This is a genomic window from Streptomyces sp. NPDC059906 (assembly GCF_042730645.1).
Classification (GTDB): domain Bacteria; phylum Actinomycetota; class Actinomycetes; order Streptomycetales; family Streptomycetaceae; genus Streptomyces; species Streptomyces rubrogriseus.
In genome coordinates this window covers 57,672-104,464 of record NZ_JBHWKU010000012.1, presented here as the reverse complement: position 1 = coordinate 104,464, position 46,793 = coordinate 57,672, and the positions used below count along the sequence as shown (strand labels likewise).

46 protein-coding genes and 1 pseudogene (1 of these 47 only partly in view) are annotated in these 46,793 nt (G+C 73.2%); 32 read left to right on the top strand and 15 right to left on the bottom strand.

All coding sequences use genetic code 11. The features are described from left to right. The 13 genes and pseudogenes from ACFV9J_RS19985 to ACFV9J_RS19925 all read left to right on the top strand — a co-directional run. Nucleotides 1-511 (top strand): annotated as a pseudogene (locus ACFV9J_RS19985) (dehydrogenase); the annotation flags it as partial. Beyond that, nucleotides 508-2,355 (top strand): transketolase, encoded by a 1,848-nt coding sequence (locus ACFV9J_RS19980; protein WP_385355987.1) that lies wholly within the window; start codon nucleotides 508-510, stop codon nucleotides 2,353-2,355. The pseudogene ACFV9J_RS19985 and the gene ACFV9J_RS19980, both read left to right, overlap by 4 nt. 44 nt (nucleotides 2,356-2,399) lie before the next feature. Next, nucleotides 2,400-3,305 (top strand): non-homologous end-joining DNA ligase, encoded by a 906-nt coding sequence (gene ligD / locus ACFV9J_RS19975; RefSeq protein WP_385356127.1) that lies wholly within the window; start codon nucleotides 2,400-2,402, stop codon nucleotides 3,303-3,305. 82 nt (nucleotides 3,306-3,387) lie between these two features. After that, the gene (locus ACFV9J_RS19970) at nucleotides 3,388-3,753 is read left to right on the top strand and encodes a gas vesicle protein (protein ID WP_385355986.1); all 366 of its coding nucleotides are present in this window, start codon (nucleotides 3,388-3,390) and stop codon (nucleotides 3,751-3,753) included. A gap of 38 nt (nucleotides 3,754-3,791) precedes the next feature. Further along, a complete protein-coding gene (locus ACFV9J_RS19965) occupies nucleotides 3,792-4,229 on the top strand; it encodes a gas vesicle structural protein GvpA (RefSeq protein ID WP_003972478.1) in 438 nt (145 codons plus the stop codon). Beyond that, nucleotides 4,226-4,999 carry a GvpL/GvpF family gas vesicle protein gene (locus tag ACFV9J_RS19960; RefSeq protein WP_385355984.1) on the top strand — a complete coding sequence of 258 codons (774 nt, stop codon included), beginning with the start codon at nucleotides 4,226-4,228 and terminating at the stop codon, nucleotides 4,997-4,999. The genes ACFV9J_RS19965 and ACFV9J_RS19960 overlap by 4 nt, the downstream gene beginning before the upstream one ends. A 4-nt stretch (nucleotides 5,000-5,003) precedes the next feature. Next, nucleotides 5,004-5,267: a gas vesicle protein GvpG gene (locus ACFV9J_RS19955; RefSeq protein WP_385355983.1), complete on the top strand. Its 264-nt coding sequence runs from the start codon at nucleotides 5,004-5,006 to the stop codon at nucleotides 5,265-5,267. Beyond that, the gene (locus ACFV9J_RS19950; protein WP_385355982.1) at nucleotides 5,264-5,956 is read left to right on the top strand and encodes a DNA primase; all 693 of its coding nucleotides are present in this window, start codon (nucleotides 5,264-5,266) and stop codon (nucleotides 5,954-5,956) included. Before ACFV9J_RS19955 ends, ACFV9J_RS19950 begins: the two co-directional genes overlap by 4 nt. Next, nucleotides 5,953-7,107 carry an SRPBCC family protein gene (locus tag ACFV9J_RS19945; RefSeq protein ID WP_385355981.1) on the top strand — a complete coding sequence of 385 codons (1,155 nt, stop codon included), beginning with the start codon at nucleotides 5,953-5,955 and terminating at the stop codon, nucleotides 7,105-7,107. Before ACFV9J_RS19950 ends, ACFV9J_RS19945 begins: the two co-directional genes overlap by 4 nt. Further along, the gene (locus tag ACFV9J_RS19940) at nucleotides 7,104-7,433 is read left to right on the top strand and encodes a gas vesicle protein (protein ID WP_003972473.1); all 330 of its coding nucleotides are present in this window, start codon (nucleotides 7,104-7,106) and stop codon (nucleotides 7,431-7,433) included. Before ACFV9J_RS19945 ends, ACFV9J_RS19940 begins: the two co-directional genes overlap by 4 nt. Next, on the top strand, nucleotides 7,430-8,224 hold the full coding sequence (locus ACFV9J_RS19935) for a GvpL/GvpF family gas vesicle protein (RefSeq protein WP_385355979.1): 795 nt from the start codon (nucleotides 7,430-7,432) through the stop codon (nucleotides 8,222-8,224). Before ACFV9J_RS19940 ends, ACFV9J_RS19935 begins: the two co-directional genes overlap by 4 nt. Next, entirely contained in the window at nucleotides 8,221-8,403 is a 183-nt protein-coding gene (locus ACFV9J_RS19930; RefSeq protein ID WP_003972471.1) for a gas vesicle protein, read from the top strand. Before ACFV9J_RS19935 ends, ACFV9J_RS19930 begins: the two co-directional genes overlap by 4 nt. Before the next feature lies 1 nt (nucleotide 8,404). Then, complete coding sequence (locus ACFV9J_RS19925; RefSeq protein WP_356865025.1) at nucleotides 8,405-8,701, top strand: gas vesicle protein K; 297 nt, start codon at nucleotides 8,405-8,407, stop codon at nucleotides 8,699-8,701. A 27-nt stretch (nucleotides 8,702-8,728) separates the two neighbouring features. On the opposite strand, the gene ACFV9J_RS19920 is transcribed toward ACFV9J_RS19925, so the two are convergent. After that, nucleotides 8,729-9,550: a methyltransferase domain-containing protein gene (locus ACFV9J_RS19920; protein ID WP_385355978.1), complete on the bottom strand. Its 822-nt coding sequence runs from the start codon at nucleotides 9,548-9,550 to the stop codon at nucleotides 8,729-8,731. Between the two features lie 124 nt (nucleotides 9,551-9,674). Beyond that, a complete protein-coding gene (locus ACFV9J_RS19915) occupies nucleotides 9,675-11,180 on the bottom strand; it encodes a bifunctional phosphatase PAP2/diacylglycerol kinase family protein (protein ID WP_385355977.1) in 1,506 nt (501 codons plus the stop codon). A 134-nt stretch (nucleotides 11,181-11,314) separates the two neighbouring features. Here ACFV9J_RS19915 and ACFV9J_RS19910 point away from each other — a divergent pair, with 134 nt between their 5' ends. Continuing rightward, nucleotides 11,315-12,934, top strand: a complete 1,620-nt coding sequence (locus tag ACFV9J_RS19910) for an ABC-F family ATP-binding cassette domain-containing protein (RefSeq protein ID WP_385355976.1) — start codon at nucleotides 11,315-11,317, stop codon at nucleotides 12,932-12,934. 66 nt (nucleotides 12,935-13,000) lie between these two features. Here the strand turns inward: ACFV9J_RS19910 and ACFV9J_RS19905 are convergent, their stop codons facing one another. After that, complete coding sequence (locus tag ACFV9J_RS19905; RefSeq protein ID WP_003972465.1) at nucleotides 13,001-14,122, bottom strand: Vms1/Ankzf1 family peptidyl-tRNA hydrolase; 1,122 nt, start codon at nucleotides 14,120-14,122, stop codon at nucleotides 13,001-13,003. Nucleotides 14,123-14,184: 62 nt separating this feature from the next. Between ACFV9J_RS19905 and ACFV9J_RS19900 the strand changes: the two genes are divergently transcribed. Next, nucleotides 14,185-14,463: a DUF6158 family protein gene (locus tag ACFV9J_RS19900; RefSeq protein ID WP_385355975.1), complete on the top strand. Its 279-nt coding sequence runs from the start codon at nucleotides 14,185-14,187 to the stop codon at nucleotides 14,461-14,463. 65 nt (nucleotides 14,464-14,528) lie between these two features. Here the strand turns inward: ACFV9J_RS19900 and ACFV9J_RS19895 are convergent, their stop codons facing one another. Both ACFV9J_RS19895 and ACFV9J_RS19890 read right to left on the bottom strand, forming a co-directional pair. After that, nucleotides 14,529-15,071, bottom strand: a complete 543-nt coding sequence (locus tag ACFV9J_RS19895) for a type 1 glutamine amidotransferase domain-containing protein (RefSeq protein ID WP_385355974.1) — start codon at nucleotides 15,069-15,071, stop codon at nucleotides 14,529-14,531. A 25-nt stretch (nucleotides 15,072-15,096) separates the two neighbouring features. Then, nucleotides 15,097-15,495 (bottom strand): DUF2795 domain-containing protein, encoded by a 399-nt coding sequence (locus tag ACFV9J_RS19890; protein WP_385355973.1) that lies wholly within the window; start codon nucleotides 15,493-15,495, stop codon nucleotides 15,097-15,099. Between the two features lie 220 nt (nucleotides 15,496-15,715). Between ACFV9J_RS19890 and ACFV9J_RS19885 the strand changes: the two genes are divergently transcribed. The 7 genes from ACFV9J_RS19885 to ACFV9J_RS19855 all read left to right on the top strand — a co-directional run bounded on the left by ACFV9J_RS19885 (nucleotide 15,716) and on the right by ACFV9J_RS19855 (nucleotide 23,875). Continuing rightward, nucleotides 15,716-18,106, top strand: a complete 2,391-nt coding sequence (locus ACFV9J_RS19885) for an ATP-binding cassette domain-containing protein (protein WP_385355972.1) — start codon at nucleotides 15,716-15,718, stop codon at nucleotides 18,104-18,106. 67 nt (nucleotides 18,107-18,173) lie between these two features. Then, nucleotides 18,174-18,656 carry a helix-turn-helix transcriptional regulator gene (locus ACFV9J_RS19880; protein WP_385355971.1) on the top strand — a complete coding sequence of 161 codons (483 nt, stop codon included), beginning with the start codon at nucleotides 18,174-18,176 and terminating at the stop codon, nucleotides 18,654-18,656. A 5-nt stretch (nucleotides 18,657-18,661) separates the two neighbouring features. Beyond that, the gene (locus ACFV9J_RS19875; RefSeq protein WP_385355970.1) at nucleotides 18,662-19,078 is read left to right on the top strand and encodes a VOC family protein; all 417 of its coding nucleotides are present in this window, start codon (nucleotides 18,662-18,664) and stop codon (nucleotides 19,076-19,078) included. A 290-nt stretch (nucleotides 19,079-19,368) separates the two neighbouring features. Next, on the top strand, nucleotides 19,369-20,169 hold the full coding sequence (locus tag ACFV9J_RS19870; protein ID WP_385355969.1) for an RNA polymerase sigma factor SigF: 801 nt from the start codon (nucleotides 19,369-19,371) through the stop codon (nucleotides 20,167-20,169). Between the two features lie 139 nt (nucleotides 20,170-20,308). After that, nucleotides 20,309-21,310, top strand: a complete 1,002-nt coding sequence (locus ACFV9J_RS19865) for a hypothetical protein (RefSeq protein WP_385355968.1) — start codon at nucleotides 20,309-20,311, stop codon at nucleotides 21,308-21,310. 199 nt (nucleotides 21,311-21,509) lie between these two features. After that, complete coding sequence (locus ACFV9J_RS19860) at nucleotides 21,510-22,838, top strand: aminotransferase class I/II-fold pyridoxal phosphate-dependent enzyme (protein ID WP_385355967.1); 1,329 nt, start codon at nucleotides 21,510-21,512, stop codon at nucleotides 22,836-22,838. Beyond that, nucleotides 22,835-23,875 carry an MBL fold metallo-hydrolase gene (locus ACFV9J_RS19855; protein WP_385355965.1) on the top strand — a complete coding sequence of 347 codons (1,041 nt, stop codon included), beginning with the start codon at nucleotides 22,835-22,837 and terminating at the stop codon, nucleotides 23,873-23,875. Before ACFV9J_RS19860 ends, ACFV9J_RS19855 begins: the two co-directional genes overlap by 4 nt. 220 nt (nucleotides 23,876-24,095) lie before the next feature. Here the strand turns inward: ACFV9J_RS19855 and ACFV9J_RS19850 are convergent, their stop codons facing one another. Both ACFV9J_RS19850 and ACFV9J_RS19845 read right to left on the bottom strand, forming a co-directional pair. Then, complete coding sequence (locus ACFV9J_RS19850) at nucleotides 24,096-24,722, bottom strand: DedA family protein (protein ID WP_385355964.1); 627 nt, start codon at nucleotides 24,720-24,722, stop codon at nucleotides 24,096-24,098. Then, nucleotides 24,719-25,492 carry an MBL fold metallo-hydrolase gene (locus tag ACFV9J_RS19845; RefSeq protein ID WP_385355962.1) on the bottom strand — a complete coding sequence of 258 codons (774 nt, stop codon included), beginning with the start codon at nucleotides 25,490-25,492 and terminating at the stop codon, nucleotides 24,719-24,721. The genes ACFV9J_RS19850 and ACFV9J_RS19845 overlap by 4 nt, the downstream gene beginning before the upstream one ends. Before the next feature lie 94 nt (nucleotides 25,493-25,586). On the opposite strand from ACFV9J_RS19845, the gene ACFV9J_RS19840 reads away from it, so the two are divergent. From ACFV9J_RS19840 to ACFV9J_RS19815, 6 genes are all read left to right on the top strand, one after another. Then, entirely contained in the window at nucleotides 25,587-25,988 is a 402-nt protein-coding gene (locus ACFV9J_RS19840) for a hypothetical protein (RefSeq protein ID WP_385356125.1), read from the top strand. A 116-nt stretch (nucleotides 25,989-26,104) separates the two neighbouring features. Next, complete coding sequence (locus tag ACFV9J_RS19835) at nucleotides 26,105-28,249, top strand: phage holin family protein (protein WP_385355961.1); 2,145 nt, start codon at nucleotides 26,105-26,107, stop codon at nucleotides 28,247-28,249. Between the two features lie 81 nt (nucleotides 28,250-28,330). After that, nucleotides 28,331-29,731, top strand: coding sequence for an amino acid permease (locus ACFV9J_RS19830; protein WP_385355959.1), 1,401 nt, complete (start codon nucleotides 28,331-28,333; stop codon nucleotides 29,729-29,731). Between the two features lie 78 nt (nucleotides 29,732-29,809). Continuing rightward, the gene (locus ACFV9J_RS19825; protein ID WP_385355957.1) at nucleotides 29,810-30,871 is read left to right on the top strand and encodes an ATP-binding protein; all 1,062 of its coding nucleotides are present in this window, start codon (nucleotides 29,810-29,812) and stop codon (nucleotides 30,869-30,871) included. After that, a complete protein-coding gene (locus ACFV9J_RS19820; protein WP_385355956.1) occupies nucleotides 30,868-32,676 on the top strand; it encodes a hypothetical protein in 1,809 nt (602 codons plus the stop codon). The genes ACFV9J_RS19825 and ACFV9J_RS19820 overlap by 4 nt, the downstream gene beginning before the upstream one ends. A gap of 87 nt (nucleotides 32,677-32,763) precedes the next feature. Continuing rightward, on the top strand, nucleotides 32,764-33,189 hold the full coding sequence (locus ACFV9J_RS19815) for an OsmC family protein (RefSeq protein ID WP_385355954.1): 426 nt from the start codon (nucleotides 32,764-32,766) through the stop codon (nucleotides 33,187-33,189). Nucleotides 33,190-33,209: 20 nt separating this feature from the next. Here the strand turns inward: ACFV9J_RS19815 and narI are convergent, their stop codons facing one another. The 6 genes from narI to ACFV9J_RS19785 all read right to left on the bottom strand — a co-directional run bounded on the left by narI (nucleotide 33,210) and on the right by ACFV9J_RS19785 (nucleotide 41,687). After that, nucleotides 33,210-33,932: a respiratory nitrate reductase subunit gamma gene (gene narI, locus ACFV9J_RS19810; RefSeq protein ID WP_385355953.1), complete on the bottom strand. Its 723-nt coding sequence runs from the start codon at nucleotides 33,930-33,932 to the stop codon at nucleotides 33,210-33,212. Next, nucleotides 33,929-34,423, bottom strand: a complete 495-nt coding sequence (gene narJ, locus ACFV9J_RS19805) for a nitrate reductase molybdenum cofactor assembly chaperone (protein ID WP_385355952.1) — start codon at nucleotides 34,421-34,423, stop codon at nucleotides 33,929-33,931. The genes narI and narJ overlap by 4 nt, the downstream gene beginning before the upstream one ends. 4 nt (nucleotides 34,424-34,427) lie before the next feature. Then, nucleotides 34,428-36,023, bottom strand: coding sequence for a nitrate reductase subunit beta (gene narH / locus ACFV9J_RS19800; RefSeq protein ID WP_385355951.1), 1,596 nt, complete (start codon nucleotides 36,021-36,023; stop codon nucleotides 34,428-34,430). Next, nucleotides 36,023-39,718, bottom strand: coding sequence for a nitrate reductase subunit alpha (locus ACFV9J_RS19795; RefSeq protein ID WP_385355950.1), 3,696 nt, complete (start codon nucleotides 39,716-39,718; stop codon nucleotides 36,023-36,025). Before ACFV9J_RS19795 ends, narH begins: the two co-directional genes overlap by 1 nt. Nucleotides 39,719-39,959: 241 nt before the next feature. Next, complete coding sequence (locus ACFV9J_RS19790) at nucleotides 39,960-40,769, bottom strand: SAM-dependent methyltransferase (protein WP_385355949.1); 810 nt, start codon at nucleotides 40,767-40,769, stop codon at nucleotides 39,960-39,962. Nucleotides 40,770-40,823: 54 nt separating this feature from the next. After that, the gene (locus ACFV9J_RS19785) at nucleotides 40,824-41,687 is read right to left on the bottom strand and encodes a helix-turn-helix domain-containing protein (RefSeq protein ID WP_385355948.1); all 864 of its coding nucleotides are present in this window, start codon (nucleotides 41,685-41,687) and stop codon (nucleotides 40,824-40,826) included. A 229-nt stretch (nucleotides 41,688-41,916) separates the two neighbouring features. On the opposite strand from ACFV9J_RS19785, the gene ACFV9J_RS19780 reads away from it, so the two are divergent. After that, complete coding sequence (locus ACFV9J_RS19780; RefSeq protein WP_385355947.1) at nucleotides 41,917-42,342, top strand: hypothetical protein; 426 nt, start codon at nucleotides 41,917-41,919, stop codon at nucleotides 42,340-42,342. Here ACFV9J_RS19780 and ACFV9J_RS19775 read toward each other — a convergent pair. After that, nucleotides 42,324-43,142 carry a helix-turn-helix domain-containing protein gene (locus tag ACFV9J_RS19775; RefSeq protein ID WP_385355946.1) on the bottom strand — a complete coding sequence of 273 codons (819 nt, stop codon included), beginning with the start codon at nucleotides 43,140-43,142 and terminating at the stop codon, nucleotides 42,324-42,326. The genes ACFV9J_RS19780 and ACFV9J_RS19775 overlap by 19 nt on opposite strands. Before the next feature lie 109 nt (nucleotides 43,143-43,251). Here ACFV9J_RS19775 and ACFV9J_RS19770 point away from each other — a divergent pair, with 109 nt between their 5' ends. The 3 genes from ACFV9J_RS19770 (at nucleotide 43,252) to ACFV9J_RS19760 (ending at nucleotide 46,334) form a co-directional block, all read left to right on the top strand. Further along, nucleotides 43,252-43,557 carry a 4a-hydroxytetrahydrobiopterin dehydratase gene (locus ACFV9J_RS19770; RefSeq protein ID WP_385355945.1) on the top strand — a complete coding sequence of 102 codons (306 nt, stop codon included), beginning with the start codon at nucleotides 43,252-43,254 and terminating at the stop codon, nucleotides 43,555-43,557. A 4-nt stretch (nucleotides 43,558-43,561) separates the two neighbouring features. Beyond that, nucleotides 43,562-44,341, top strand: a complete 780-nt coding sequence (locus ACFV9J_RS19765) for a class I SAM-dependent methyltransferase (RefSeq protein ID WP_385355944.1) — start codon at nucleotides 43,562-43,564, stop codon at nucleotides 44,339-44,341. A gap of 157 nt (nucleotides 44,342-44,498) precedes the next feature. Next, nucleotides 44,499-46,334: a rhamnogalacturonan lyase gene (locus tag ACFV9J_RS19760; RefSeq protein ID WP_385356123.1), complete on the top strand. Its 1,836-nt coding sequence runs from the start codon at nucleotides 44,499-44,501 to the stop codon at nucleotides 46,332-46,334. A gap of 54 nt (nucleotides 46,335-46,388) precedes the next feature. On the opposite strand, the gene ACFV9J_RS19755 is transcribed toward ACFV9J_RS19760, so the two are convergent. Then, nucleotides 46,389-46,793 carry the 3' end of a cellulose binding domain-containing protein gene (locus tag ACFV9J_RS19755; RefSeq protein WP_385355943.1) on the bottom strand. Its footprint extends 2,262 nt past the window's final position, so 405 of the gene's 2,667 nt are visible here — the last part of the coding sequence; its start codon lies beyond the right edge, outside the window — the gene reads right to left on this strand; the stop codon is at nucleotides 46,389-46,391.

Below are 46,793 nucleotides of genomic sequence, written 5' to 3'. Positions count from 1 at the left end.
GAAGGGGCAGCCTGGCGGCGAGCCCGCGAAGAAGCAGCACAGCAACGAGCCCGCGAAGGGGCAGCCCGGCGACGAGCCCGCGAAGGGGCAGCCGGGTGGTGAGCCCGGAAAGAAGCAGCCGGGTGGTGAGCCCGCGAAGAACCAGCCAGGCGGGGAACCGGCCGAGCGAGGGCCCGACGCCGCCTCCGCCGGAAGCCAGTCGCACGGTGAGCGGGCGAAGCGGAGCCAGTCCGGCTCGCCCCGTGCGTCCGGCAAGCCGCGCCGCGCCGTCGAGGCCGCCGGACCGCGGCCCGCCCGAGGAGGCTCGGCCAAGCCGGGCAAGTCCTCCCGCGCCTCCGGAGCGGGCTCCGCCGGGAAACGGCCCACCGCCCCGTCCGGACCGAGCCGGTCCGCGGGCCCGCCCACCGACCCCGGCCCCGAACCCCCGGCGAACCAGCCGCCCCCCGGACCCGACATCGCCCCCGGCCCCGTCAGGCGCACCGACCGCCGTGCCGCGGAAGGAGACTCATGAACACCGGTGAACTCGTCGACCTCGGACAGCAGTTGCGTGTCGACAGCGTACGGGCGGCCGCCGCCGCGGGCTCCGGGCACCCGACGTCGTCGATGTCCGCCGCGGACCTGATGGCCGTACTGCTGGCCAACCACCTCCGCTACGACTTCGAGCGCCCCGCCCACCCCGGCAACGACCGCTTCGTACTCTCCAAGGGACACGCCTCGCCCCTGCTCTACTCCGCCTTCAAGGCGGCCGGTGCCATCGACGACGAGGAACTGCTCACCTTCCGCAAGCAGGGCAGCCGCCTGGAGGGGCACCCCACGCCGCAGCGGCTGCCGTGGGTCGAGACGGCCACCGGGTCGCTCGGCCAGGGGCTGCCCGTGGGCGTCGGCATCGCGCTGTCCGGCAAGCGGCTCGACCACACCGACTACCGCGTGTGGGTGCTGTGCGGCGACAGCGAGCTGGCCGAGGGGTCGATCTGGGAGGCCGCCGAGCACGCCGGGCACGAGCACCTCGACAACCTCACCGTGATCGTCGACGTCAACCGGCTCGGCCAGCGCGGCCCCACCCGGCACGGCCACGACCTCGACGCCTACGCCCGCCGGTTCCGGGCCTTCGAGTGGCACACGATCGAAGTCGACGGCCACGACGTCGACGCCGTCGACCGCGCCTACGGCGAGGCCCTGTCCACCAAGGGCCAGCCCACCGCGATCATCGCCCGCACCCTCAAGGGCAAGGGCGTCGAGGCCGTGGAGGACCGCGAGGGCCAGCACGGCAAGCCGGTGCCCGATGCCGAGGAGGCCGTCGCCGAACTCGGCGGCCCCCGTGACATCACGGTGCGGGTGCACGCGCCCGAGGACGCCCGGTCACTGCGCTCGACGGGCACCGGGCAGACCGAGCTGCCCCGCTACGACCAGGGCGACGAGGTCGCCACCCGCAACGCCTTCGGCGAGGCGCTCGCCGCGGTCGGCACCGCGCGCGGCGACGTCGTCGCCCTCGACGGCGAGGTCGGCGACTCCACCCGGGCCGAGTTCTTCGCCAAGGAACACCCCGAGCGCTACTTCGAGTGCTACATCGCCGAGCAGCAGATGGTCGCCGCCGCGGTGGGGATGGCGGCCCGCGGCTGGGTGCCGTTCGCCACCACCTTCGCCGCCTTCCTGACCCGCGCGTACGATTTCGTGCGCATGGCCTCGATCAGCGGCGCCGGCATCAACCTCGTCGGCTCCCACGCGGGCGTCGCCATCGGCCAGGACGGGCCCAGCCAGATGGGCCTGGAGGACCTCGCCATGATGCGGGCCATCCACGGCTCGACCGTGCTCTACCCGTGCGACGCCAACCAGGCCGCGCGCCTCGTCGCCGAGATGGCCGGCCTGGAGGGCATCCGGTATCTGCGCACCTCGCGCGGCGAGAGCAAGGTGATCTACGGCCCCGACGAGGAGTTCCCCGTCGGCGGCAGCAAGGTGCTGCGTTCCTCCGACGCCGACCGGCTCACCGTGGTCGCGGCCGGCGTCACCCTGCACGAGGCGCTCGCCGCGGCCGACGCACTCGCAGCGGACGGCATCCCGGTCCGGGTGATCGACCTGTACTCGGTCAAGCCCGTCGACCGGGCCACCCTGCGCGCCGCCGCCGAGGAGACCGGCTGCCTGGTGACCGTGGAGGACCACCGGCGGGAGGGCGGCATCGGCGACGCCGTCCTGGACGCGTTCACGGACGGACGGCCCGTGCCCCGGCTGGTGCGGCTCGCCGTCACGACGATGCCGGGCTCCGCGACCCCGGCGGAGGAACTGCACGGCGCCGGGATCGACGCCGAGTCCATCGAGGCGGCCGCACGGATGCTCGTGGAGCAGGCGATCGTTCCGTGAGCGGGAGCGGGAGCGGGAGCGGCAGGGGTGGCGGCCCACGGACCGTGCGGGCCGGACGGCACACGGTGGAGGTCCACCGGCCGGACAAGGTGCTGTTCCCGGCCGGTGAGGGGGGTACGGAGGAGTACACCAAGGGCGATCTCGTCGACTACCACCGTGCCGCCGCCCCGTTCATGCTGCCGCATCTGCGGGGCCGCCCGCTGATGCTGGAACGGCATCCGGACGGCGTCGACGGTCCGCGGTTCATGCAGAAGAACACCCCGGAGCACTACCCGGAGTGGATCGACCGCGTCGAGGTCGGCAAGGAGGGCGGCACCGTCTGCCACACCGTGTGCGACGACTCCGCCACCCTCGTGTACCTCGCCGACCAGGCCGCGCTCACCCTGCACCGCTGGCTGTCCCGGACCGGGCGGCTCGACCGGCCCGACCGCATGGTCTTCGACCTCGACCCGGCCCAGGACGACTTCGAGGCGGTGCGCGCGGCGGCCCGGCTGCTGGCCGAACTGCTCGACGAGCTGAAGCTGCCCTCCGCGCCGATGACCACCGGGTCCCGGGGCCTGCACGTCGTCGTGCCGCTGGACGGCCGCCAAGACTTCGACGACGTACGGGAGTTCGCGCGGGCCGTCGCCGACGTCCTGGCCGCCGCCCGCCCCGACCGGCTCACCACCGCCGCCCGCAAGAAGGACCGCGGGGACCGGCTCTACCTCGACATCCAGCGCAACGCCTACGCGCAGACCGCCGTGGCCCCCCTCACCGTCCGCGCCCGCCCCGGCGCCCCCGTGGCCACGCCCATCTCCTGGGACCAGCTGGACGACCCGGCCCTGCACGCCCGCCGCTGGACCGTCGCCGACGCCGTGGACCAGGCCCGCACCCGGCCCTGGGCCGGGGTCATGAACCGCCCCCGTGCCCTGGGCCCCGCCCGGCGGCGCCTGACCGCCCTGCACGGCTGAACGCTCTGCACGGCTGAGCGGATTGTGCAACTCGGCGAGGTTTGGCGAACACACATACGGCCACCCGAGTGACGAGGTGGCCATGACCAACACCAAGAAGACGCCCGAATCCCACGATGCGCAACGAGATTCACGCGAGTCACAGGGCTCACACGAGTCACACACACCACACAAGTCGCAGCGTCCCAAGCCAACGGAGGTTCTGCGAGAGGCGCGAGCGCAGCTCGCGGAGCTCACCGGCATGACCGCCGAGTCCGTGTCGTCCTTCGAGCAGACGGGGGAGGGCTGGGCCCTTGAGGTCGAGGTCCTGGAACTGGAGCGGGTGCCCGACACCATGAGCCTGATGGCGAGCTACCAGGTGGAACTGGACGCCGAGGGACAGCTCACGGGCTACCGCCGCGTTCGGCGCTACGAGCGCGGGCGGGCCGACTCCCGCGGCGGCCGCTAGGCCCTGGACAAGACAGAGAAGACGGAGGAATAGCTGGCATGACTGTCGTACCGGCACAACAGACCGGCGGTGGAGGCGGCAGCAGCGGCCTTTACGACGTGCTTGAGCTTGTTCTGGACAGGGGGCTCGTCATCGACGCATTCGTGCGCGTCTCCCTGGTCGGCATCGAGATCCTGAAGATCGACGTCCGTGTCGTCGTCGCCAGCGTGGACACCTATCTGCGCTTCGCCGAGGCGTGCAACCGGCTCGACCTGGAGGCCGGGCCGCGCAAGGACCCGGGGCTGCCCGACCTGGTCGGCGAGATGACCGAGTCCGGCGCCCGGGGCAAGTCCAAGGGGGCGCTGTCCGGCGCCGCCGAGACCATCTCCGACGCGTTCAAGCAGGCCCGTGACGACGGCGGCTCCGAGCGTGAGACGTCGTCGCGTCCGCGGGCCCGCAAGGCCGCGCCCTCGCGCCGGAAGGAGGAGCAGGAGTGAGTACGTACGTCTACGGCATCACCGCCGCCACGCATCCCTCGCTCCCCGAGAGCACGAGCGGGGTCGGTGACCCACCGCGCCAGGTGCGGATCCTCGAGCAGGGCGAGCTGGCGGCCGTAGTCAGCGACGCCCCCGACGGGCTGCGCCCCAAGCGCAGGGAGCTGCTCGCCCACCAGAACGTGCTGAGCGAGATCGGCGCGGACGGCTGTGTGCTGCCCATGCGCTTCGGCAGCGTCGCCCCCGACGACAAGGCGGTCACCGGAGTCCTCGCCGAGCGCGCCGAGCACTACGCGGAACGCCTGGGGGCGCTGGACGGCCGCGTCGAGTACAACATCAAGGCCAACCACGTCGAAGAGGCCGTACTGCACCACGTGATGGCCGAGAACCCGGAGATCCGCGCCCTCGCCGAGTCCAACAGGCAGGCGGGTGGCGGGACGTACGAGACGAAGATCCAGCTCGGCGAGATGGTCGCGGCCGCGATCAAGGACAAGGAGGCCGGGGACGCCACGGCGCTGGAGCGCGCCCTGGAGGCCGCCGCCGACGCCGTGAGCGTGGGCCCCGAGTCCACCGGCTGGCTGGCCAACGTCTCGTTCCTGGTGAAGCGGGAGGCGGCCGACGAGTTCCTGGCCGCCGTCGAGCGGGCCCGCGGCGGGATGCCGCACCTGGAGGTCCGCGTGAACGGCCCGCTGCCGCCGTACAGCTTCGTCGAGCCGGGGCCGGCCGAGCCCGCGGGCACGGCGGCCGGCGGGGCGGACGCCGGAGCGGGGTGACGACATGGGACTGATCTCGGAGGTCCTGCTGCTGCCGTTCGCACCGGTGCGCGGCAGCGGGTGGGCCATCAGACAGGTGCTGGAGGAGGCCGAGCGGATCTACTACGACCCCGCCACGGTACGGGCCGAACTTGCCCGCCTGGAAGAGCAGTTGGAGGCCGGTGAGATCACGGAGGAGGAGTTCGACGGACAGGAGGACGAGCTTCTGGACCGGCTGGAGATCGCTACGCGCACGAGCGCGGGATTGGGCAACGGGACGGCACCATGAATCGAGTGGGACTGGGCCTCGCCATAGGGGCCGGATACCTGCTGGGACGCACGAAGAAGCTGAAAATGGCGGTCGCCGTGGGCACCATGGTGGCCGGCAAGAAGCTGAACCTGACCCCGAAGGGCATCGCCGAACTGGTCTCCGGCCAACTGCAGAACAACCCGCAGTTCAAGGAGATCGGGGACCAGTTGCGCACGGACCTGCGGGGCGTGGGCAAGGCGGCCTCGGGCGCCATGGTCGAGCGGCAGATCGACGCCCTCGCCGACCGGCTGCACGGGCGCACCGCCGAGGTGCGCGACCAGCTCTCCGGCGTGGCCTCCCGGGCACCCGGCACCGGATCCGACGACTCCCGTGACTCCCGCGACTCCGAGGCCTCGGAGGACTCGGAGTACGAGGAGGCCGGAGAGCGGGAGGAGCCCGAGGAGCACCAGGACGCCGGTGAGCCCGAGGAGTCCGAGGAGCGGCGGGCGCCGCGGCGCGCGCGGCCCGCGAAGAAGGTACCGCCCGAGGCGCGCGGCACGGCCCGGAAGGCGCCCGCGAAGAAGGCCGCCGCCAAGGCCCCCGCGAAGAAGGCGGCGGCCAAGCGTGCCCAGCCCGCCAAGAAGGCGGCCGGAAAGAAGCCGGCAGGGACCAGGAACGCCGCCCGCGGCGCCGGTGCCCGGCGGTCGAAGGACGGTGGTGAGCGATGAGCGACTCCCTGGGGTCCGCGGCCTCCACGGCGGGTAAGGCCGCGAAGAAGAACCCGCTGGCCGATGTGGCGCAGAGCGAGGCGGCCGACCGCCTCAAGGCCGAGGTGCAGGACTATCTCGCCGCACAGGCGACCCGGCTGCTGACCGGGGTCGGCACCAAGCTCGGCGAGACCACCGGCAAGCTCAACGACATCGCCGAGGGCAACAGCCCCGGATTCGCCAAGCTCGCCCTCGACGGCGGACGCAAGCTCGCCGAGGGCAAGAGCCCTATGCGGGCCGCCTTCGAGGTGGGCGCCGGCAAGGTCAAGGACAACGTGGTCGGCGCCTTCAAGAACCTCACCGGCGGCAAGGGCCGCAAGAAGGGCGGCGGCGGCCAGAAGCCGACGGTCATCATCGAGTACGTCGACGTGGGCGTGCCGCTGCGCACGGCCTACGACCAGTGGACCCAGTACCAGGACTTCAGCACCTTCGCCAAGGGCGTCAAGAGCGCGAACCGCGCCGACGACACGTCCTCCGACTGGCAGCTGAAGGTCTTCTGGTCCAACCGCAGCTGGAAGGCGACGACCACCGAGCAGGTGCCCGACGACCGGATCTCCTGGACGTCCGAGGGCGCCAAGGGCTCCACCAAGGGCGTCGTCAGCTTCCACCAGCTCGCGGACAACCTGACCCGCGTGGTCCTGGTCATCGAGTACTACCCGAAGGGCCTGTTCGAGAAGACCGGCAACATCTGGCGCGCCCAGGGCCGCCGGGCCCGGCTCGACCTCAAGAACTACGTCCGCCACATCACCTTCAAGGGCGAGGCCGACGACGGCTGGCGCGGCGAGATCCGCGACGGCGAGGTCGTCCGCAGCCACGAGGACGCGGTGGCGGAGGAGGAAGAGCAGCAGGACCAGGACCAGGACCAGGGCCAGGACCAGGAGCAGGAGTCCGAGGGCGGGGCGGAGGCCGAGTACGACGAGGAGCCCGAGGGCGAGTACGAGGAAGAGCCCGAGGGCGAGTACGAGGAGGAGCCGGAGGAAGAGGCCGACGCCGAGTACGAGGAGGAACCGGAGGCCGAGTACGAGGAGCCCGAGGACGAGAAGGAAGCCGGGGAGGACGAGTACGCGTCCCGTGAGGAGTACGAGGGCGCCGAGGGCGGGAGCCGTCGATGACCACCCCCAGCCGGCTGCCCGATCCCTACGGCCAGGGACAGAGCGCCAACCTCGCCGACATCCTGGAGCGGGTGCTCGACAAGGGGGTCGTGATCGCGGGCGACATCAAGATCAACCTGCTCGACATCGAGTTGCTGACCATCAAGCTGCGGCTCGTCGTCGCCTCCGTCGACAAGGCCAAGGAGATGGGCATCGACTGGTGGGAGAGTGACCCCGCACTGTCCTCGCGCGCCCGGCACGACGAACTCACCCGGGAGAACGCGGCGCTCCGCGAACGCCTGCGTGAGCTGGACCCGGGCCGGGTGCCGAGGGAGGAGGCGCCGTGACCGGGCTGCGCTACGTGTACGCCGTCTGCCGACCCTTCGACGCGGCCCTCCAGGCCCAGCTCACGGGGGTGGCGGGCGATCCGCCCCGGCTGCTGCCGCACGGCGGCCTGGTCGCCGTCGTCAGCCATGTTCCCGAGGCCGACTTCGGCGAGGAGGCCCTGCGCGACCGCCTGGAGGACCTGGACTGGCTGACCGCCACCGCCCGCGCCCACCAGCAGGTGGTCGACGCGCTCACCGCCGTCACCACCCCGCTGCCGCTCCGGCTGGCCACCGTCTTCAGGGACGACAGCGGCGTACGCGTGATGCTGCAGGAGCGCGAGGCGGCCTTCCGGCGCACACTCGACCGGCTGGACGGCCGGGTGGAGTGGGGCGTGAAGGTCTACGTGGAGGCGGATCCGGCGCAGCAGGCGCAGTCCGCGCGGCCGGCCGCGTCGGCACAGCCCGCGCCGAAGCCCGCCTCGGGCCGGGACTACCTTCGGCAGCGGCGCCGGCAGTCCCGGGCGAACGACGACCTGTGGAGCAGGGCCGAGGAGTTCGCCACCGGTCTGCACGCGAGGCTGTCCGACCGGGCCGACGGCGCCCGGCTGCACGCGCCGCAGAACCCCCGCCTTTCCGGTGCCGCCGGGCGGAACGTTCTCAACGCCGCCTATCTGGTGGCCCGCGACGCATCCGAGGAATTCGTCGAAATGGTGGACCGTACGAAGGACGACGCCCCCGGAATTCGCGTGGAACTCACCGGGCCGTGGGCGGCCTATTCCTTCGCCGGAGAGACAGAGGAGGAGGACTCGTGACCGTCGTGGAGCGCCGCGAGATCGCGTTGGTCGACCTGCTCGACCGGCTGCTGGCGGGCGGAGTCGTCATCACCGGTGACGTCACGCTGCGCATCGCGGACGTCGACCTGGTCCGCATCGACCTGAACGCGCTGATCAGCTCGGTCAACCGCAACGTCCCCTCACCGTTCGGGGACTGACGTGACCGAACCCGCCGAGCCCCGCAAGCGCCGCCTCGACCTCGATCCCGACACGGTCGAGCGCGACCTGATCAAGCTGGTCCTGACGGTCGTCGAACTGCTGCGCCAGCTCATGGAACGCCAGGCGCTGCGCCGTGTCGACGAGGGCGACCTGAGCGAGGACCAGGAAGAGCGGATCGGGCTCACCCTGATGCTCCTCGACGACCGCATGACCGAGCTGCGTGACCGCTACGGACTGCGGCCCGAGGACCTGAACCTGGACCTCGGGCCGCTGGGACCGCTGCTGCCCCGGGAGTGAGCGAATCCGACACCGAACAGGCGCCGGTCACGCTTCCTTTCTGCACAGAATTTCTCCGTGCAGAACGCTGAACCAGCCTTCCGGGTGCTTTCCCCAGTCCCGCCAGGCCGCCGAGACGGCGCGCAGGCGCTCCGGCGTCGCATGGCCGCCCCCGGTCGCGCGCTCCGCGTACGCGGATGCCAGGGTGCGGTCCGCCCACAGGCCGCTCCACCACTCCCGCTCCTCGGGTGTGGTGAAGGTCCAGGTGGCCGAGGTCGCCGTGATGTCGGTGAACCCCGCGTCGAGCGCCCAGGCCTTCAGACGGCGTCCGGCGTCCGGCTCGCCGCCGTTGGCGCGCGCCACCCGGTGGTACAGGTCCAGCCAGTCGTCCATGCCCGAAGACGCGGGGTACCAGGTCATGGCCCCGTAGTCGGAATCACGGACGGCGATGAACCCGCCCGGCCGCGCGACCCGCCTCATCTCGCGCAGCGCCCGCACCGGGTCACCCACGTGCTGGAGCACCTGGTGCGCGTGGACCACGCAGAAGGTGTCGTCCGGGTAGTCCAGCGCGTGCACGTCCGCGACCGCGAAGCCGGTGTTCCCCAGCCCCCGAGCGGCGGCCGTGGCCCTGGCCCGCTCCACGATCTCCGGCGACCGGTCCACGCCGGTGACGTGGCCGTCCGGAACCAGTTCCGCCAGGTCGGCGGTGATGGTGCCCGGCCCGCAGCCGATGTCCAGGATCCGCATGTGGGGCCGCAGGGACGAGAGCAGGTAGGCGGCGGAGTTCTCGGCGGTGCGCCAGGTGTGCGAGCGCAGCACGGACTCGTGGTGCCCGTGCGTGTAGACGGCGGTCTCATGCGGCTTCGGCATGGTCGATCCCCTCTCCCGACAGTGTGATCACGGTACGCCCGTCAGCCGCATGGTGAGATCGCCGTTTTGCCATGTGGACTGACGAGGCGTCAGAGGCGTCAGGAAGAGGGAAGGGGGTGTGGTGTCAGGAGAACAGGCCGCCACCGGGCAGCGGCCGGTACACCGTGAGCGCCTCGGGCAGCTTCTCCAGCGTCAGGTCGCCCTCGGTCTCGGTCAGCTCGCCGTCGTACGCCATCAGCGTGCCCGGCGCGACCCCCGACAGGCGCAGCCGGGGCACCTGCACCGCCGCGTGGGCGGGGGAGCGGGTCAGCGGTCCGGCGAGGGCCGCGGACAGCAGCCGCAGGGCCGGCCGGCGGCCCCCGTGCACCACCCGCACGTCCAACTGCCCGTCCGCCAGGTCGAGCCGGCGCCCCGAGGCGAGCCCGCGGCGGTGGTATGTGCCGTTGCCCGCGAACAGCATCCACAGCGGGCGCCGGCGGCCCCGCACCTCGGCCTCCAGCGGGTGCCGGTCGGCGCGCAGCACCCGCACGGCGGCGAGCACCCCGGCCGGCCAGCCGCCGATCCGGGGCGACCAGCGCTCCCGCTCGTTGACCAGCTCCGGGTACACGCCGAGGCTGAAGGTGTTCAGGAAGACACCGCGCCGCCCGCCGGAGGCGAACCGGCCCACGTCCACCCGCACCCCCTCGCCCCGCTCCAGCGCCCCGCACAGATCCCGTACGTCCTCCACGCCCAGGTCGTAGGCGAAGTGGTTGAGCGTGCCGCCGGGCAGGACCGCGAGCGGCAGGCCGTGGCGGAGCGCGATCTCGGCCGCCGCGTTCACGGTGCCGTCGCCGCCGCACACGCCGAGCGCCCGGGCGTGACCGGCCGCCTTCTCCAGTTCGGCCTGGACGTCCCCCGGCTCGCACTCCACCACCTCCGCGTCGGGCAGCGCGTCGCACAGGGCCCGGACCCGGTCCGAGGTGCCCGAGCCGACGTTGGCGACCATCACCAGCCCCTCGCCCCCCGGCAGCGCGGGCACCTCGGCACGCGGCCGGGCCGGCGGGGTGTGCTGGGCCCGGGTCGGCACCAGGCCCCGTACGGCGAACGCGGCCCCCGCCCCGAGGGCCGCACCGGCCAGGACGTCGCTCGGGAAGTGGACGCCGGTGTACACCCGGGACAGGGCCACCGCGGCGGCCACCGGGGCCACCGCCGCACCCCACGCCGGGGACTCCAGCGCGACACCGGTCGCGAACGCCGCGGCCGACGCGGCGTGCCCCGAGGGGAAGGACGTCGTGATCGGCTGCCGCTTCAGCTGCCGGACCAGCGGCACCGGGTCCAGTACCGGACGGGGGCGCCGCACCGAGCGCTTGCCCAGCGTGTTGATCGTCAGCGAGGCCAGGCCCAGCGAGGCGAGCCCCCGGGCGGCCGCGCGCCGGGCCCTCGGGGTGCGCGACGCGGCCAGGGCGGCGCCCACCGCGAACCACAGCACTCCGTGATTGGCGCCGCGGCTCAACCGGGGCAGCAGAGGGTCCGCGCCCGGCCAGGTGCGGGAGGCGACGGCCTCGAACGCCCGCTGGTCCAGCCGCAGGAAACCGTTGCGGAGGGGGTGCGGGCCGGGTGTGGCGGCGGTGAGGTCTACGTCGGGACTCATGGATCCCGACTACCCTGCGGACGGCGTTTCCTGCCGGTGGTCCGCGCGTGGTCCGCGCCACATGCCCGGGGCTCGGGCGCCGCGGCGGAAATGGGTTTGCCCGGGGAGCGGCCGGAGCCGCAGAATCCCGTTCCATGGGTCACCTCGAAGCCGCGCACCTGGAGTACTGCCTCCCCGACGGGAGGGCGCTCCTCGGCGACGTCTCCTTCCGGGTGGGGGAGGGGGCCGTCGTGGCCCTCGTCGGACCCAACGGCGCGGGCAAGACCACCCTGCTGCGCCTGCTGGCCGGTGAGCTGAAACCGCACGGCGGGACCGTTGCCGTCGGTGGCGGCCTCGGCGTGATGCGCCAGTTCGTGGGCTCCGTACGCGACGAGACCACCGTGCGCGACCTGCTGGTGTCCGTCGCGCCGCCCCGGATCCGCGAGGCCGCGCGCGCCGTCGACGCCGCCGAGCACGCGATCATGACGGTGGACGACGAGGCCGCCCAGCTGACCTACGCGCAGGCGCTCTCCGACTGGGCCGAGGCGCGGGGGTACGAGGCGGAGACCCTGTGGGACATGTGCACCACGGCCGCGCTGGGGATGCCGTACGACAAGGCTCAGTGGCGGCAGGTGCGCACCCTGTCCGGGGGTGAGCAGAAACGCCTCGTCCTGGAGGCGCTGCTGCGCGGCACCGACGAGGTGCTGCTGCTCGACGAGCCGGACAACTACCTCGACGTGCCCGGCAAGCGCTGGCTGGAGGAGCGGCTCGCCGAGACCCGCAAGACCGTCCTGTTCGTCTCCCACGACCGGGAGCTGCTGGCCCGCGCCGCCGAGAAGATCGTCTCGGTCGAGCCGGGGCCCGCGGGCGCCGACGCCTGGGTGCACGGCGGTGGCTTCACCACCTTCCACGAGGCCCGCCGCGAACGCTTCGCCCGCTTCGAGGAACTGCGCCGCCGCTGGGACGAGAAGCACGCGCAGCTGAAGAAACTGGTGCTGACACTGCGTCAGGCCGCCGCGGTCAGCCACGACATGGCCTCCCGCTATGCCGCCGCCCAGACCCGGCTGCGCAAGTTCGAGGAGGCCGGGCCGCCGCCCGAGCCGCCGCGCGAGCAGGACATCCGGATGCGCCTGAAGGGCGGCCGCACCGGCGTCCGCGCCGTCACCTGCGGGGCACTGGAACTCACCGGCCTGATGAAACCCTTCGACCTGGAGGTCTTCTACGGCGAACGGGTCGCCGTCCTCGGCTCCAACGGCTCCGGCAAGTCGCACTTCCTGCGGCTGCTGGCCGGCGACGACGTGGCCCACACCGGGAACTGGAAGCTGGGGGCGCGCGTGGTGCCCGGCCACTTCGCGCAGACCCACGCCCACCCCGAGCTGCTGGGCCGCACCCTCCTGGACATCCTGTGGACCGAACACGCCCAGGACCGGGGCGCCGCCATGTCCCGGCTGCGCCGCTACGAACTGACCCAGCAGGCCGAGCAGGCCTTCGACCGGCTCTCCGGCGGCCAGCAGGCCCGCTTCCAGATCCTGCTGCTGGAACTCCAGGGCGTCACCGCCCTGCTCCTCGACGAGCCCACCGACAACCTCGACCTGGAATCGGCCGAAGCCCTCCAGGAGGGCCTGGAGGGCTTCGAGGGCACGGTCCTCTCGGTCACCCACGACCGCTGGTTCGCCCGCTCCTTCGACCGGTACCTGGTCTTCGGCAGCGACGGCCGGGTGCGCGAGACGGCGGAGCCGGTCTGGGACGAACGGCGGGTGGAGCGGGCCCGCTGACGTCCGGACTCCGGACTCCGGACTCCGACTCCGGAGGAGCCCCGGGGCCCCGGGGGCCCGGGGAGATCACTTCCAGCGCAGCAGCGCCCCCAGGCCGCCCACCGGCGCCTTCTGGGACGTCTCCGGCGGCAGCACCGGCGTCACCGAGATCGCGGGCGCGCCGGTCATCACCGCCGACCGCAGCAGGGCGTCGTCCGCCCGCGCCGACCAGGAGTTCTGCTCGCCGAGCGTCTTCAGCTCCGTACGGCGCACCGCCACCTGGTCGGCGTCCTCGCCGATCCACACCTCGCGGTGCGTGTCGGGGGCGTCCGGGATGACCAGCAGTTCGTCGATGCGGTGCTCCCGGGCGGCCTCGACCAGCGCGGGCACGCCCTCCGCCGCGCCGGCCCGGCCCTCGTCGTCCGGCGACCGGGCGGCCAGGAACCGGTCCAGGTCCTCCCGGGCACGGGCCCGGACGTGGTCGTCGCGCAGCCCCTCCACCTCGTCGTCCAGCAGCCTGCTGCCGGCGCCGCGGGAGGCCTCGGCGACGCGCTCCTGCAGGCGCGAGGGCAGCCGCTCGTGCACCGAGCGCCGCTCCCGGTCGTCACCGACCAGGATCAGCAGGTCGGCGCCGGTCTCCTCCTGGCACACGGCGAGCGCGTCCGCGATCTCCGCCGCGTTGTGCTCCCAGGTGTTCTCCACCCGGAGCTGGAAGTGGCGCTCCGACCAGTCCGCGCTGCTCGTGCGGTGCACCGGCCACTGCCTGCCGGTCACGCCGCCCGCGTCGGAGCTGCCCAGCGCGCTGCGCAGCTCGAAGTCGGCACCCTTGCGGTCGATGTACGCCACCACGCACACCGGGTCCTCGCCGGCCAGGTCGAGCAGCGGCGTGACGTGCGGCAGCGGGGCCCAGTCGGCGGTGGTCCCGCCGTACGGGGGCCGGGCCAGCGCCGGATCGAGGACCACCTGTCCCGCACACGCGAACAGGGCCCGCCCGTGCGGATCGGTGGCGTGCCGCAGCTCGTCCACCGCCTCCCGCACCGCCCGGCAGGTGGCGTCGTCCGCGCCCTGCTCCGCCAGCTCCCGGGCCACCGCGGCGGCCGTCAGCTCACGCTCGTGGGGGGTGTCCTCCGTGTGCCGGGAGAGGTCGACGTAGACGGAGGCCCAGGGCCCCTGGTGTTCGTAGAGGGGGTGCAGAAACGCTAGATCCATGTGGCTGCCCTCCCGGGTGCCGCTCGGGGGTGGTAGTGCTGCGGGGCGGGTACCCGGCACGCATGAACGAACACGACACGCGGGACGGCACCACGACCGGAGTGGACCCGGGCCGCCTGGACGACCAGCAGCTGATGAAGGAACTGGAGACCATCCACCGCACGCGCCACGACACCCTGCTGTACGGCTCGAACGACGCGCTGCGGGCCCACAACGACCGCATGGCCCGGCTGGAGGGCGAGTGGCTGCGCCGCAATCCCCGGCGCCCGGTGGCCCCCGGCCGCACCCGCGAGGGCGCCCGGGAACGCGGCTGCGGCCAGGCCGCCGCGCCCGGTGGCTGAGCGCGACGGCGGGCCACCGGCGATCTCTCACCGGCGGCCCGCCGCCCGTCGCTCGGCCGGCCGCCTCAGCCGGCCGCCTTGGCGAACTGCGCGAGGTAGGTCTCGCAGAACGCCTCGAGGTCGTCCGGCTTGCGGCTGGTGATCAGGACGTTGTCGCCCGCGTCGCAGACCTTGACCTGCTCGTCGACCCAGGTGGCGCCCGCGTTGCGCAGGTCCGTTCGCAGACTGGGCCACGAGGTCATGGTGCGGCCGCGCACCACGTCCGCCTCCACGAGCGTCCACGGCGCGTGACAGATGGCGGCCACCGGCCGGCCCTGCGTGAAGAAGTCCTTGACGAACGCCACGGCCTTCTCGTCCATTCGCAGGAAGTCCGGATTGGCCACCCCGCCGGGCAGGACGAGACCGCCGAACGCGTCGGCGGAGGTCTCGCCCACCACCTCGTCGACGGGGAACGTGTCCGCCTTGTCGAGGTGGTCGAAGCCCTGGATCTCGCCGGACTGCGTGGACACGAGCACCGGGTCGTGCCCCGCGTCCTTCGCCGCCCGCCACGGCTCGGTCAGTTCCACCTGCTCCACGCCCTCGGGCGCGGTCAGAAATGCGATGCGCATGGAGTTTCGGTATCCCTTCCGGCGCCTACGCGCCCTGCGGACCGGACCGGCCGCTCTCGGTGAGGGCCACCGCCAGCTCCTGGACGTTGTCGTAGCGCGCCTTGTGCGGCAGTCGGTCCAGCTCCTCGACGAGGGCGTCCGGCGCGTTGCCGCGGCGCAGTGTGCGGGTCAGTTCCCGCGGTCCCGCGGGGAAGCTGCCCCGGGTCAGGTTCCGGGCCAGTTCGAGCCGCAGGGCCTCCAGGTACGTCGGTCCGCGGCCCGGTGTCACCGGTCCGTACATGACGTCCGGATCGTCCTCGGCGGCCGGCTCCGGGTCGTTCCACTCCTCGCTGCGGGTGGGGTGCCCGGACCTGAGCAGACCCTGCAGTTCATGCTTCATCTCGTCGTCGCGGTGGACGCTCATCCGGTCGCTGCCTCGCTGCATGTCTCCCTCCAGATCCTTAAGGGGTGCCGACCGCGTACCCGGACACCGCGGGCCGACACGGATTCATCCGGCCGGGTCCGCTCCGATTTCCGCGGCCCTGGAGCGAATCAGCAAGCGGATCAGTAATCGAGAAGCGCGGGCCGCCGGACGCCCTCTAGCGTGTGACCACCGAGGCCCTGAGGGCGTCACCTTCACCGAGCCCCCGACAGATGGAGACACGATGAGCAGCGCCAAGAGGCCGGGCACGCAGGGACCCGGGTCGCACGTCGCCGACAGCCACGACCTGATCCGTGTGCACGGCGCCCGCGAGAACAACCTCAAGGACGTCAGCATCGAGATCCCCAAGCGGCGGCTGACCGTGTTCACCGGCGTCTCCGGCTCGGGCAAGAGCTCGCTGGTGTTCAACACCATCGCAGCCGAGTCGCAGCGGCTGATCAACGAGACCTACAGCGCCTTCGTCCAGGGCTTCATGCCCACGCTCGCCCGCCCCGAGGTGGACGTCCTGGACGGGCTCACCACCGCCATCATCGTGGACCAGCAGCGGATGGGCGCCGACCCCCGCTCCACCGTCGGCACCGCCACCGACGTCAACGCCATGCTGCGCATCCTCTTCAGCCGCCTCGGCGAGCCGCACATCGGCCCGCCCAGCGCGTACTCCTTCAACACCGCCTCGGTCCGGGCCAGCGGCGCGATCACCGTCGAACGGGGCAACAAGAAGGCCGTGAAGGCGACCTTCCAGCGTACCGGCGGCATGTGCACGAACTGCGAGGGCCGCGGGACCGTCTCCGACATCGACCTCACCCAGCTCTACGACGACTCCAAGTCGCTCGCCGAGGGCGCCTTCACCATCCCCGGCTGGAAGTCGGACAGCCAGTGGACCGTGCAGGTGTACGCCCAGTCCGGCTTCGTCGACCCGGACAAGCCGATCCGCGAGTACACCGACCAGGAGCTGCGGGACTTCCTGTACGGCGAGCCGGTCAAGGTGAAGGTCAACGGCGTCAACCTCACCTACGAAGGCCTGATCCCCAAGATCCAGAAGTCCTTCCTGTCCAAGGACAAGGAGGCCATGCAGCCGCACATCAGGGCCTTCGTGGAGCGGGCCGTCACCTTCACCACCTGTCCCGAGTGCGAGGGCACCCGGCTCAGCGAGGGCGCCCGCTCGTCGCGGATCGGGAAGATCTCCATCGCCGACGCCTGCGCGATGGAGATCCGGGACCTCGCCGAATGGGTCCGTGACCTGGCCGAGCCCTCGGTGGCGCCGCTGCTCACCGCGCTGCGCGACACCCTCGACTCCTTCGTGGAGATCGGCCTCGGCTACCTCTCGCTCGACCGGCCCGCGGGCACCCTGTCCGGCGGCGAGGCACAGCGCGTCAAGATGATCCGCCACCTCGGCTCCTCGCTCACCGACACCACGTACGTCTTCGACGAGCCCACCGTCGGACTGCACCCGCACGACATCCAGCGGATGAACGACCTGCTGCTGCGCCTGCGGGACAAGGGCAACACGGTCCTCGTCGTCGAGCACAAGCCGGAGGCGATCGCGATCGCCGACCACGTGGTCGACCTCGGCCCCGGCGCGGGCACCGCGGGCGGCACCGTCTGCTTCGAGGGCACCGTCGAGGAGCTGCGGGCCGCCGACACCGTCACCGGCCGCCACCTCGAGGACCGGGCCGTCCTCAAGGCGTCGGTCCGCAAGCCCACCGGCGCCCTGGAGATCCGCGACGCGCGGACGCACAACCTCCAGGGCGTCGACGTCGACGTCCCGCTCGGCGTGCTCTGCGTGGTCACCGGCGTGGCGGGCTCCGGCAAGAGCTCGCTGATCCACGGTTCGGTCCCGGCCGGCGCCGACGTGGTGTCGGTCGACCAGAGCCCCATCAAGGGCTCGCGGCGCAGCAACCCCGCGACGTACACGGGACTGCTCGAACCGATCCGCAAGGCCTTCGCCAAGGCCAACGGCGTGAAGCCGGCCCTGTTCAGCGCCAACTCCGAGGGCGCCTGCCCCACCTGCAACGGCGCCGGTGTCATCTACACCGACCTGGCCATGATGGCCGGCGTCGCCACCCCCTGCGAGGACTGCGAGGGCAAGCGGTTCCAGCCCGCCGTCCTGGAGTACCGCTTCGGCGGCCGGGACATCAGCGAGGTGCTCGCGATGTCGGTGGACCGGGCCGAGGAGTTCTTCGGCGCCGGGGAGGCGCGCACCCCGGCCGCGCACAAGATCCTCCAGCGGCTCGCCGACGTCGGGCTCGGCTACCTCACCCTCGGCCAGCCGCTCACCACCCTCTCCGGCGGCGAGCGGCAGCGCCTGAAGCTGGCCACCCACATGGGCGAGAAGGGCGGCGTGTACGTCCTCGACGAACCCACCACGGGACTGCACCTCGCCGACGTCGAGCAGCTGCTCGGCCTGCTCGACCGCCTCGTCGACGCCGGCAAGTCGGTCATCGTCATCGAGCACCACCAGGCCGTCATGGCGCACGCCGACTGGATCATCGACCTCGGCCCCGGCGCCGGTCACGACGGCGGGCGGATCGTCTTCGAGGGCACCCCCGCCGACCTCGTCGCCGACCGCTCCACCCTCACCGGCGAGCACCTCGCCGCCTACGTCGGCGCCTGAGCGCGCCCCCCGCCCACAGCGCCGGAACCGCTACCGGGGGTGTCCGGCGCTGTGGGATCGTGGTCGGGTGACGACGCTGGAGGATCTGGCCCGGCTGCGCCGGGCCCGCGACCTGATGGACCGCGAGTACGCCGAGCCGCTCGACGTGCCGGCGCTGGCGCGCGTCGCCCTCATGTCGGCGGGCCACTTCTCCCGCAGCTTCCGCGCCGCCTACGGGGAGACCCCGTACAGCTACCTGATGACGCGCCGCATCGAGCGCGCCATGGCGCTGCTGCGGCGCGGCGACATGAGCGTCACCGAGGTCTGCTTCGCGGTCGGCTGTACCTCACTGGGGTCGTTCAGCTCGCGGTTCACCGAACTGGTCGGCGAGAGCCCGAGCGCCTACCGGGACCGCGATCACGCCGCCGGGGCCGCCCTCCCGGCCTGCGTCGCCAAGGTCTACACCCGGCCGGTCAGGAACGGCGAGTCGGCCAGGAGCGGGACGCCGGCCGGAAAGGGCGAGCCGGTCAGGAACGGAGAAGCGGCGCCCGCGCCGCCGCCCGTAGCGTGACGCGCATGGACATCAGCCTCTCGCAGTGCTTCATAGCCGTCGACGACCACGACACGGCGCTCGCCTTCTACCGGGACGTGCTCGGCCTGGAGGTCCGGGGCGACGTCGGGTACGAGGGGATGCGCTGGGTGACCCTGGGCTCCCCGGCGCAGCCCGACGTGGACATCGTTCTCGAACCCCCGCTCGCGGACCCCAACGCCTCGGCCGCCGACAAGCAGGCGATGGCCGACCTGCTGGCCAAGGGCCACCTGCGCGGCGTCATCCTCACCACCGACGACGTCGACGCCGCCTTCGAACACGTCCGCGCCGCGGGCGCCGAGGTCCTCCAGGAACCGGTCGACCAGCCCTACGGCGTCCGCGACTGCGCCTTCCGCGACCCGGCCGGCAACATGGTGCGCCTCCACCGTCCGCGCAAGGGCTGAGAAGAAGCCGGGGGTTTGCCGCGGGGGACACGGGGCATGCGCAAGGTCAGTGCTTCGGACAGGAGGCACGTCCGTGGGAGCGGCGCGACGCCGTCACGGATGCGTCCGTCCGGGGGCCGGACGCCCTCCCACGGTGACCGCCCGACCAAGGGCCCCGTCGTCGTCACGGTGCCGCCGCCCCGCGAGCCGCGGGTTCCCAACCTCCGGCCGCGATCAGCGGGGCCGCACCGACCGGGCTGCCGTCCAGTGCGACGACGGGACCCCGCGCTCCGAGGGAGTTGCGACGCACCATGCCGATCCACGCCAGTGTGAAGCACCCGCACGACGACGCCCCCGACACCGCCGACGCCTTCCGTCGGCTCGCCACCCTTGCCGACGGTCCCGAGCACGACGAGCTGCGCGACCGGATCGTCGAGGCCTGGCTGCCCATGGCCGAACGGCTGGCGGGACGATTCCGCAGCCGCGGCGAGAGCTACGAGGACCTGCGCCAGGTCGCGGCCCTCGGCCTGGTCAAGGCCGTCGACCGGTACGACCCCGAGCGCGGCAACGCCTTCGAGAGCTACGCCGTGCCCACCATCACCGGCGAGATCAAGCGCCACTTCCGCGACCACATGTGGACCCTGCACGTGCCGCGCCGGGTCCAGGAACTGCGCAACCGCGTGCGCTTCGCCGGCCAGGACCTGTCCCAGACCATCCCGGGCCGCAGGCCCACCGTCGCCGAGATCGCCGAGCGCGCCGACCTCAGCGAGGAGGACGTCCGGGTCGGGCTGGAGGCGCTGGAGAGCTTCACCGCCCTGTCCCTGGACGCCGAACTCCCCGGCAGCGAGGACGGCTACTCGCTGGGCGACGCGCTCGGCGCCCCCGACCCGGCCCTCGACACGGTCGTCGACCGCGAGGCGGTCAAGGACCGGTTGGCCGCCCTGCCCCCGCGCGAGCGCGCCATCCTGTACATGCGCTTCTTCGACGACATGACCCAGAGCCGCATCGCCGAACAGCTCGGCATCTCCCAGATGCACGTCTCCCGGCTGATCACCCGCTGCTGCGACCGGGTGCGGGAGCAGGTTCTGCGGGATCCGGGTCCGCAGGCGTGAAACCCGGGAGTCACCCGCCCGGACGCCCCGTTCGCGCGAACGGAGCACGGTGACGGGCGTGGCCGTGCCGGGCGGGCTGTGATGGCCGAGGGGCGCGAGTGCAGTGCCCCGCAAGCCGTCGCTCGAAGGAGCCCGTCCCATGCGCCGCACCGCCCGCGCCCTGTCCGTCGCCGTGCTGGCCAGTGCCGCCCTCGGTCTCTCGGCGGGGGTGGGTGCGGCCGACCCGGGTGTCCCGCCGCCTCCCTCCGGCGCGGGGGAGCCCGTCGTCCCCCCGCCCGCCGACGACTCGGCGGCCGTGCCCCCGCCGTCCGCGCAGGAGGCTCCGCCGCCGTCAGCCGGGCAGGCCGCCGCGCAGGTCAGCCCGGCGGACGCGGGCCCCGGAGACACCGTCACGGTCTCGGTCTCGTGCGGTCCGACCGGCGGGTCCGCGCCCGCGAGCCTCGACGCCACCTCGGCGGCCTTCGAGGAGGGCACCGTCGCGCTGCGCAAGGTGGCGGACGACGCGGGGACGGCGTCCGGGCCGGCCTACCGCGGCACCGCGCGCATAGCAGCCGCCGAGGACTTCGCGGCCGAGCGGCCCGCAACGGGCACCACGGACCCGGAGGGCGCCGCGAGTCCGGAGGGCGCCACGGACCCGGGAGGTGCCACGGACGGCGAGGCCTCGGCGGGAACCGAGGGCTGGGCCGCGACCGGGGCCGCCGCTGGGGCCGCCGACGACTGGACCGTCGACGGCGCCTGCCCGGACGCCTCGGGCGGCGAGGGCGGCGACCCCTGGAGCGCGACCATGAGCGTGCCGGAGGAGAGCGGTGCCGGTGCGGGTGCGGGTGCCGGTGCGGGTGCCGCTCAGCCCGCGTGCCGGGAATCCGCCGCCCCGCGCGCGGGGACCTCCGCGCACGGCACGCCCTGCGCCCCCACCAAGCCCCCGTGCCCCGAACCCACCGCCTCGCGCGGTGCGGCGGCCGGCCAGGGCACCTCCTGCGGCGGTGCGACGGCGGAGCACGGGGTGCGGGCCGGGGCCGGCGGCACCTTCGGCGACTCGGTGCCCGCCCTGGTCGCGGGCGGCGTCCTGATCGCGGGCGCGTGCGGGGCGGCCGCACACCGGCTGCGGCTGCGCCTGCGCGGGGAGGACGGGGAACGCTGACCCCGCGCGGCCGCCGGCCCGGCTGTGACGCGCGCAAGCGGAGCCGGAGCCTTGGCGGGGCGCCACGGTGGGTACTGGGATCAACGAGCGGCGAGCGAAGCAGAGGATCGACGGGAAGGGAACGGGCCCGGACGGGAACGGGACCGGCGAGGGCAGGGCACGGCACGGACAGGCGGCACGGACCGCGCGGAGGTACGGCATGCGGCGCACGGACCCCGAGGGCCTCGCCACGGAACCCGCGGGCCACGACCCCGTGGGCCACGACTCCGCGGGCCACCACGGCGCGGGACCCGGTGCCGTGGGACACGGTCCCGTGCGCTACGGCCCGCACTTCCCCGACGACGGCCTGCCGGTGCTGCCCGAACTGTCCGCCGTGCTCGCCGCCGCCGCGGGCCGCGCACGCGGTGAACCGGCGGGCGGCGGCCCCGCCCTCCTGGACGCGGCGAGCGGCTACTGGGACCGGCGCGGCCTGACCACCGACCCCGGTCACCTCGCCGCCGCCCCCGGCGCGGGCGCCCTGCTCCTCGCGCTGACCGCCGCGCTGGGCGGCGACGTCCTGGTGCCCCGCCCCTGCGCCGCCTGGTGGGCACCGTACGCACGACTGCTGGGCCGGCCCGTCTTCCACGTACCGACGCCCGCCGAGTCCGGCGGCGTACCGGACCCGTACGCCCTCCTGGAGACCGTCCGCCGCCTCCGCGCGGAGGGCGGCGACCCCCGTCTGCTGGTGCTGTCCGTCGCCGACGACCCCACCGGCACCGTCGCGCCGCCCGAGCTGCTGCACGAGACCGTCGAGGCCGCCACCGGCGAGGGACTGCACCTGGTCAGCGACGAGACCTGGCGCGACACCCTGCACGACCCGCACGCCACCGTGCTCCTCAGCCCCGCCGAGATGCTGCCCGAGCGGGTCACCGTCGTCACCGACCTGGCCGGTGCGCTGCTCCCGCCGGCCTGGCCGGCCGCCGTGGCCCGCTTCCCGGCCTCCGCCGCCGGGAACGGACTGCACGCGCGCGTGCTGGACGTACTCACCGCGCTGGGCGCGCGGGTCGCCGCCCCCGTCGCCGCCGCTGCCGGGTACGCGCTCGGCGAACCCGAGCCGGTCACCGCACGGCGGGCGGCCGCCGTACGCCTGCACGCGCGCGTGGCCGCCGCCGCGCACGCGGCCGTCGTCGCCTCGGGCGCCACCGCCCGCCCCCCGCAGGCAGGGCGCCACCTCTACGCCGACCTCGGCCCGCTGCGCGACGCGCTCGGCGCCGAGGGCGTCGGCGACGCGCAGGAACTGGAGGACTTCCTCACCGCCCGGCTCGGCCTGCCCGCCCCCGGCGGACACCGCTTCGGCGACGACCTGCCCGCCCTGCGTGTCCGGCTCGCCACCGGCCCCCTGCTGGACGCGGGCACCGACGAGCGGCGGGCGGAATGCCTCCTGTCCCCGGATCCGTTGGAACTGCCACACGTGCAACGCGCGTTGACCGGTCTGAAGTCGGTCTTCGACGGTCTCCGCGACGCTCAGCGATGGGAGCCCCCTCGATGACGCAGCAGCACCGGTCGACCACGAGCACCCCCGCCTCCGCCGAGGCCCCCGGCGCGGGCGCCGCCCACCCGCCGCTCGCCGCCCCCCGGCCGCCGGCCGAGCACCGGGTGTGGCCGCGGACCTTCCACGACCGGCTGACCGCACCGCTGCCCGGCCTGAAGGCCTTCGCCAGATTCGCCCGCGAGGGCGCGGTGAGACCCGGCCCCGCCGGGCTCGCCGACATCCCGCGGCTGCCCTGCGCCCCCGGCCCGCTGCCCCGCGTGGACGCCCGCACCGTCGCCGTCACCTGGGCCGGACACGCCAGCTGGGTGGTGCGGATCGGCGGCCTCACCGTGCTCACCGACCCGGTCTGGTCCCGCCGGATCCTCGGCACCCCGCCCCGGGTCACCCCCGTCGGCATCCCCTGGAGCGCCCTGCCCCGCGTCGACGCCGTCGTCATCAGCCACAACCACTACGACCACCTGGACGCCCCCACCCTGCGCCGGCTCCCGCGCGACACCCCCGTCCTGGCGCCCGCCGGTCTCGGCCGCTGGTTCCACCGCCGCCGCTTCACCCGGGTCACCGAGCTGGACTGGTGGGAGGCGACCGAGCTGAACGGGGTCCGGTTCGACTTCGTCCCGGCCCACCACTGGTCCAAGCGCACCCTGACCGACACCTGCCGCACCCTGTGGGGCGGCTGGGTGCTCACCGACCCCGACGGCCGGCGCGTCTACTTCGCCGGTGACACCGGGTACGGCCACTGGTTCACCCGGATCGGCCGCCGCTACCCCGGCATCGACCTCGCCCTGCTCCCCATCGGTGCCTACGACCCCCGCTGGTGGCTCAGCGACGTGCACTGCGATCCGGAGGAGGCGGTGCGGGCGGCCCAGGACGTCGGCGCGCGCCACATGGCGCCGATGCACTGGGGCACGTTCGTGCTCTCCGCGGAGCCGGTACTGGAACCCCTCACCCGCGTACGCGCCGCCTGGCAGCGGGCGGGCCTGCCCCGCGAACGCCTGTGGGACCTGCCGATCGGCGCCTCCCGCGTACTGGAGTGACACCCCCTCGCCGACCCGGCGGCCGCCCCGGCCCGCGCGGCTCGCCCTCGGCATCGCCCCGACGCCCCGTCCCGCACGTGCGCACCCGCGCGAGCCGGCGCGACCACCGCCGTGACGCGCAAGGCCCGGCAGCACCGGGCTCCCCCGCCTCGCGCGGCCCGGCACACCCGCCCGGCGGGGCGCCGGGGGCCCGCGCTTTCCCCGGCCGACCGCCGGAGGCCTACGCCTTCGCCGGGCCCCGGAGTCGCCGCCACACCCCCGGCGCCACGCTGACCAGCACGGTCAGTGCGATCGCCGCGGCCACGCCCTCCCACGGCCTGCTGAACAGGGCGCCGCTCAGGATCCCGATCAGCTGGTACGTCGCCGCCCAGGCCAGACAGGCCGGCAGGTTGCCCCGGGCGAAGCGGCGCAGCGGCCACTCGGCCAGCAGACAGGCCAGCATCACCGGTATCCGGCCGGCCGGCACCAGCCGGGACAGCACCAGCACCACGACGTCGTGCTCGGCCAGCTTCTCCTGCGCCTGCTCCAGCCGGTCCTCCGGCGCCCGGGACCGGATCGCCTCCAGCCAGCGCGAGCCGTTCTTCGAGCCCACCCCGCGCCGGCCCAGCCAGTACAGCGCCATGTCCCCGCAGAACGCGGCCAGCGACGCCGTCGCGAACACCATCAGCATGGCGAACGGCAGCGTCTGGTGCATCGCCACCACCGCCGCCGAACTCACCAGCGCGCCCGTCGGCACCACCGGCACCAGCGCCCCGATCAGGACCAGCAGGAACAGCGACGGGTAGCCGAGCGCCTGCTGCGTCGGCTCCGTCGGTATGTCCAGCGTCGCGGCCCCCAGCCAGCTCACCGCGCGACCTCCACCCGCACACTCTCGCCGTGCCCCAGCCGGTGCACCGCCACGCCCGGCGCGCGCAGCGCCGACAGGCGCACGAACTCCTCGCCCGGCGTGTGGAACTCGTGGGGGCGCACGGCGTCCATCCCGATCGGCCAGTACGTGCCGTAGTGCACCGGCACCGCCGTGCGCGGCGCCAGCCGGGCCAGCGCCTCGGCCGCCCGCCCCGCGTCCAGGTGCTCCGCACCCAGGTAGGGGCCCCAGCCGCCCACCGGCAGCAGCGCCGCGTCGACCGGCCCGACCTCCTGCTCCATGCCGTCGAACAGACCGGTGTCCCCGGCGAAGTACGTCCGCGCCTCGCCCTCGACGACGTAGCCGAGCGCGGGGGCGCGGTGCCGTCCGACCGGCAGCCGCCGCCCGTCGTGCCGCGCGGGGACCGCCCGTATGCGCAGGCCACCGACGGTCGTCTCGTCACCCGGCGCCACCTCGGTCAGCTCCAGGTGGCCGAGCCGCCGCAGCCCCGGCACCGCCCGGCGTGCGCCCCGGGGCACGAGCAGGCGCGTGCCCGGCGCGAGCCGCGCGAGCGACGGCACATGCAGGTGGTCGGCGTGCAGATGGGACACCAGCGCCACGTCCGCGCGCCACGCCTCGGGCGGCGGCACCGCGCCCCGCCTGCGACGCAGATGGGCCAGCCGGCGGACGAACAGAGGATCGGTGAGCACTCGGATGCCCGAATCCTCGACCGTGCAGGTGGCGTGACCCCACCACGTGAGCTCCACCGGCACTCCTTTGCCTCCTTCGCGCGACTCCCCGAAGCCTACGTCCAGGAGTAGGGTCGGCGGCGAAAACGGGAGGTGACGGGAGGTGAGGGGGGACACCATGGGGCCGGTGCGGGTGACGGCGATCGCGAGTCTGACGCCACTGGAGCAGCTGGACGACGACCCCTTCCTGGTCGACTCCCGCAGCCAGCACGCCATGTGCGCCCGCTGGGCCGCGGAGCACGGCTACGTCGTCGCCAGACAGCTGCTGGTGCGCGGCCTGCGGCCCGACCACGACGCCCTGTGGGAGGGGGTGCGCCCCGGGCACGACCTGTTCGTGGCGCCCAGCCGCCGGGTGCTGGAGAGCGCGCTGTCCTCCGTCGACGACTTCAGCGCGGAGTGCGCGCGGCGCGGCGTCCGCGTCGAGACGGTCGGCCACGCCGAACCGTCCTACGACGCCCGGATGAAGGCGTGCGTGCACCGCAGACTGTCGATGCCGACGGCCGGGTACGACGGCCGCTGACCGCCGCCGCGGGGTGTGAACCGGACCCGGGGGGACAAACGGGCACTCCGGAGCGTTGTGGCAGGGTGGGAAAGGCCCGCACGGATGACGGGCCGGGGACGTGAGGTGTGCGGAGCGTGGGTGGAGGGCGTTGGCGCCGGGTCGCCAGTCAGGTCGGGCGGAGTGTCACGGTGTGGGCCGTGTCCACGCTCACCATGCTCGTGCTGGCCGGGATCCTGCCGGACTTCCGGCTCCAGTCGCCCGACGGGGACAGCGCCACCGACATCGCCATGACCGCCGCGGTCGGCGCCGGTGCCTTCGGCCTGCTCTCCGCCCTGGTGTGGCCGCTCATGGTCCGCCTGCTGCTCCTGGTGCCGGCGCTCGTCCTCGGCCTGCTGGTCTTCTTCCTCAACGGCGGACTGCTGCTCCTCGCGATCGACGTGAACCCGGCCGGGCGCGGCGGCGTCGCCCCCGAGACGGCGGTCGTGGTGGCCGCCGTCATGTCCGCCGTCGCCTCCGCCACCGGCGGCGCCCTGGCCGTGCGCGACGACGACGCCTACCGGCGCCGTCTCTACCGCCTCGCCGACCGCCGCCGCAGATCGGGACCGCCCTGCCCGGCCGGCCCCGGCACCGTCTTCCTGCAGCTGGACGGCGTCGGCCACGACGTCCTGTTCGACGCCGTAGACCGCGGCGCCATGCCCACCGTCGCCCGCTGGCTCGGCCGCGACGGCGCCTCGGCGACCCACCGGCTCGCCGAGTGGCGCACCGACTGGTCCAGCCAGACCGGCGCCAGCCAGCTCGGCATCCTGCACGGCAGCAACCACGACGTCCCCGCCTTCCGCTGGTACGAGAAGGACAGCGGCGAGGTCATGGTCTGCAACCGCCCGACCAGCGCCGCCGAACTGCAGTACCGCGCCGTGCGGCGCACCGGCGACGGCGGACTGCTCAGCCTTGACGGCGCCAGCCGCGGCAACCTGTTCGGCGGCGGCGCCGACGAACAGGCCCTCGTGCTGTCCATAGCCACCCGCCGCCGCAGCCGCGAGACCCGCTCCAGATCCGGCTACTTCGCCTACTTTTCCGACCCCGCCAACGCCGTGCGCACCGCGATGTCCTTCGTCGCCGAGGTGGGCCGGGAGATCGGCCAGTCCACCCGCGCCCGCGTCCACAAGGTCCGCCCGCGCGTCTCCCGCGGCGGCCTCTACCCCTTCGTGCGCGCCTTCGCGACCGTCGTCGAACGCGACGTCGTCGTCGCCGCGGTCATGGGCGACATGCTGGCCGGCCGCACCGCCGTCTACGCCGACCTGGTGGCCTACGACGAGGTCGCCCACCACTCCGGGCCGGGCGGCCGGGACGCCGCCAAGGTCCTCGGGCGGCTCGACCGGGCCCTCGCCCTGATCGAGAACGTCGCCGAGCACGCCCCGCGCCCGTACCGGATCGTGGTCCTGTCCGACCACGGCCAGAGCCCCGGCGAGACCTTCCGCGCCCGCTACGGCCTGACCCTCGCCGACCTGGTGCGGGCCGGCTGCGGGCTGCCCGTGCCGCGCAGCGCCCGGCGCACCCGCAGCGGCGCCGAGGCCCGCAACACCGTACGGGCCGCCCTGCACCGCCCCGTGGAGGAGGGCGCCGAGCAGCAGCGGCCCGCCGACACCCCCACCGGGCGCCGCTCCGAGCCGATCGTGCTGGCCTCCGGCAACCTGGGCCTGGTCTCCTTCCCGGACGTGCCGCACCGGATGACCCGCGAGGAGATCGACGCCCGCCACCCCGCCCTGCTGCCGACCCTCGCCAACCACCCCGGCGTCGGCTTCCTGCTGGTGCGCAGCGAGGAACACGGCGGTGTCGTGCTCGGCGCGCGCGGCGCCGAGGTCCCCTTGGACCGGCTCGACGAGGACCCCGGGCCGCTCGCCCCCTTCGGCCCCGGCGCCGCCGACGCCGTCCGCCGCACGCACTCCTTCCCGCACACCGCCGACATCATGGTCAACTCCTTCCACGACCCGGCCGACGGCGAGGTCCTCGCCTTCGAGGAGCAGATCGGCTCGCACGGCGGACTCGGCGGCGCCCAGTCGCGCGCCTTCCTGCTGTCGCCGGTCGTGCTGTCCGCGCCCGTCGACGAGGGCGCGGAGATCGTCGGCGCCGAACACGTCCACCGGGTGCTGCGCCGCTGGCTGCGCGAGTCGAACGGTCCGCAGGTGCCCGTGGGCTCGGTGGACGATTCGCGGTCGAACGCCGCGGATGGCGCCCCTTTTCTCGTCGCGGACGGGTTCGTACAGGACAAAAGCGCCTGATTTGGAGTGACGTGGGACGGTGCCGGACCATGGGCCGGTCCGGCGATCCCGGGCCCCGTTCCATGAGAGGCGCACCACCCCATGCACGTCACCGGGACCGTCCCCCCACCGGCTCCGGAACCGCAGGAGATCCCTGCGGCGCCCGCATCCGACAGCACCCGGCACGCCCGCCGCTTCGGGCTGCCCGTCGCCACCGCCCTGGTCATGGGCAACATCATCGGCGGCGGCATCTTCCTGCTCCCGGCCTCCGTCGCCCCCTTCGGCACCATCAGCCTGCTCGCCTTCGGCGTCCTCACCGTCGGCGCCATCGCGCTCGCCCTGGTCTTCGGCCGCCTAGCCGCCCGGGACCCGCGCACCGGCGGCCCCTACGTCTACGCCCGCGGCGCCTTCGGCGACTTCGCCGGATTCCTCGCCGCCTGGGCGTACTGGATCACCACCTGGGTCTCCAACGCGGCCCTCGCCGTCGCCGCGGTCGGTTACCTCGACGTCCTGATCCCGGTGAACGACCACCGCTGGACCGCGTGCCTGGCCGCCCTCGTCATCCAGTGGCTGCCCGCGCTCGCCAACTTCGCCGGCACCCGCTGGGTGGGCGCCGTCCAGCTGGTCTCCACCGTGCTGAAGTTCGCGCCGCTGCTGCTCGTCGCGGTCGGCGGGCTCTTCTTCTTCGACGCCGACAACCTCGGCCCCTTCAACGCGAGCGGCTCCAGCGGCATCGGCGCGGTCTCCGCCGCCGCCGCGATCCTGCTCTTCTCCTACCTCGGCGTGGAGTCCGCCGCCGTCAGCGCCGGTGAGGTCAAGGACCCCCGCCGCACGGTCGGCCGGGCCACGGTGATCGGCACCGCGGGCGCCGCCCTCGTCTACCTGCTCGGCACCCTCGCGGTCTTCGGCACCGTCGCCCACGACCGCCTGGTCACCTCCTCGGCGCCCTTCTCGGACGCCGTGAACGCCATGTTCGGTGGCGCCTGGGGCGGCTGGGCCGTCGCGCTGGCCGCTCTGGTCTCGATGACCGGCTGCCTCAACGGCTGGACCCTGCTCAGCGCCCAGACCCCGTACGCGGCGGCCAAGGACGGCCTCTTCCCGGCCGCGTTCGCGCGCAAGCGGCGCGGGGTGCCCACGGTGGGCGTCGGCGTCACCGTCGTCCTCGCCTCGCTGCTCACCGTCTACAACTACACGTCCGGCTCGGCCAAGGTCTTCGAGGTCCTCGTCCTCGTCACCACCTTCACCGCCACCGTCCCCTACCTGCTGGCCACCGCCGCCCAGCTCTTCCACCTGGTCTCCGGACAGGGGGAGAAGGTCGACCGGGCGCGACTGGTGCGGGACGGCGTCGTCGCATCGGTCGCGGCGGCGTTCTCGCTCTGGCTGGTCGCGGGCGCGGGATACGCGGCCGTCTACCAGGGCGTCCTGTTCCTGTTCGCGGGCGTACTCGTGTACGCGGTGATGGCGGCCCGCAGGCGGCGCGCGGAGGCGTCCACCGCGCCGTAATTCGGCTGCGCGGGGGCACAGGGTGCACGCACACTGGGCCGGTCACCCCCGACCCATCCCTCTCCAAGGAGCCCCTGCGTGCAGGCAGCCGTCACCGTCACTCCCGCCCGCCTCCCGGAACTGCTGCTCGGCCTCGCCACCGTGCGGCCGGTCTTCCTGTGGGGCGCACCCGGCATCGGCAAGTCCTCCCTGGTGAGGAACTTCGCCGACTCGCTGGGCCTGGAGTGCGTGAGTCTGCTCGGCACCCAGCTCGCGCCGGAGGACCTGATCGGCGTCCCGCAGATCCGGGACGGCCGGTCGGTGTTCTGCCCGCCGGAGTCCATCGCCCGCGACGAGCCCTACTGCCTCTTCCTGGACGAGCTGAACGCGGCCACCCCGGACGTGCAGAAGGCGTTCTACTCCCTCATCCTCGACCGCCGTATCGGCAACTACGAACTCCCCAAGGGCTCCATCGTCATCGGCGCCGGAAACCGCGCCACCGACAACGCGCTGGCCCGCCCCATCGCCTCCGCGCTGGTCAACCGCCTCACCCACGTCCACCTGGACGCCTCCGCCAAGGACTGGCTGGTGTGGGCCGGTGAGAACGGCATCCACCCCTGGATCACCGACCACCTCACCGACCGCCCCGACCACCTGTGGTCCAAGCCGCCCAAGACCGAGGAGCCGTTCTCCACCCCGCGCTCCTGGCACATGCTCTCCGACGCCCTGCACTCCTTCGGCCAGGACCTCGACGAGGAGACCCTGAAGGTCCTCGCGCACGGCACGCTCACCCCCGCCCACGCGACCGCCTTCTGCGGCTACGTCAAGATCGTCCGCAGCCGGTTCGGCATCGAGGCGATCCTCAAGGGCGAGGCCCGCTGGCCCGGCGGCCTCCAGGACCGCGACCTGCTCTACTACCTCGCCGAGTCCTTCCGCGGCCGCCTGGTCAAGGAACTGCCCGCGAGCAAGGAGCACATGTCGGCGAACGGCCGCCAGACCGCGTACCGCGCCAAGTCGCTGCTCGTGCAGCTCGCCGAGATCTCCGTCGAGGTCGCCCAGAGCGTCATCGCCTCCGACGCCGACGGCAACCCGCTGCTGCCCGCCTGGTTCCTGGTCGAGGCCGCCCGCGACATGCCCCGGCTGGTCGAGGCCCGCCGATGAGCCGCGCCCGCAAGCAGAAGCAGCAGCAGAAGAAGAAGGACCCGGCCGCCGAGGACTGCGCCAAGGGCGTGCAGCTGGTGTGGGCCAACCCGGCGCTCGCGGCCATGGAGGTCAAGCTGTGCCGGGAGGAGGAGTGCGAGGTCGCACCCCGCCACGGACTGGCCCGCGTCAGCTCCAACGGCCGGGTCCACCTGAACCCCGCCCGGCACGCCGAACCCGCCGACTGGGCCTGGGCCATCGCCCACGCCCTGATCCACCTCGGCTTCGGCCACGTGCCCGCGGCCAACGGCGAGCGCGTCCAGCCCGACCGCTACGACCTCGCCGCCCGCTGCACCGTGGTCAACCGCTTCCTCCTGACCTTCCCGGTCGGCCGCACCCCGGACCACCTGCCGCCGGCGTACCCCGACGGCGACGAGGAGCGCATCGCCGCCGCCTGGCGCCGCGAGGGCGGCATCCCCGCCGCCTACGAGCACTGCGGCACCGCGGGCGGCGACCCCGACCAGCTGCTCGTCACCTGGGACGGCTGGAACCTCCAGGTCCCGGACTGGCAACTGGCCTTCGCCCACGCCCTGACCCGCACCATGTCCACCGCCCTCGACCTGGCGGGCGGCCGCCGCGACGCGATGCTCGGCGGCCCCACCCGGCTCCAGCCCTGGCAGCGGGCCCTGAGCTGGTTCGTCTCCTCCTACCCACTGCTCGGCGGCATCGCGTCGGGCATCACCCTCGTCGCCGACGCCGAACTGGCCCGCGCCCACGGCATCTCCGTCGCCGCCGTCAACCCCGAGGCGGGGGAGATCTACGTCAACCCCCTGCGCCGCTACGACGACGAGGAGTGGCGCTTCATCCTCGCCCACGAGATGCTGCACGCCGCCCTGCGCCACGGCGACCGCTGCGGCACCCGCGACCCCTACCTGTTCAACGTCGCCTGCGACTACGTCATCAACGGCTGGCTCGTCGAGATGCAGGTCGGCACCATGCCCGAGGGACTGCTGCACGACCCGGAGCTGGCCGGGCTCTCCGCCGAGGAGGTCTACGACCGCATCGCCGGCGACCTGCGCCGCATGCGCCGCCTGTCCACCCCGCGCGGCAAGGGCGTCGGCGACGTCCTTGGCGGCCCGCTCCGCCCACCCCGCGACCACGTCGACCTCGACGGCTTCTACCGCCGCGGTCTCACCCAGGGCCTCGACCTGCACCAGCAGCAGGAACGCGGCTTCCTGCCCGCCGGCCTGGTCGAGGAGATCCGCGTCCTCAGCCACCCGCCACTGCCCTGGGACGCGCGGCTCGCCCGCTGGTTCGACGAGTTCGTGCCCCGCCCCGAGCCCGTACGGACCTACGCCCGCCCCTCGCGGCGCCAGGCCGCCACCCCCGGCATCCCGCGCGCCGGACGGTACTTCCCCCCGGAGGAGGTCGCCCGCTGCACCTTCGGCGTCGTGCTGGACACCTCCGGCTCCATGGACCGCACCCTGCTCGGCAAGGCGCTCGGCGCGATCGCCTCCTACGCCGAGGCCCGCGACGTGCCCGCCGCCCGGGTCGTGTTCTGCGACGCCGCGCCGCACGACGCCGGGTACCTCCCGGTGACGGACATCGCCGGAAGGGTGCGGGTGCACGGCCGGGGCGGCACCGTCCTCCAGCCCGGCATCGACCTGCTGCTGCGCGCCGAGGACTTCCCGCCCACCGCGCCGGTCCTCGTCGTCACCGACGGCTGGTGCGACGTCCTGCGGGTGCGGCGCGAGCACGCCTACCTGATCCCGCGGGGCGCGCGGCTGCCGTTCACGGCCCGAGGGCCGGTCTTCCGGGTGAGCTGAGCCGGAGTGTGATCGGATGGGGGGTGGGAGCCCGGCCGCCGGTCTCCCACCGCCCAGGTACAGCAAGAGAATTCGAGAGGACCCGCCGTGGCAACCACGCGCTCCGCACACACCGTCTGGGAAGGCAACCTGCTCGAGGGCAACGGTGTCGTCGCCTTCGACTCGTCCGGCATCGGCGAGCAGCCGGTGTCGTGGCCGTCGCGCGCCGAGCAGGCGAACGGCAGGACCAGCCCGGAAGAGCTGATCGCCGCCGCCCACTCCAGCTGCTTCTCCATGGCGCTGTCGCACGGCCTGGCCGGCGCCGGCACCCCGCCCACCAAGCTCACCACCTCCGCCGACGTCACCTTCCAGCCCGGCGAGGGCATCAAGGGCATCCACCTCACCGTGGAGGGCACCGTCCCCGGCCTGGACAACGACGCGTTCGTCGCCGCCGCCGAGGACGCCAAGAAGAACTGCCCGGTCAGCCAGGCCCTGACCGGCACGACGATCACCCTGTCGGCCAAGCTGGCCTAGTCGGACAGTCGGACAGGACGCTAGGAGCCCGCGCGCTCCCAGCCCCGCCGGTCCGGGCGCGGCCCCAGCTGCCTGGGGTCGCGCGACCGGTAGACCACGTAGGGCCGGGTCAGGTACTGCAGGGGCGCGCTGAACATGTGCACCAGACGGGTGTAGGGCACCAGGGCGATCAGCACCATCCCGACCACCGCGTGCACGTGGTAGAGCACCGGCACGCCCGCCATCAGCTCCGTCTTCGGGTTCAGCGTGAACAGGCTGCGCGACCAGGGGGCGATGGTGCTCCGGTAGTCGTAGCCGTTGCCTGAGGTGTCGGAGAGCTTGGCGATCATGCCCAGGAGCAGGGCGCCGAGCAGGAAGACGTACATGAGCTTGTCGTTGGCCGTGGTGGCCCGGAAGACCGGTGCGTTGGTGCGGCGCCGGTAGATCAGGATGCCGATCCCGGCGACCGCGAGGACCCCGGAGACCGTGCCGCCGTAGAGCGAGAACAGGTGGTACGCGTGCTCGCTGATGCCGATCGAGTCGGTCCACGACGACGGGATGAAGAGGCCGATCAGATGGCCGGCCAGCACGAACAGGATGCCGTAGTGGAAGACCGGCGACGCGATGTTCAGCAGCTTCGACTCGTAGACCTGCGAGGAGCGGGTCGTCCAGCCGAAGCGGTCGTAGCGGTGCCGCCAGACGAGGCCCGCGATCAGCAGCGCGAAGGCGGCGTAGGGCAGCACGCCCCACAGGAAGACGTTCATCGGCGGGCTCCGGTGGGTGCGGGCGGCAGGGTGGCGCACACGGCGTCCAGGACGCACGCGTAGGGCGTGCCGAAGGCGGTGAGCCGGGCGCGCAGCTGGTCCAGGGCGTCGCGGTGCTCGGTGAGCATCCCCATCTCCCCGGTGCGGGAGACGAACTCCAGGACCGCGGGCAGGAAGTCCGGCAGCTCCTCGCCGGTGAACTCCAGGCCGTGCGCGCGGTACAGCTCCTTGAAGCGGACCAGGGACATCCCGCGGTTGCGGGTGTCGCCGTCGGTCCACCAGCTCAGGTACAGGCTGTGCCGGTTCTTGAAGTCGAAGACCTCGACGTAGTGCGCCTGGAGTTCGCCCTGACCGGTCGCCGCCGCGTGGTCGGTGAAACCGCGCAGCTGCGGCGCCGCCTCGCGCAGCAGCGGCAGCCGGGCGCGGAAGTCGTCGTCGGGATACGTCAGACAGAGCGCCGCCGCCTGGTAGAGCACCTCGAAGCCGGGCATCGGATCAGACCTCCCTCTCGTCGTCCGCGGTCTGCCGCCTGCGCAGGATGTGGAAGTTCTCCACCGGCACCAGAGGCAGCCGTTTGCGTCCCGAGTCCTGGCCGAACGGCCCGTCGCCGCCCATGCCGGGGCCGCCGTCGGTGTCGAGGCTGCACGTGTCCGGCAGGGCGGACGCCTCCAGCCGGTGCGCGTCCCCCACGGCCGCCGTCGGGATCACGTACCGCTCCTCGTACTTGGCGATCGCCAGCAGCCGGTACATCTCCTGGATCTCCTCGGGCCGCATGCCGACGCCCTCGCACACGGCCGGATCGGGGTCCTCGCCGAGATTGACCGACCGCATGTGGGCGCGCATCGCCGCCAGCTTCTCCAGCGAGGCCCGCACCGGTCCGGTGTCACCGGCCGTGAACAGCTCGGCCAGGTACTCCAGCGGAATGCGCAGCGTGTCGATCGCGCCGAACAGGTTGTCCGCGTCCTCGCCGTCGTGCCCGGTCTCCGTCAGCGCGTCCACGACCGGCGACAGCGGCGGGATGTACCAGACCATCGGCATCGTGCGGTATTCGGGATGCAGGGGCAGCGCGACCCGGTACTTGCCGACCAGCGCGTGCACGGGGGAGCGCCGGGCCGCCTCGATCCAGTCGAACGGGATCCCCGCCTCCTCGGCGGCCCGCCGCACGCCGGGGTCCTCGGGGTCGAGGAAGACGCCCAACTGCGCCTCGTACAAGTCGTGTTCATCCGGTGTCTCGGCGGCCGCGGTCACCTTGTCGGCGTCGTAGAGGACGACCCCCAGGTACCTGAGCCGCCCCACGCAGGTCTCCGAGCAGACGGTGGGCTGGCCCACCTCGATGCGCGGGTAGCAGAAGGTGCACTTCTCGGCCTTGCCGGTGCGGTGGTTGAAGTACACCTTCTTGTACGGGCAGCCGGTCACGCACATCCGCCAGCCCCGGCAGCGGTCCTGGTCGACCAGGACGATGCCGTCCTCCGAGCGCTTGTACATCGCCCCGGACGGGCACGACGCCACGCACGACGGGTTCAGGCAGTGCTCGCAGATGCGCGGCAGGTAGAACATGAACGTCTCTTCGTAGGCGAACCGCACCTTCTCCGAGGCCTGTTGCCGGGTGCGCTCCACCATGGGGTCGAGGTCGCCGTAGGCGGGGGCGCCGCCGAGGCTGTCGTCCCAGTTCGAGGACCAGCCGATCTTCATGGGCTTGCCGTCGAGCTGCGAGAGGGGCCGCGCGACGGGGTAGTCGGTGCCGAGCGGGGCGTCGGTGAGGTTCTTGTAGTCGTACGTCCAGGGCTCGTAGTAGTCCTTGATCTCCGGGAGCCGCGGGTTGGAGAAGATCCCGGCGAGCTTCTTGAACCGGCCGCCCGCCTTGAGCTTCAGCGCGCCGCGCCGGTTCAGTTCCCAGCCGCCCCGCCACTTCTCCTGGTCCTCGTAGCGGCGCGGGTAGCCCTGTCCGGGGCGGGTCTCGACGTTGTTGAACCAGACGTACTCCATGCCCCGCCGGTTGGTCCACGCCTGCTTGCAGGTGACCGAACAGGTGTGGCAGCCGATGCACTTGTCGAGGTTCATGACCATCGCCACCTGGGCCATCGGGCGCATCAGTACTCGACCTCCTGGGAGCGGCGGCGGATCACCGTCACCTCGTCGCGCTGGTTGCCCGTCGGGCCCAGATAGTTGAACGCCCAGGACAACTGGGCGTAGCCGCCGATGAGATGGGTCGGCTTGAGGAGCAGACGGGTGAGTGAGTTGTGGACGCCGCCGCGCTTCCCGGTCGTCTCCGTGAGCGGGACGTTGACCGTGCGTTCCTGGGCGTGGTGCATGAAGACCGTGCCGGGCGGCATGCGGTGCGAGACGATCGCGCGCGCCACGACGACGCCGTTGCGGTTGACCGCCTCGATCCAGTCGTCGTCGGCGACCCCGATCGCCGCCGCGTCCTCGACCGACATCCAGATGGTCTGACCGCCCCGGGACAGCGCCAGCATGAACAGGTTGTCCTGGTACTCGGAGTGGATGGACCACTTGTTGTGCGGGGTGAGGTAGCGGACCGTCACCTCGCGGTGCCCGTCGGGACCGAGCTGCGGTTCGCCGAACAGCCGGTGCATGTCCAGCGGCGGCCGGTACACGGGCAGCGCCTCGCCCAGCTCGTGCATCCAGTCGTGGTCGACGAAGAAGTGCTGCCGCCCGGTGAGGGTGTGCCAGGGCTTGAGGTGCTCGGTGTTGAGCGTGAACGCCGTGTAGCGCCGCCCGCCCGCCTCGCTGCCCGACCACTCCGGCGAGGTGATCACCGGCACGGGCGCCGCCTGGGTGTCGGCGTAGGTGATCCGCTTGCCCTCGTGTTCGGCGGCCAGGTGGGCCATCTCCTGCCCGGTCTTCGCCTCCAGGGTGTGGAAACCCTGGGTGGCCAGGCGGCCGTTGGTGGTACCGGACAGGGACAGGATGGTGTTGGCCGCCTTCACCGCCGTGTCCAGCGCCGGGCGCCCGTCGGCCGGGCCGCCGCGCACCGTGCCGTTCAGGTCCCGCAGCCGCGCCACCTCCTCGTCCGGCCGCAGCGTGATGCCCTTGGCGGGCAGCCCCTTGGCCTCCACCAGCGGACCCAGCGCCGCGAACTTCGCGCCGACCGCCGTGTAGTCGCGCTCCACGACGACGAGGTTCGGCATGGTCTTCCCCGGCTCGGGCTCGCACTCCCTGCGCCGCCAGTCCCGTACGACGCCGCCCGGCTGGGCGATCTCGCCCGGGGTGTCGTGCTGGAGCGGGGCCGCCACCAGGTCCTTGCGCACCCCGAGATGGTCCTCGGCCAGCTCGCTCAGCTTCTCCGCGAGGAGCTTGAAGGTGTCGAAGTCGGTGCGCGCCTGCCAGGGCGGGTTCACCGCCGGGGAGAAGGCGTGCACGTAGGGGTGCATGTCCGTGCTGGACAGGTCGTGCTTCTCGTACCAGGTCGCGGCGGGCAGCACCACGTCGGACAGCAGCGTGGACGAGGTGTGCCGGAAGTCCAGCGAAAGGAGCAGGTCGACCTTCCCCTCGGGCGCCTCCTCGTGCCAGACCACGTCCCGGGGCCGCTCGCCGGGCGCCGCCTCCTCGGCCCGCAGCGAGGACTGGGTGCCCAGCAGGTGCTTGGTGAAGTACTCGGCGCCCTTGCCGGACGAACCGAGCAGGTTGGCCCGCCACAGGGTCACGATCCGCGGCCAGTTCTCCGGCGCGTCCGGGTCCTCGCCCGCGAACTTCAGCGTCCCCGCCCGCAGTTCGGCCACCGCGTTCGCCACCGGGTCGCCGAAGGTCTCGCCCAGCTCCAGCGGGTTGCGGTCGAAGGTCGGATACGAGGGCATCCACCCCGTGCGCGCCGACAGCGCGAGACAGTCCGCGCCCGTCATCCCGGACAGCCGCCCCTCGCCCAGCGGGGAGGACAGCACATCGGCACGGAACCGGTCGTAGCGCCACTGGTCGGTGTTCAGGTACCAGTACCCGGTGCCGATCGCCTGGCGCGGTGGACGCGACCAGTCCGACGCGGCGGCCAGCGTCGCCCAGCCGGTCACCGGACGGCACTTCTCCTGGCCCACGTAGTGCGCCCAGCCGCCGCCGTTGCGGCCCTGGCAGCCGGTGAGCTGGAGCAGGGCCAAAAAGCCCCGGTAGATCGTCTCGGAGTGGAACCAGTGGTTGGTGCCCGCGCCCATCAGGATCATGCAGCGGCCCTTGGAGCGTTCGGCGGTGCGCGCGAACTCCCGGGCGATGCGGACGCAGGCCGCCGCCGGGACCGAGGTGTGGGTCTCCTGCCAGGCGGGGGTGGCGGGCGCGTCGGCGTCCTCGTACGACGCCGGCCAGTCGCCCGGCAGGTCCGGCCGTGCCACGCCGTACTGGGCCAGCATCAGGTCGAAGACCGTCGTCACCAGCGGCCCGGTCGCCCCGCCGAGGCGCGTCGCCGGCACCCCGCGGCGCAGGACGTCGCCGCGTCCCTGCCCGTGGGTGCCGCCCTCGGTGTCGAAGCGGGGGAGGAGTACCGCCACGCCCGAGGCCATCTCGTGGCCGTGCAGGCTCAGCCGGGGGCGTACGTCGCCCAGGTCCAGGTTCCACTTCCCCTGGTCGGCCTCGTTCCAGCGGAAGCCCAGCGAGCCGTTCGGGACCACCGCGCGGCCCGTCGCCTCGTCCAGCACGACCGTCTTCCAGCGGGCGTCGTCGCCGCCCTGCCCCAGGTCGGCGGCGCGCAGGAACTTGTCCGGCACGTACGCGCCGTCCCGCTCGGTCAGCGTCACCAGGAACGGCAGGTCGGTGAAGCGCCGTACGTAGTCGTCGAAGAACGGGGTGACGCGGTCGACGAAGAACTCCTTGAGCACCACGTGCCCCATCGCCATCGCCAGCGCGGCGTCCGTCCCGGGGTGCGGATGCAGCCACTGGTCGGCGAACTTGGTGTTGTCGGCGTAGTCGGGCGAGACCACGACTACCTTCTGGCCCCGGTAGCGGGCCTCCGCCATCCAGTGCGCGTCCGGTGTGCGGGTCACCGGCACGTTCGTACCCCACATGATCAGGTACGCCGCGTCCCACCAGTCGCCCGACTCCGGCACGTCCGTCTGGTCGCCGAAGACCTGCGGGGAGGCCACGGGCAGGTCGGCGTACCAGTCGTAGAACGACAGCATCGGGGCGCCGATCAGCGAGTGGAAGCGGGCGCCCGCCGCGTGCGACACCATCGACATCGCGGGGATGGGGGAGAAGCCCGCGATGCGGTCGGGGCCGTGGGTGCGGATCGTGTGCACGTGCGCGGCGGCGATCATCTCGACCGCCTCGTCCCAGCTCGCCCGGACCAGACCGCCCTTGCCGCGCGCCCGCTGGTAGCGCTGCCGGCGCTCCGGGTCGCCCTGGATGTCGGACCACGCCAGCACCGGGTCCGTCAGCCGGGCCTTCGCCTCCCGGTACATCTCCAGGAGCACCCCGCGCACGTACGGGTAGCGCACCCGGGTGGGGGAGTAGGTGTACCAGGAGAACGCCGCGCCCCGGGGGCAGCCGCGCGGCTCGTACTCGGGGCGGTCGGGGCCGACCGACGGGTAGTCCGTGGCCTGGGTCTCCCAGGTGATGATGCCGTCCTTGACGTACACGTTCCACCGGCACGAACCCGTGCAGTTCACGCCGTGCGTCGACGTCACGACCTTGTCGTGGCTCCAGCGGTCCCGGTAGAAGGCGTCCGACTCCCGCCCGCCGACCAGCCCGATGCTGTGCAGGTCGGGTGCGGCGGTGCCCGGCCGGAAGAACCGTCCCGCGCGCAGCAGCGCCGCGCCCGGCTCGGTGGGCGGTGTCCGCGTGTCGGTCACGTGCGCTCCCTTGCTCACCCGGTCCCGGGTGCTCGCCAGGCCCTGGTTCACGAACCTAGGGCCGGACGCGGGAGCGCACCTGTTCGCGGCGCCCGTACGGGTCAGAGAGCGCGGCGCCGGACGTACGGGTCAGAGAGCGGGGCGCCGGACGTACGGGTCAGAGAGCGGGTCGCCGGACGTACGGGTGAGAGGGCGGGGCGCCGGACGTACGGATCGGGGCCGGTCCGGTGCGCCGAGCGGGTCAGGGCTTGCGCGCCACGCCCGCGTACACCGGCACGATGCCCTCCGTCTGGGCCGCCACGTCCTCCGGGTCCGGCCGCCAGCCGGTGACCGGGATGATGCCGGGGCCCAGCAGCTCCAGACCGTCGAAGAAGCGCGCGAACTCGGTGAGGGAGCGCGGGTGGAAGGGCGTGCCGCCGCGGGCGAACAGCTCCGCGGCCTTCCCCACCGCCTCCGGATTCAGATCGGGCGTGACCTGCGAGAGGACCAGGTAGCTGCCCGGTGCGAGCACGTCCTTGTACCGCTGGAGCAGGCCGTGCACGTCGTCGCCGTCGGCCGCGTCGCCGAGGTAGTGGGTCAGGGCCACCAGCGACAGGGCGACGGGCCGGTCGAAGTCCAGGGACTCGCCCGCCAGCCGCAGGATCAGGTCCGGGTCCCGGACGTCCGCGTGGACGTACTCGGTGGCGCCCTCCGCCGAGCCGTGCAGCAGCGCCTCGGCGTGCCGGAGGACGATCGGGTCGTTGTCGGCGTAGACGACCCGCGACTCGGCGGCCACCGCCTGCGCCACCTGGTGCAGGTTCGGCTCGGTGGGGATGCCGGTGCCTATGTCCAGGAACTGGCGGATCCCGGCCTCGGCGAGGGTACGGACCGCCCGGTGCATGAACCGGCGGTTCGCGCGCGCCCCGCGCACCGCCGTGCCGTCCGCGGCGAGGATCCTGCGGGCCAGCTCCTCGTCCACCGGGTAGTTGTCCTTGCCGCCCAGCCACCAGTCGTAGACCCGGGCCGGGTGCGGCCTGCTGGTGTCGAGGGGCGCGGGCTCGGAACCGGTCATGCGGTGTCGTCTCCTCAGGGCTGGCTGTGTGGACTGCGTGCGGGTCGTCGCCGGTCAGAAGTTCTCGCGGTACGCGCGCAGGATCTTCTCGGTGCGCTGGGTCGAGGCGGCGCGCGCCGTCATGTGGTCCAGGACCTCCAGGTGCGCCGAGACCTCGGTGCGGGAGTCCAGGTACAGGGCGCCCGTCAGGTACTCGGTGAAGACCATGTCGGGCAGCTCCGGCTCCGCGAAGCGGAACAGGGTGAACGGCGCGTACGTCCCGGGGTGCGGCCCGTCCTCGAACTCGGCGACCTGGAGCGTCACCCGGTCCCGGCCGGCGAACTCCAGCAGCTTGTCGAGCTGCTCGCGCATCACCCGGCCGTGGATGCTCACCGGCCGCCGCAGCACCGTCTCGTCCATCACCACCCACAGGTGGGGCGGGTCCGGACGGTCGAGGAGGCGCTGCCGCTCCATGCGCAGGGACACGTGCCGCTCCACCGCGTCCGCGCCCGCGTTGCCGATCGTCCCGGCCTCCAGGACCGAGCGCGCGTAGTCCTCGGTCTGCAGCAGCCCGGGGACGAAGTGCGGCTCGTAGGACCGGACGATTCGCGCGGCGCCCTCCAGGCTCACGTACAGGCTGAACCAGTCCGGCAGCACGTCGTGGTACCGCTGCCACCAGCCCGGCTGGTTCGCCTCCTCGGCGAGCGCGACGAACGCCGCGACCTCGTCGGAGGCGACTCCGTACGTCGTCAGCAGTATCTGGACATACGGTATTTTCAGTGCGACCTCGGCCATTTCCATGCGCCGCACGGTCGCCGGGGCCACGCGGAGTACCTTGGCGGCCTCCTCGCGCTTGAGCCCCGCCGTCTCCCGCAGTTCCTGCAGCCGTCGGCCGAGGACCACCTGGCCCACGGTGGGTGCGGCCCGTCGCTCGCTCACGCCACGCCTCCCCAACGCGCCCAAGTCTCGTAGCAGTCTGTCATGTTCCTCTGTCAGTCTCACAGGGGTGTTCGTGGATCATTCTCGGACCGGACGCATGACCCGGCAGGTAATCGACCGTGTCCGTGCGGCGGGGGATCGTGGAGCCACCGGGTTCCGGTCCGGCGCACTCCGGCCCGGGACCCGGCCCGACCCCCAGCATCTCCGACCCGACGGAGGGTGACTCGTCATGTCCACGCACCAGCTTGCCGCACTCGCCCGTACGGCCGAACCGCGGCTGATGCTCCGCCGCTTCCTGGCCCTCGACGCGGCGGTGACCGGCGCCAACGCGCTCGCCTACCTCGCACTGTCCGGCCCGCTCGGCCGCTACCTCGGCGCCGGTTCCGGGCTGCTCCTCGCCCTCGGCGCCCTCCTCGCGGTGTACGCCGGGTGCGTGGGCCTGCTGGCCGCCCGCCCGCGACCCCGGGCGCTCGGCGTCCGGGCCGTCGTCGAGGCCAACCTGGCCTGGACGGCCGTCAGCTTCGTCGCGCTCGCCCTGTGGCTCACCCCCACCACGCCCGGGGCGGTGTGGACGGTGCTCCAGGCCCTCGTCGTCGCCGCGTTCGCGCTGCTCCAGTACGGAGCCCTGAGGCAGGATCAGGGCAGCAGCGTCTGAAGGTACTTGACCGTCGCCGGGTCGGCCGGGAGCAGCGTCTCGATGGCCAGCTCGGCGACCGTCACGTCCATCGGGGTGTTGAAGGTGGAGATGGACGAGATGAACGACAGGACGTGTCCCTCGTGCTCGATCTGCATCGGCAGCGCGAAGTACGGCACCGGTTCCTCCGGCTCGGCGCCCGGCGCGCTGTCCGGCACCGGATAGGCGGCCACCTCGTCGTACAGCTCCCGCAGCGGCCGCGAGCGGTGCAGGGCGATCTGCCGCTCCATCTGCTCCAGCAGGTGTCCGCGCCACTCGCGCAGGTTGCGGATGCGCGGCGCCAGGCCGTCCGGGTGCAGCGTCAGCCGGATCGCGTTCAGCGGCGGCGCGAGCAGGTGCTCGGCGACGCCGTCCATCAGCATCGCGATCCCCCGGTTGGCCGCCAGCACCTGGTACGTCGCGTCGACGACCAGCGCCGGATACGGCTCGTAGCCCCGGATCAGCCGCTCCATGCCGGCGCGCAGGACGCCCAGCGCGGGGTCGTCCAGCGGGGTTTCCGTGTAGTGCGGGGCGTAACCGGCCGCGAGCAGCAGCGCGTTGCGCTCGCGCACCGGGACGTCGAGGTGCTCGGCGAGGCGCAGCACCATCTCCTCGCTCGGCCGGGAACGGCCCGTCTCGACGAAACTGATGTGCCGGGCGGAGGAGTCGGCGCGCAGCGCCAGCTCCAGCTGGCTGACCCGCCGCCGCTCCCGCCAGGCACGCAGCATCGGGCCCACGCCCCGGTCGGTGGCGGGGGAGGTGCCGGACACGAGTGCGGTCATACCCCGGAACGGTAGTCGACGCCGGGGCGCGCCGGAGCGGCCGCGCTGTGGCAGGCTGGGGCGAACCCGCCCAGGAGAGGCGAACCCGCCCGGGAGAGGAGCGCAGCCCATGCCCGTCGAACCGCTGTCGCCGCAGGAGGTCGAGGAGCGGCTGGCCGCCCTGCCCGGCTGGTCCCTCGATGCCGGCCGCCTCACCCGCTCCTACCGGCTCGGCTCGCACTTCGCGGCGACCGCGATGGTCGTCCACGTCGCCCAGGTGCAGGAGGAGCTGGACCACCACTCCGACCTCACCCTCGGCTACCACACGGTCGCCCTCGCCGTGCACACCCACAGCGCGGGCGGCGCCGTCACCGAGAAGGACTTCGAGCTGGCCCGCAGGGTGGAGGATCTGGCCGCCGGTCACGGGGCACACTGACGGTGTGCTCGACTACGACAAGGAAGCGGAACGCTACGACGACTCCCGCGGCGGCGAGCCCCGGGCCGCGGCGGCCGCGGAGGGCGTGCTGAGCCTGGTGCCGCGGCAGGCCCGCCGTCTGCTCGACGTGGCCTGCGGCACCGGCATCGTCACCCGGCGGATCGCGGCCGGCCGCGACGGCCTGCGGGTGACCGGCGCCGACCTCGCCCCCGCCATGGCCCACCGCGCCGCCGCCCGGCTGCCCGGCGCCGTCGTCCTCGCCGACAGCCGTCGACTGCCCTTCGCCGACGGGGAGTTCGACGCCGTCACCAGCGTGTGGCTGCTGCACCTCGCCGGCGGCGCCGAGAGCGTGCGGGCGATCGTCGCCGAGTGCGCCCGCGTGCTGCGGCCCGGCGGGACCTATGTGACCACCGTCGACAAGGGCGCCTCGCACAACGTGGGCAGCGACATCGACGCCGTGCTCGCCGCCCGGCCGCCCGGCGTCGCGCACGACGCCGCCCACCTGGTCGAGGCGTACGCCCGCGAGCACGGCCTGGTTCCCGTCGGCGGGGCCCGCTTCACCGGACACGGCCAGGGTCGCAGCCCCCGCCGGACCGTCGCCGACCTGCGGCGCGGCTGGTTCGTCACGCTGCCGCCGGGCGAGCCGCTCGCGGAGGAGTTCGCCGCGCGCCTCGCGGGCCTGCCGGACCAGGACCGGCCCCGGCCCGACCCGGTCTTCACCCTCGCGGCGTTCCAGAAGTCCTCGGCGAAGGGCGGCAACCCGGCCGCCCCGGGCGGCGACTGAGAGGCGGAATCCATCCGCCCTCCAGGAGGTTCGCCCCGTGAGGCACCCCCACACCCACCCCCACACCCACCCCCACACCCACCCCCACACCCACCCCCACACCCACCCCCACACCCACCCCCACGCTCCCCACCCGCACCGCAGACGCCCACTCGCCCTGGCCGCGGCCCTCGCCGCCGCCGGGCTCCTCGGCGCGGGCCTGACGACGCTGGCCCCCGACACCGCCGAGGCCGCCACGGCACGCCAGGTCGAGGCCCTGGACCGGGGCGTCGTCAGCGTCCACACCGGCGACGGGAACCTGGTCGGCTGGCGCTGGCTGGGCACCGACCCGGACAACGTCGCGTTCAACGTCTACCGGGCCGGTACGAAGGTCAACTCCAGCCCCGTCACCGGCTCCACCACCTACTTCCACTCCGGCGCGCCCTCCCACGCCGACTACACCGTCCGCGCGGTCGTGAACGGCACGGAGCAGGGCGACTCCGTCCACGCGATCCAGTTCCGCGCCGGCTACAAGGACGTGCCGATCAGCCCGCCGGCCGGCGGCACCACCCCCGACGGCGTCTCCTACACCTACGAGGCCAACGACGCCTCCGTCGGCGACCTCGACGGCGACGGCGCGCTCGACCTCGTCCTCAAGTGGCAGCCCACCAACGCCAAGGACAACTCCCAGTCCGGCTACACCGGCAACACGATCGTCGACGGCATCAAGCTCGACGGCACCCGCCTGTGGCGCGTCGACCTGGGCCGCAACATCCGCTCCGGCGCCCACTACACCCAGTTCCAGGTGTACGACTACGACGGCGACGGCCGGGCCGAGGTCGCCATGAAGACCGCCGACGGTACGAAGGACGGCACCGGCACGGTCATCGGCAGCTCCTCGGCCGACTACCGCAACTCCAGCGGCTACGTCCTGTCGGGCCCCGAATACCTCACCATGTTCAACGGCCTGACCGGCAAGGCCATGGGCACCGTCGACTACGTCCCCGCCCGGGGCTCGGTCTCCTCCTGGGGCGACTCCTACGGCAACCGCGTCGACCGGTTCCTGGCGGGCACGGCGTACCTGGACGGCGCCCGCCCCTCCGTGATCATGGCGCGCGGGTACTACACGCGCACGGTGATCGCGGCCTGGGACTGGCGGAACGGGCAGTTCACCCGCCGCTGGACCTTCGACACCAACTCCTCCACCAACAGCGGCAAGGGCTACGACGGCCAGGGCAACCACCAGCTCTCCGTCGCGGACGTCGACGGCGACGGCCGGGACGAGATCGTCTACGGCGCGATGGCCGTCGACGACAACGGCTACGCCCTGTGGACCACCCGCAACGGCCACGGCGACGCCATGCACGTCGGCGACCTCGACCCGTCCCGCGCGGGCCTGGAGGAGTTCAAGGTCGACGAGGACGGCTCGAAGCCCTCGTCGTACATGGCGGACGCGCGCACGGGTCAGATCCTCTGGTCCACCGGCGCGAGCGGCGACAACGGCCGCGGCGTCGCCGGGGACATCTGGCCGGGCAGCGCGGGCGCCGAGTCCTGGTCGTCCGCCGAGAGCGGCATCCGCAACCCCAAGGGCACCGTCGTCAGCAGCCGCAAGCCCTCCAGCGCCAACTTCCTGTCCTGGTGGGACGGCGACACCGGCCGCGAACTCCTCGACGGCACCCACGTCGACAAGTACGGCACCTCGGGCGACACCCGCCTGCTCACCGGCTCCGGCGTCGCCTCCAACAACGGCACCAAGGCCACCCCGGTCCTGGCCGGCGACATCCTCGGCGACTGGCGCGAGGAGGTCGTCTGGCGCACGTCGAACAACACGGCCCTGCGCATCTACTCCACCCCCTACGACACGGACACCCGCATCACGACCCTCCTCCACGACACCCAGTACCGCACCGCCCTGTCCTGGCAGAACACCGCCTACAACCAGCCCCCGCACCCGAGCTTCTTCCTTGGCAGTGGCATGGCGACGGCGCCGCGGCCGTCGGTCTACACCCCCTGAACAACGATGGGGCGTGCACCCCGGCCTTCCCGGCGTGCACGCCCCACCCCTGGCTCAGCCGACCTCGCAGCTCCGCTCGCCCAGCGTGAACGAATCCGGATCCGTGTTGGCCCCCGACCAGTTGCCCGTGAAGCCGAAGCTCACCGAGGAGCCCGGCGCCACACCGGTGTTCCAGCCGACGTTCTTCGCCGTCACCGTCGTACCCGACTGGGTGTGCTCGGCGTTCCACATCTGCGTGACCTTCTGGTCGCCGGGGAACGACCAGTCGAGGGACCAGCCGTTCCAGGGCGAGGTGCCGGTGTTGGTGAGGCGGACGTCCGCCCGGAAGCCGCCCGACCACTGGTTCGTGACCGTGTACGTCACCTCGCAGGCGCCGGTGGGGGTGGGATCGGGGCCGGGACCCGGATCGGTGCCCCCGCCCGTGTCCGAGGTGTCGCCGTAGATCACGCCGCGGCCGTT

What these genes read in the sequence shown, in the direction of transcription:
- ACFV9J_RS19980 (WP_385355987.1), top strand. Translation starts at nt 508, where the DNA reads ATGAACACCGGTGAACTCGTCGACCTCGGACAGCAGTTGCGTGTCGAC.
- ACFV9J_RS19970 (WP_385355986.1), top strand. Translation starts at nt 3,388, where the DNA reads ATGACCAACACCAAGAAGACGCCCGAATCCCACGATGCGCAACGAGAT.
- ACFV9J_RS19965 (WP_003972478.1), top strand. Translation starts at nt 3,792, where the DNA reads ATGACTGTCGTACCGGCACAACAGACCGGCGGTGGAGGCGGCAGCAGC.
- ACFV9J_RS19955 (WP_385355983.1), top strand. Translation starts at nt 5,004, where the DNA reads ATGGGACTGATCTCGGAGGTCCTGCTGCTGCCGTTCGCACCGGTGCGC.
- ACFV9J_RS19950 (WP_385355982.1), top strand. Translation starts at nt 5,264, where the DNA reads ATGAATCGAGTGGGACTGGGCCTCGCCATAGGGGCCGGATACCTGCTG.
- ACFV9J_RS19945 (WP_385355981.1), top strand. Translation starts at nt 5,953, where the DNA reads ATGAGCGACTCCCTGGGGTCCGCGGCCTCCACGGCGGGTAAGGCCGCG.
- ACFV9J_RS19940 (WP_003972473.1), top strand. Translation starts at nt 7,104, where the DNA reads ATGACCACCCCCAGCCGGCTGCCCGATCCCTACGGCCAGGGACAGAGC.
- ACFV9J_RS19920 (WP_385355978.1), bottom strand. Translation starts at nt 9,550, where the DNA reads ATGCCGAAGCCGCATGAGACCGCCGTCTACACGCACGGGCACCACGAG.
- ACFV9J_RS19915 (WP_385355977.1), bottom strand. Translation starts at nt 11,180, where the DNA reads ATGAGTCCCGACGTAGACCTCACCGCCGCCACACCCGGCCCGCACCCC.
- ACFV9J_RS19910 (WP_385355976.1), top strand. Translation starts at nt 11,315, where the DNA reads ATGGGTCACCTCGAAGCCGCGCACCTGGAGTACTGCCTCCCCGACGGG.
- ACFV9J_RS19905 (WP_003972465.1), bottom strand. Translation starts at nt 14,122, where the DNA reads ATGGATCTAGCGTTTCTGCACCCCCTCTACGAACACCAGGGGCCCTGG.
- ACFV9J_RS19900 (WP_385355975.1), top strand. Translation starts at nt 14,185, where the DNA reads ATGAACGAACACGACACGCGGGACGGCACCACGACCGGAGTGGACCCG.
- ACFV9J_RS19895 (WP_385355974.1), bottom strand. Translation starts at nt 15,071, where the DNA reads ATGCGCATCGCATTTCTGACCGCGCCCGAGGGCGTGGAGCAGGTGGAA.
- ACFV9J_RS19890 (WP_385355973.1), bottom strand. Translation starts at nt 15,495, where the DNA reads ATGCAGCGAGGCAGCGACCGGATGAGCGTCCACCGCGACGACGAGATG.
- ACFV9J_RS19885 (WP_385355972.1), top strand. Translation starts at nt 15,716, where the DNA reads ATGAGCAGCGCCAAGAGGCCGGGCACGCAGGGACCCGGGTCGCACGTC.
- ACFV9J_RS19875 (WP_385355970.1), top strand. Translation starts at nt 18,662, where the DNA reads ATGGACATCAGCCTCTCGCAGTGCTTCATAGCCGTCGACGACCACGAC.
- ACFV9J_RS19870 (WP_385355969.1), top strand. Translation starts at nt 19,369, where the DNA reads ATGCCGATCCACGCCAGTGTGAAGCACCCGCACGACGACGCCCCCGAC.
- ACFV9J_RS19865 (WP_385355968.1), top strand. Translation starts at nt 20,309, where the DNA reads ATGCGCCGCACCGCCCGCGCCCTGTCCGTCGCCGTGCTGGCCAGTGCC.
- ACFV9J_RS19860 (WP_385355967.1), top strand. Translation starts at nt 21,510, where the DNA reads ATGCGGCGCACGGACCCCGAGGGCCTCGCCACGGAACCCGCGGGCCAC.
- ACFV9J_RS19855 (WP_385355965.1), top strand. Translation starts at nt 22,835, where the DNA reads ATGACGCAGCAGCACCGGTCGACCACGAGCACCCCCGCCTCCGCCGAG.
- ACFV9J_RS19840 (WP_385356125.1), top strand. Translation starts at nt 25,587, where the DNA reads ATGGGGCCGGTGCGGGTGACGGCGATCGCGAGTCTGACGCCACTGGAG.
- ACFV9J_RS19830 (WP_385355959.1), top strand. Translation starts at nt 28,331, where the DNA reads ATGCACGTCACCGGGACCGTCCCCCCACCGGCTCCGGAACCGCAGGAG.
- ACFV9J_RS19820 (WP_385355956.1), top strand. Translation starts at nt 30,868, where the DNA reads ATGAGCCGCGCCCGCAAGCAGAAGCAGCAGCAGAAGAAGAAGGACCCG.
- narI (WP_385355953.1), bottom strand. Translation starts at nt 33,932, where the DNA reads ATGAACGTCTTCCTGTGGGGCGTGCTGCCCTACGCCGCCTTCGCGCTG.
- narJ (WP_385355952.1), bottom strand. Translation starts at nt 34,423, where the DNA reads ATGCCCGGCTTCGAGGTGCTCTACCAGGCGGCGGCGCTCTGTCTGACG.
- narH (WP_385355951.1), bottom strand. Translation starts at nt 36,023, where the DNA reads ATGCGCCCGATGGCCCAGGTGGCGATGGTCATGAACCTCGACAAGTGC.
- ACFV9J_RS19790 (WP_385355949.1), bottom strand. Translation starts at nt 40,769, where the DNA reads ATGACCGGTTCCGAGCCCGCGCCCCTCGACACCAGCAGGCCGCACCCG.
- ACFV9J_RS19780 (WP_385355947.1), top strand. Translation starts at nt 41,917, where the DNA reads ATGTCCACGCACCAGCTTGCCGCACTCGCCCGTACGGCCGAACCGCGG.
- ACFV9J_RS19775 (WP_385355946.1), bottom strand. Translation starts at nt 43,142, where the DNA reads ATGACCGCACTCGTGTCCGGCACCTCCCCCGCCACCGACCGGGGCGTG.
- ACFV9J_RS19770 (WP_385355945.1), top strand. Translation starts at nt 43,252, where the DNA reads ATGCCCGTCGAACCGCTGTCGCCGCAGGAGGTCGAGGAGCGGCTGGCC.